The following is a 44,063-nucleotide window of genomic DNA, read 5'->3' as shown; positions in this document are numbered from 1 at the left end:
CAGGACCAGGACCAGGACCAGGACCAGGACCAGGACCAGGACCAGGACCAGGACCAGGACCAGGACCAGGACCAGGACCAGGACCAGGACCAGGACCAGGACCAGGACCAGCACCGGCGAGCCGGACGGCCGACCTGCAAATGTCCTCTGCCGCGAAGCCCCGCGCCCGCTGCGCTGGGTACGATTTGCGGATCGGTCCCATCACGTCAATCAACGCGCCGAGCCCGGCGCATCCGGAGAGCGCCGCCATGTCACTCGTCACTTTCGACGTCGATGCAGACGTCTGCACCATCACCATCAACCGTCCGGAAAAGCGCAATGCCGTCGACGGCGCCACCGCGCGCGAGCTGCGTGCCGCCTTCGAGGGCTTCGAGGCGGACCCGGCGCTGCGCGTGGCGATCCTGACCGGCGCGGGCGACAACTTCTGCGCGGGCGCCGATCTGTCGGTCGTGGGGAATCCGGCGCTTCGCAACGAACTCGATCCGGAGGGCGGCGGCAGTGGTCCCATGGGCCCGTCGCGCATGGCGCTGTCCAAGCCGCTGATCGCGGCCCTCACCGGCTATGCGGTGGCCGGCGGCCTGGAACTCGCGTTGCTGGCCGACCTCCGCGTGGCCGACCCGAATGCGGTGCTGGGCGTCTTCTGCCGCCGCTGGGGCGTTCCATTGATCGATGGCGGCACGGTTCGCCTGCCGCGCATCGTCGGCATGGCCCGCGCGCTAGACCTGATACTCACCGGCCGCCCGGTGGCGGCGCCGGAAGCGCTGGCGATGGGCCTGGTCAACCGTGTCAGCGCGCCCAACAATGCGCTGTCCGAGGCCCAGGCGCTGGCCCGCGACATCGCCGCGTTCCCGCAGCAATGCATGCTGACCGACCGCCACTCTGCCTATGCGCAGTGGGACCTGCCGTTGGCGGAAGCGCTGCGCCAGGAAGGCGCGCGCGGCGTGCCCATGGTCGCAGCCGAGGGCCAGGCCGGCGCAGAGCGATTCGCCACGGGTGCGGGGCGGCACGGCAAGTTCAACGGCAGGTGAAGCCGCCTCTCCGGGGAGCGCGTCCACGCCGCGCATCCTGCCAGTCGACAAACACACTCCCAAGGCTATGCTTGCGGCTTCCAGAACCAGGGAGGAAATTCGAATGACGGCGTCCGCGAGGCTGCGCGCAACTGATTCGGGCAGTGCGTCGCAGCGGCATCGATGCATGCATCCGGCGCTATTTCGGACGTCGGCCCGCGACCTTCTCCTGCGCGCCGCAAGCGACCACGCGCACGGCTGAGCCCCGCCATGTCACGCCGACTCCCCCCGCTCAACGCCTTGCGCAGTTTCGCAGCCGCCGCCGAGGCGTGCAGCTTCACCAAAGCCGGCGAGGCGCTCTACGTCACGCAGGGCGCGGTCAGCCGCCAAGTCAAGCAACTCGAAGAGTGGCTCGGCAAGCCTGTTTTCCTGCGCACCCCGCAGGGCATCGCACTGACCGACGCGGGCCGCATGTTGGCCGGGACCATCGACGACGCGTTCAGGCGCATCGAGGCCACCGCCGATGCGATCAAGCACTCCTCGCAACGGCAGATGCTCAAGCTCAACCTGTCGCCGACCTTTGCCACGCGCTGGCTGGCGCCGCGCCTGGCTGCGTTCCGCAAGATCTATCCGGCCATCGACTTCTCGCTCACGACCGACTCGGCCCGCAAGGCGCGCGACCTGCGCAATTGCGATGCCGCCATCGTCTTTGCAGACCACGATTGGGATCGTTGCGAAAGCAGCCGCTTGCGCCTGGAGGAACACGTGCTCGTGGCCAGCCCGCTACTGTGGACGCAGGGCGGCCTGCCCCCCCGCATCGAAGAGTGCACGCTGCTGCACATCCTCGACGGCGACTCGCGCATACCGGTATGGGAGCGCTGGTGCGAGGCTCACGGCATAACGCACCTGGACACACGCGCCGGTCTTGAATTCAGCACGCTGGACCTGGTGATCAACGCTGCGCTGACCGGCACCGGCGTCGCCATCGTCGATCAGGTCATGGTGCAGCCCGAACTCCGCTCCGGCGCGCTGCGCCGGCTGAACGGGCTGTCGTCCGAGGGGCCGGCCGGCTATTGGTTCGTTTCGCTCGCGCAAGAGCCCGGAAAGCGAGCCTGCGTCCAGCTATTCCATGACTGGATCCGCGAGCAGGTGGATACCGTCGCCTCATGCGATGCGGCCGCGGACGCGCTCTCTGACGCCACGGCGCCGGCGCGTCAGAAGCTGTGAGCCATGCCCACGCCGTAGACGGTGCTGTTTTTCGTGACGTAGTTCTTGCGCGCAAGGTCGACGTACAGGCTGGTCCGTTTCGACAGGAAGTAGTTGGCACCCGCGCCGATCACTTGTTCGACCCGCGTGCCATCCACAACGACCTTGCCCCAACCACCCCTGAGCATCGCAGGGCCGATGGTGTACTGCAGTCCCGCGGTGACGGTACGCGCTGTCGAGGTGCCCGCCACGCTGCGATCCCAGGCAGCCATCGCCGTCAGGTTGCCGAGCGAGCCCTTGAGGCCGATGAAGGTGTCGGTGTTGCCGACGCTGTTGCGCTCATGCGCCACCATCGCAGCGAACGGGCCCTTGTTGTAGTTCAGCGAAACGCCGTAGGGCTGCGTCGAGGTGCCTGAGTTCAGCGGCATAGCCTCGGCGGGCGCGAAGCCCGACGTCCGCGTGTTCTCCCGTGCCGCAGTGCTCAGATGAATGCTGAACCCTTCGTAGGTCGGCGAATCGTAGAACACGCCGTTGTTGATCCGCCCATAGTCTGGTCCGCCACGGTTGGCGAAGGGATCCGACGGATAGTTGTAGTGCCAGAGATCCCATGCAGGCGACGCGACCCGATCGAAGTAACCCCAAGGGTCGAACTGCCAGTCCTGCCCGTACATTGCATCGAGTGCGCGGCCGAGACGGATGCTGCCGAAGCCGCCTTTGAGGCCGACCGTCGATTCGCCGTGGAAATACGGCTTGTTGCTGGACTCGTTCTCGCCAGTGTCGGTTTCGAAGCGATGGCTCAGCATGAAGGTCGCAGCGAGGCCGTTTCCGAGATCCTCGACGCCAGAGAAGGCGATGTTGCTGCGCTGGATCGGCCCGACATTCCAGGTCCCCGCCGAATCACGGTACACGCCCGCGTCGAGGTAGCCGGACATGGTGACCGAGGACTGTGCGAACGCGCCACTGCCGGCGATGAGGAACGGCGCTGCAAGCGCAATGCGTCTGTACATGTTGTTGTGTCTCCCTGGGTGCGGGCGCGCTGTCTGATGACGAGCAGACCCTCTCGTCCGGCGCCGCGATTCGGCCAGGAGGGTCGGTGAAAGCGGCGCAGGAGGCGCCCGTTTGGCGCGCGCCCGCGCTCAGTGCGGCTTGGCTGCCAGGTCGACACGCTTCTCGACGAAGCGGCGCACGTAGTCCTCGACCGGGTGGTCCAGGATCTCGCCCGGCGTCCCTGCCTGCACCAACCGACCGTCGCGCAGGATGGCGATGCGCTGCCCGATGCGCAGCGCCTCGTCGATGTCGTGCGTGATGAAGACGATGGTCTTCTTCAGGCTGATCTGCAGTTCGAGCAACAGGCCCTGCATGTCGCCACGAATGAGCGGGTCCAGCGCGCTGAAAGCCTCGTCCATCAGCAGGATGGAGGCATCGACCGCCAGGGCGCGGGCCAGGCCTACGCGCTGGCGCATGCCGCCCGACAGTTCGTCCGGGTATTTCGCCTCGTAGCCCTTGAGCCCGACGCGGTCGATCCAGCGCCTGGCGTTTTGCACGACGCCGTCGCCTTTTTCTCCGCGCACCGTGAGGCCGTAGCAGACGTTGTCGATCACCGTCTTGTGCGGCAGCAGGCCAAAGTTCTGGAACACCATGCTCATGTCGTTGCGGCGCATCTTGTTCAGCGCGGCATCGTCCAGCTTGAGCACGTCTTTCCCACCCACCAGGATCTCGCCGGAGCTGGGTTCGATCAGGCGGTTGAAATGCCGAACCAGCGTGGACTTGCCCGAACCGGACAAGCCCATGATGCAAAAGATCTCGCCGGACTCGATGGAAAGGGACACGTCGTGCACGCCGACGTTGCAGCCAGTGCGCTCGAGCACTTCGCTCTTGGGGGCGCCGGCCAGGAGCATCTTCATGGCCTGCGCCTCGTTTTGCCCGAACACCTTGTAGATGTGACGGACTTCGATGGCGCTCATGACTTCTTCGCTCCCAGTTCGCGTTGACGCTTGCCCACGCCGTAGGCTTGCGTGATTCGGTCGATCACCACGGCCAGGATCACGATCGCGAGGCCGCCCTGCAGGCCACGGCCCATGTCCATGTTGTTGATGCCGGCCAGCACGTCTTCTCCGAGCCCGCGCGCGCCAATCATCGATGCGATCACCACCATCGCCAGGGCCATCATCACGGCCTGGTTCATGCCGGCCATGATGCTGGGACGTGCAAGCGGCAGTTGCACGCTGAAGAGGCGTTGCATGCGCGTGGTGCCGAAGGATTGCGCGGCCTCGACCACGCTCGCATCGACTTGCCGGATCCCCAGGTCGGTAAGCCGTACGAGCGGCGGCAGTGCGTAGACCACGGTCGCCAGCAATGCCGGGACCTTGCCCAGGCCGAACAGCATCAGCACCGGAACCAGGTAGACGAAGGTGGGCAAGGTCTGCATCACGTCCAGCACGGGCTGAAGCACGTTGCGCAAGCGCTCGCTGCCCGACATCCAGATGCCCAGCGGCAGGCCGATGGCCAGCGTCAGCAAGGTGGCGACGATCATCAGCGCCACGGTCTGCATGAGCTTGTCCCAGAGGCCGAAGCTGCCGATCAGGTAAAGGCCCACCGTGAGCACCACCACGACGCCGATCCGCCGCGTCGCGTGCCAGGCCAGGAGCGCGATGGCTGGTAGCGCCACCCAGGCTGGCGTTGCCAGCAGCGCGCGTTCAAGCGGCACCAGCATCCACGTCAGCAGAAAGTGCGCAATGGCAAGAAAGAACTCGCCGTGCGCCTGCACGAAGCCCATGACGGCCGAGTTCACCTCGTCGGCCACCGAAAGGTCGAGAAAGATTCCGTTCATGTCGGCTCACCGGTGTGGCGCGCGTTCACTTCAGCGCTTCGGTGAGCTTCGCCGCCGCTGCAGGAGTGACCCAGGCGCTCCAGACGGCGGGATTCGCCTTGAGGAATTCCTTGGTCACCACGTCGGCCGGCACTTTTTTCTCGCCCGCCATGCGCGCAATCGAGGCATTGATCGTTTCCGGCTTGACCTGCACCTTCTCGATCAGACTCACGACCTCTGGGTCGCTCTGGATGAGCGCCGTCGACATGCCCACCGTCAAGCGCGAGTTGGGCGTGGCGGAGGGGCACACCTCCTTGGCCCTCGGGTCCTTGATGGTCTCCCAGCACTTCTGGTTGTAGTCTGGCTCCTTGATCTGCACGAACTTGTACTTGCCCATCAGGCTCGCCGGCGACCAGTAGTAGAAGAGCACCGGCTTGCCGCGCTCCACCGCCGACGAGACGGCCGCGTCCAGCGCCGAGCCCGTGCCGGCGCGGAAATTGGTGTAGCTGCTGTCGAGCTTGTAGGCTTTGAACTTCTGGTTGTTGATCTTTTCGCAGTCCCAGCCGGTCGGGCAGTTGAGGAAGCGGCCTTTGCCCAGCTCTTCATCGTCGGCAAAGAGTTCCTTGTACTTCGGCATGTCGGCCACGGTCCTCAGGTCGGGTGCGCTGGCCTCGATGCCGCGCTTGGCGTCGCCATTGACGACGTAGTCCGGCACGAAGAAGCCTTCAGTGGCGCCGCCATCGGCAAGCAGGTCACCGACCAGCTTGATCTTCCCGCCCTCCACGCCCTTCTTGATGATGTCGGTGCGATTCCATTGCTCGACCCACAGCTGCAGGTCGCCGCTCACCAGCGCCGTTTCCGTGGCGGCGGTGCTGCCGTTGACCACTTCGGTCTTGCAGCCGTAGCCGGACTCGAGGATCGTGCGGATCAGGCTCGTATAGAACTGGCCCGATTCCCAGGTGATGCCGGCAAAGCGCAAGGGCTTGTCAGACCCGCATTGGGGTGCGGCTTGCGCACCTGCGCAAAGTGCCAGTGCCGCGACTGCAATCGCGATGCGACGCAGGGTGGGTATCGATTTCATGTTTGTCTCCTCCTGGTTAATTCTTGTGAAGCAATATCTCAGCGCATCGCGATGCTGCGTCGCGGTATTCGATGCGCATTGCGATGATCGTTGATGACGTCGCAGGGCGTGTACCAGGCGTCGATTTCGGCGTAGTCGCTCGCCTCGGGACGCAGCGCCATGGCGCGCACGGCGTCGTCGATCTGCGCCGGCGAATCCGCGCCGACAAGGGTCGAGGTCACGCCTGCCCGATCCATCACCCAGCGCAGCGCCAATTGCGACGGCGCGACGCCCAGGCGTTGCGCCACGCGGTTGACGGCGCGGGCGATGTCGAGGCTGGTGTCGTCGTCATAGAACGAACGCGTGAAGCCGTCGGTGCGGTTGCGCAGCGAGTCCGGCGCGCCGGAAAGCAGGCCGCGGGCCAGGGGCGAGAAGGGGGTGACCGCGATGCCCTCGTCTACGCAGTAGGGAATCATCTCGCGCTCTTCCTCGCGGTACGCGGCGTTGAGCTGGCATTGCATCGAGACGAAGCGGGTCCAGCCGTTGCGCTCGGCCACGTGGTTCATCTTGGCGAACTGCCACGCGTACATGGTGGAGGCTCCGATGTAGCGCACCCGGCCGGAGCACACGATGTCGTGCAACGCCCGCATCGTTTCTTCGACGGGCGTGTGCATGTCGAAGCCGTGCACGACATACAGGTCGATGTAGTCGGTTTGAAGCCTGCGCAGCGATGCATCGACGGCGTCGAACAGATGCTTGCGCGACAGTCCCTCGTCGTTCGGCCCACTGCCCATGGCGTAGTAGGCCTTGGTGGCAAGCACCAGTTGCTCGCGCGAAGCTTTCTTGAGCACGGCGCGGCCCACCACCTCCTCGCCCACGCCGATCGAATAGAAGTCGGCCATGTCAACGAAGTTGATGCCGTGGTCCAGCGCACGTTGAATGACGGGCGTTGACGCGGCCTCGTCGAGCACCCAGGGCCGCCACGCCGGCGTTCCGAAGTTCATGGTGCCCAGGCAAAGGCGCGACACTTTGAGGCCGGTGCGGCCGAGGTTGACGTAGTCCATGTCGCCGCTCATTTCGCGCGAGGCGTGTAGAACGGGTTGTGCACGGCCGTGGCCGCGGCGCGCACGGTGTCCAGCGACGGTTCGTTGCGCATGGCGGCCGTGACGGCGCCCTTTGCGGCGCGGTAGTTGTTGTCGAACACCTCGTCGGCATCGGCGGCGGACCAGTTCACCCAGACGGCTGCGATGACGCACCACTCGTTCTCCGCTTCGCGCGGCAGGATGCCTTCGAGGAGGCATTCCTGCACACCCTTGGCAACACCTGCCTGGGCCGGGCCCCAGGTCATGTTTTCGTGGGTTTCGCCGCGCAGGTCGGCCTTGTTGATGAAGGCGGTCATCGGCTTGACCGGCACGCCGGGTTGCAGCACCACCATGTAGGGCAGGTGTCCCTTGGTCGGCGACGAGAGGGCGCCGGCCCATGCGCTGCCGACCGGCCCGCTGCGCGCACCGATCATCACGTTGATGTGCGCGGCGTTGGGGCCGCTGCCGATAAAGCTTTCTCCAATATTCATGCTGTCGTCTTGTTGCAAAGGATTCGGTTGAGGGATCAGTGAAAGGTGGCGGCGCTGCTGAGGGTTCGCGCCAATGCCGCTTCGTCGAGTTCGATGCCCAGGCCCGGCGTCTGCGGAAGGTGGAACCAGCCCTGTCCATCGGGGCGCAAAGGGTGCGTGAGCATGTAATCGCGGCGCTCCGCGCTCCATTCGGGCGCATCGAGCGGCCACTCGATGAAGGGGGCACCTACCGTGCCGGCGGTGAGTTGCAGGTTGGCCATCAGCCCGATGCCGTTGCCCCAGGTGTGTGGCGTGAAGATACGGCCCTGCGCAGCCACGGCGCGGGCCACTTTCGCCAGGCCAGTGATGCCGCCGCTGCACACCGCGTCGGGCTGGAAGACGTCCAGGCAATCGCGCTCAAGCAGTTCGCGAAACTCGTAGGGCTCGCGCGTCATTTCGCCGCCGGCGACGCGGATGCCGACCTGCTTGCGCAGCGCGCGCAGGCCTTCGTAGTCGCCCCGATGAAGGGGTTCCTCCATCCAGTACACGCCCAGCTGTTCCAGTTGCCGCGCCACGACCAACGCGTGTCCGAGCGTCCACGGCTGTGCCGTGTCCCAGGGCATGCGCCATCCCTGGTTGCAATCGACCATCAGTTCGAGCCGGTCGCCGACTGCTTCGTGAATGGCCTGCACGACGGCCAGATCGTCTTCGAATCGAGGCCGCCCAAAGCGCACCTTCAGCGCCGGGAAACCAGCCTGCACGACCTGTTGCGCGACACGCACCATGTCTTCCACGGGTCGATGCACACCAGACGAGACATAGGCACGCAGGCGGTCGGTGTGGCCACCGAGCATGCGCCACACGGGCTCGTTGCGGACTTTGCCCGCGAGGTCCCACAGCGCCACGTCCATCGGCCACGGCCGGCCGGCATGGAACTCAATGTTCATGAGCACCGCGTGGTGGCGTTCCAGGTCCAATGGGTCGGTGCCGATGAAGAGATGCGCGTAGTCGGAAAAGCCGTACATCGCGTCGCCGGACCCGATTCCCGTGCGCCCTTCGTCGTCATGCACGCGCAGCACCGTGGCGGGAAAGTGGGTGCGCGGCCGGGTGTCCCACGAGGCGGGAAAGGGTGGGTCGAGCACCAATTGATGGTGCGTGATCTCGATGTGGGTGATGCGGGACAAAAGGCGGGTCCTGATGGATGTGATGGAAAGAGCGGCGCGACTACTGCAACTCGATCCAGGTGGTCTTGAGTTCGGTGTACTTGTCGAAGGCGTGCAGCGACTTGTCGCGCCCGTGCCCCGATTGCTTGTAGCCACCGAAGGGCGCATTGATCGAGGTGTGGTCGTAGCCGTTGATCCACACGGTGCCGGCGCGGAGGCGGCGCGCTGCGCGGTGCGCCTTCGAGATGTCGCGGCACCAAACCGCTGCGGCCAGGCCGTAGTCGCTGTCGTTCGCGATATCGATGGCCTCATCGAGCGAATCGAAGGCGATCATGACGGCCACCGGGCCAAAGATCTCCTCGCGCGCCACGCGCATGTCGTTGCGCACATCACCGAGCAGGGTCGGCCCAAGGTACCAGCCGCCGCTGTCCGCCCGCTGGGGCGCTCCGCCTATCAGCAGTCGGGCGCCTTCGCGCTGGCCGAGCGTCACGTAGTCCATGACACGATCGCAATGCTCGCCGGACACCAGCGCCCCCATCTGCGTGGCGGGATCGAGCGGATCGCCCGGCTGCAGGCGAGCGGCCCATTCCCGCAGCCGCAGCGTGAAGGCCGGCTGGATTTCCCGCTGCACCAGCAGGCGCGAGCCCGCGTTGCAGGTCTCGCCCTGGTTGTACCAAATGCCGTAGGCCGCATACATCGTGGCCCGGTCGAGGTCGCAGTCCGCAGTGACGATGTGCGGACTCTTGCCACCCAACTCCAGACCGACGCGCTTGAGGTTGGAACGCGCTGCGTACTCGAGGTACTTGCGGCCGATGGCGGTGGACCCGGTGAAGGCGATGGCGTCCACATCGGGGTGCAGGCCCAGGGCGGCGCCGGCTTCGTGTCCGAGGCCCGGCACGACGCTCAGCACGCCGGGCGGAAGGCCGGCCTCGTACGCCAGGTCGCCGAGCCGCAGCGCCGACAGGCTGGTGTGCTCGGCCGGCTTCAGGATCACCGAGTTGCCGGCAGCCAGTGCCGGCCCGAGCTTCCATGACGCGATGATGAGCGGGTAGTTCCACGGCACGATCGCCGCGACCACGCCGACCGGTTCGCGCGTCACCGTGACCAGATTGCCGTCGCCGTTGGGCGCGACCTCGTCGTAGAGCTTGTCGATGCATTCGGCATACCACTGGATCGCGGCCGCACACGAAGGTACATCGACGCGCAGGCTTTCAGCAATCGGCTTGCCGTTGTCGAGCGTCTCGAGCAAGGCCAACTCCTCGAGGTGGCTGCGGATCAGGTCGACCCATTTCAGCATCACGCTCTTGCGTTCGGCCGGCGCCAGCCCGGCCCAACTGCGTGCCTTGAAGGCACGGCGCGCGCCCTCGACGGCCAGTCCGACGTCGGGCGCGCTGCATGCGGCAATGCGCGCCAGCTCGACGCCAGTGGCCGGATTCACGCTGGGGAACGTGCGGCCGTCATGGGCACCGATACGGCGGCCATCGATAAAGGCGCGGCCGTCCGGTCGCAGCGCCGCGGCGCGCTGGTGCCAGTCAATGCTGTCGGTGCTCATGGGAAGGTTTGCGGTCCAGGTGAGGAGTTGCGGCAGTGTGCAAATAGCCGCAAGCACCGGCAAACCATTCTTTTGTTTGCGCCCCCATGACAAAAACTCATCCTGGGCGGGCATACCCCGAGGCAGGAGTTTTTTGCATGGGCGACGCGGCAAAAAAGTGGTTTGTCGGCCCGTGGCGCTGCTCGTAGTCTTTGCGGCCCGGGCCTCGTGCCCATGAACCCGCCAGCCACTTGCCATGACTTCCACGCCGCCTCCGCTCACGATGTCGCACATCGACCTGTTCCGCACCCGCAACTACATAGCAGGCGAATGGATCGACAGCGCGAGGCACTATTCGGTGAACGATCCCGCTACCGGACAGAAGCTGGCCGACGTAGCCTGCGCGGGTGCCGACGAAGCGAATGCCGCCATTGCGGCGGCCGGTCTGGCGGGCGCATCGTGGCGCCGGCAACTGGCACGCGACCGCGGCCAAGTGCTGCGACGCTGGTCGCAGCTGATGATCGAACGCCGCGACGACCTGGCCGCGCTGCTGACCGCCGAACAGGGCAAGCCGCTGGCGGAAGCGCGCGGCGAAGTGGCCTATGCGGCATCCTTCCTCGAATGGTTCGCCGAGGAAGGCCGGCGCGCCTACGGCGAGGTCGTGCCGACCCACAAGGCCGGCGCGCGGGTGATCGTGACGAAGGAGCCGGTCGGCGTTGTCGGGGCCATCACGCCGTGGAACTTTCCGCTGGCGATGGTGACGCGCAAGGTTGGCGCGGCGCTGGCGGCCGGCTGCACGATGGTGCTCAAGCCATCCGAGGAAACGCCACTGTCGGCCTTCGCGTTGGCCGTGCTCGGCGAGCAAGCCGGCGTGCCGCCGGGCGTGTTCAACGTGGTCTCGGGCGATGCGCCGGCGATCGGGCAAGCCGTGATGGCCAGCGAGTTGGTGCGCAAGATCTCGTTCACCGGGTCGACGCGCGTCGGCAAGCTGCTGATGCGCCAGGCCTCCGACACCTTGAAGCGCGTGTCGCTGGAACTCGGCGGCAACGCACCTTTCATCGTGTTCGATGACGCCGATATCGAAGCGGCCGTGGCAGGCGCCATCGCCTCCAAGTTCCGCAACGCGGGCCAGACCTGCGTGTGCGTCAATCGCTTCCTGGTGCAGGACGGCATCCACGACCGCTTCGTCGAACGCTTCGCCGAAGCGATTCGCGCGCTGAAAGTGGCGCCCGGCGACGCGGCAGGCTCCGAGATCGGCCCGCTGATCAACGCCGCCGCCCTCGCCAAGGTAGAGCGTCACGTAGCAGATGCGAAGGGGCTCGGTGCGCGCGTTGTCGTCGGTGGACAACCGCATGCACTGGGCGGCACCTTCTACCAGCCGACGCTGCTGACCGAAGCCTCGCCGGCCATGCAGTTCGCGCAGGAAGAAACCTTCGGCCCGATCGCGGCGTGCTTCCGCTTCCGTACCGACGACGAAGCCATCGCGCTGGCCAACGACACCCCCTTCGGCCTCTCGGCGTACTTCTACAGCCGCGACCTGGCGCGCGTGTGGGACGTGTCCGAGCGATTGCAAGTCGGCATGGTCGGCGTCAATGAAGGATTGATCTCGACGGAGGTCGCGCCCTTCGGCGGGGTCAAGGAATCGGGCATGGGCCGCGAAGGTTCCAGCCATGGACTGGATGACTATCTGAATCTGAAGTACGTGCTGCTGGGCGGACTGCGCAACGGCGCGTGAGATGAACGATCCACTGGGTGCATCGGCGTGCGCAAGCGCCAACGCGATGGCACGCCAGGCGCGCATCCGGCTCTGGGCTGCAGCCTTCGTCGTGTACGTGCTTTGGGCAACCAGCTACGCGGCCGTGCAGCAATGCCTGGCCGCCTTTCCGCCAGTCCTGCTGGGCGCGGTGCGCAGCCTGGTCGCCGCCGCGGTGCTGTGCGCGCTGGCGCGCCGGCTCGGCAAGCCACCCCCGCGTGCGGCACTCTGGCGTGACGCGTCGCTGGCCGGGCTGTTGTCGATCACGGTCGGCAGCTCGCTGCTTTCCTTCGGCCTGCGCGACACCACTTCCGGCACCGCGGCAGCGCTGTTCGCTTGCATGCCCGTTTGCGCAAGCGTGATCCTTGCCGTCGCAGGCCAGCGCCCGCCGCGCCGGCAATGGCTGGGCGGTGCCATCGGCATCGCCGGCGTGGCAATGCTCCACGTCGATGCGCTCGATCTCGGCGCACCCACCCAGCTCAAAGGCAATGCGCTGGTGCTGGCGAGCACGTTCTTCACGGCCGCATCGGTGGCCCTTGTCGCACGTGGACGCATGCCCGACAGCGCCCTATGGACCGCGGCCATCCAGTTGCTCGTAGGCGGCGCGGGCGCCGCCGTGATAGGCCTGTGTGCCGGCGAACGCGTGCACGAGGTCACGCCGGCATCGATGCCCTCATTGCTGTACCTGAGCCTTGTGATCTCCGCCGGCGGCTACCTCGCCTACAGCCACCTGATCCACCACGCTGGTGCGGCCGTGGCAACCGGCTTCGCCTATGTCAACCCGCCAGTGGCCGTGGCTATCGGGATGCTTTTCCTTGGCGAGCGGCCGACGGCCATGGCGCTTTGCGCGATGGCCGTCGTCATCGCAGGCATCGCCGTCACCTTGCGCGCTGCGAAGCACGTCAAGCGGGTGCCCTCATGAACGAATACGACTACATCATCGTCGGCGCCGGCTCTGCAGGCTGCGTGCTGGCGCATCGCCTCAGCGAAGACGGCAAGTCCCGCGTCTTGCTGCTGGAGGCCGGCGGCTTCGTGCGCACGCGGGCCGAACTGGCGCGACCCAACATGCATTTGTATTTCAACCCGATCAGCTACACCGCCAACACCGCGCCCAGCGGGACGGCCTCGAAGCTGATGAATCCGGACCCCTACTCGGCCTTTCTCATTTCGTTCAACACCTGCCGACCGACCAGCCGCGGCAGCATCGAGATCCGCTCTGCCGATCCCTTCGACAAGCCTGCCATCCACACCCGGTTCCTGAGCACGGCCGAGGACATCAGCGACGTCTTTGAAGGTGCCCGGCTGCTGCGGCGCATCGCAGCGGCGAGGCCATTGGCCGGCGTCATCGAGGAGGAATTGTTCCCGGGCCCGGCCGTCGCCACCGACGAGGCCCTGCTCGACGACTTCAAGCGACGCTGCGGCTCGGTCTACCACGCATGCGGCACGGCAGCGATGGGCCCGGACCCGCGACACGCCGTCGTAGGCCCTGAATTGAAGGTGCACGGGATCGACCGCTTGCGCGTCATCGACGCTTCGGTGTTTCCGGCTGTGCCTTCGGGCAACACCAACGCGCCCACGATCATGGTGGCCGAGAAGGGTGCAGACGCGATTCTCGGTCGCAAGCCAGCCGCCTGACCGGCGTTGCAAAAGCCATGCGATCGCCGCTGCGTCGCCTGGCTCGGTCCTTTTCACTTCTCAGGCCGCGAAGCCCCCGTCGATCGTCAGGCTCGCGCCGGTCACAAAGGCCGCGGCGGGGCTTGCCAGGTACGACACCATCCCGGCGATCTCCTCCGGTTGCCCATGGCGCTGGATGGCCATGAAGCTTTGCATCAGGCCGGCGCTCGGCCCGTTCTCGGGGTTCATGTCGGTATTGACCGGGCCCGGCTGCACGTTGTTGATGGTGATGCCACGCGGGCCGAGATCGCGCGCCAGGCCTTGCACCAGTCCAACCAGCGCCGACTTGCTCATTGCATAGACGCCGCCGCCTGCAAACGGCATGCGGCCGGCGTTGGTGCTGCCGATGTTGATGACGCGGCCACCGTCCTTCATGTGCGCAGTCGCGGCCTTCGTGGCGACGAACACGGCGCGCACGTTGACCGCCAGCGTGCGGTCGAAATCTTCCAGCGAGAACTGATCCACCGGGCCGAGCAGCAGCACGCCGGCGCTGTTGACCAAGATGTCGAGCCGGCCGAAATCGGCGGCGGCCTTGTCGATGCCCGCGTTGAGCGCAGCGGCGTCGGCGCTGTCGATGCGCACGGCCTGGGCGCGGCCTCCCGCGGCTTCGACACTGCGCACCAGTTCATCGGCCGGGCCTTGGGAGGCGGCATAGCTGAACACGACGGTCGCGCCGTCCGCGGCCAGGCGGCGCACGATGGCGGCGCCGATGCCGCGGGATCCGCCGGTGACGAAGGCAACCTTGCCAGCGAGCGGGAGGGTGTTTGCAGAGGTGGTCATGAGGATCTTTCGAGGGAATGTGTTGAACAGGCCTTCAGTTTGGGGATTTCCGACTGTTCCCGGTAGCCATCAAAATCCTCAATGACCTTCAACCTGAAGTTGTAAATTGCATCGATGGAACCACTCAGCCATCTCGAATCCTTCGTCCAGAGTGCCGAGGCCGGCAGCTTCTCGGCCGGCGCCCGGCGCCTGGGCCTGACACCGGCTGCCGTCAGCAAGAACGTGGCGCGGCTGGAGGCAAGCCTGGGTGTGCGCCTGTTCCAGCGCAGCACGCGGCGGCTGACGCTGACCGAAACCGGCGAAGGCTTCCTGCGACAGGTGAGCGGCGGCCTCGCCCTCGTGCAGGACGCCCTCGCCAGCGTGGCCACGGTCGGAGGCCAACCTGCCGGCACGCTCAAGGTCAGCATGGGCCAGGCCTTCGGTCGAGCCTATGTCGTGCCGTTGCTCGGCGAGTTCCTTGCGCGCTATCCGGCCATCGTCCCCGACTGGCATTTCGACAATCGACAGGTCGACCTGATCGGAGAAGGCTTTGACGCAGCCATCGGCGGCGGCATCGAACTCGCGCCGGGACTGGTCGCACGCGAACTGGCGCGCGTGCACGTGGTGGCGGTCGCATCGCCCGGCTACATGGCGAGGCGCCCGATGCCGGCGGTGCCCTCGGACCTGGCCGCGCTCGACGGCATCGTACGCCGCTCATCACCCACCGGGCGCCTGCGCAACTGGACGCTGGTCAACGCCGCCGGCGACGAAGGCGAAGCCGATCTCAAGCCACGCATCGTGTTCAGCGACCCCGAAGCCATTGCGCAGGCAGTTCGCATGGGCCTTGGCGTGGCGCTGCTGCCCATGCCCTTCGCCGGCCCGGGCCTCGCCAGCGGCGAGTTCGTGCGCGTGCTTCCCGGCTGGGTCGCCGACATGGGCGCGCTGTCGCTTTACTACCCGAACAAGAAGCTGCTGCCGGCCAAGACGCGCGTGTTCGTCGACTTCGTGGTCGAGCGTTTTCGGGAGACCGGCTTCGCCCAACGAATGAAGGGCGGCTGAGCAGTTCGGGTTGGGTTACTACGGGCAACGGTTCGGCCGCTTCGCGCTTACAACGGCGCGATGACCTTCCTCCAACCCTCTTCCAGAAAGCCGGCATGACCCACTCCTTCAAGCCGAACCGTCGCACCGTGCTGGCCGCAGCGATGGCTGCCGCCCTGCTCTCGATCGCCGGCCCCGCGGCCGCGCAAGGCACCTGGCCCACCAAGCCCGTGCGCATCGTCGTGCCGTTCGCGGCAGGCGGCACCACCGACATCCTGGCGCGCGCCGTGGCGCCCGAGTTGTCGAAGGCGTTCGGCCAGCAGTTCATCGTCGACAACCGCGGCGGGGCCGGCGGCAACATCGGCGCCGAGGTCGTGGCCCACGCGCCGCCCGACGGCTACACGCTGCTCATGGGCACGGTCGGCACGCACGGCATCAACCGCGCGCTGTATGCCAAGCTACCCTACGATCCGATCAAGGATTTCGTGCCCATCACGCTCGTGGCCGCCGTGCCGAACGTGATGGAAATGAACGCCGAGAAGGCGAAGGAAATGGGCATCAGGAACGTCGCCGATTTCATCAAGTACGCCAAGAGCCATCCCGGCAAGCTCAACATGGCCTCCAGCGGCAGTGGCACGTCGATCCACCTTTCGGGCGAGCTGTTCAAGAGCATGACCGGCAGCTACATGACCCACATCCCGTACAAGGGCTCCGGCCCCGCCTTGATGGACATGGTGGCCGGCAATGCCGACGTGATGTTCGACAACCTGCCCTCGTCGATGCAGCAGATCAAGTCCGGCAAGCTGGTCGCGCTGGCCGTGACGAGTTCGAAGCGTTCCGCCGCATTGCCGGATGTGCCCACGGTCGAGGAGGCCGGCGGCCCTGCGCTCAAGGGCTTCGAGGCGAGTTCATGGTTCGGCCTGCTGGCGCCCGCCGGCACCTCGCCCGAGATCGTGAACCGTATCCAGCAGGAGGTTGCGAAGGCACTTGCCACCCCGGGCATCAAGGAAAAGATGCTGGCCCAGGGCGCGATTCCGAGCGGCAACACGCCGGCCGAATTCACTCAGTTCATCGCGAGCGAGCACGCCAAGTGGGCCAAGGTGGTGAAGGACTCCGGCGCGAAAGTGGATTGATTTCCGGATTTGGGCAACCGAACCCTGAAAACCTGGATATACGCGGCGCCAAGGTTGAAATGCAAAGTAGCCAACCGCCGACACCGCGAACGCAGGCTTTGGCGCACAGTGCGAGGCTTCAGCCTGGAGTCGAGCAAACATGACGATGACCACCGCTTGCGGTGTTTGCGGGAAGCCCAACCGCCAGAATGCGAAGTTCTGCGTGCGCTGTGCGGCGCGAATCGGCGTCGAGCCGCTCGGCCAATCGATGTTCGGAGCGGCCGCGGCGGGGCCAAACGCCGATGCGCCGCACGACGCCGCCTTTGATGCTTCGCGGGCGGCCCACCTGCGTTCCGCCGACGCGCGCGAGCCGGTGGTCTTCTGGGTGCGCGCGGGGATCGCCGGCCTTGTATTGCTGATCGGATTCGTGGCGTGGTGCCTGTACATCCTGACTGTGAACAAGGCAGTGCCCCCATCGCCGATCAGCACAACCTCCGTGCCTTTGGCGCCTGCCGCGACTGCGGAGCCGAAATCGCTGGTCGAAGTGCCACCTGTAGCGCAACCTGTAGCGCAACCGCGCGCGCCGCCCCGCATCGCGACAAGCGAGCCGCGTCCACCAGCAACCCAGCCTCCAGCGGCGACGCAACCTCCATCGTCGCTTCCGACGACTGCGCCGTCCAGCGCCAGGGCCGCCTTGAACCTCACAGGCGCGCCAGAGGCCCGTGCCGCCGACGCGCCGCGCGACTACGCTAGATCGCGCCCCCGAAAGACCGCCGCACCGCCCGCGGACAGCGCACCGTCCAACTTCACGTGGAACGAGCCCTCGCAGCCCCCCGCCCGCACCTCCATGCCGGACTACAAGGACTCAGGCCCGCCCATCATTCAGGGGCCGGGACCGCGCTATGCGTCATCGCCGCCCTTGCCCGAGGTCCCGCCGCGCAACTCACTCGCCCCCGCGCAGGCTGCCGATTCCGGCCCACCCATCGCCCCCGGCCCGGGCCCGCGCTACGACTATTCAACGCCGGGCGCTCTGCCGAGATGAGCGCCGAATCGAGCCCATCCATTCGGTGCCGTCTTTTTCGATCCCGGCCCTCCTGATCCGGTATGTCCGGTCCCGGCCCGTCGGTTCCTGTCTGTTCGTGAAACACCGTGGAACCGGCTTCGCCGGGCCACCGGTGTTGCCCCCGGCAGGGGGTGGGAGGAGCGACACGGAGTGTCGCGGAGCCTGGGGGCGAGCGTTACTTAGCTCCCCAGATCACATCCTTGCCCTCGGCCTGCGAATCTCTCAGCATGTGAATGATCGGCGCCGCACGCTGGTGCAGCCCGACATGCTGACGCTCCGCGTCTTCCGCATGCCCTTCCACGGCAAAGGCATCGTGGTTGTGCTGATTCGCACCTTCATTGCTTACGGCAGCTTCCAGCGCTGCGAGCGCCGACGGGATCTGCTCAACCGTGATGATGCCGCTCGCCCCTCCGGGTTTGCCCATGATGTCGAGCAATTGACGGGCATTGGCTTCAAGCATCACGACATCCTGTGTCGCTTGCGATTTGAATCGATAGAGCATGTTCGTTACTTGTAGATGTAGTCGCGGACGAAAGGGTACGCCGAATGTGCGCCGGGCATCAAGCCCGTTTCTTTGTTTCCGTCCGGCTTGATCGCCAGCATCTGGTGCAGCGCAATCCAGCCTTGCTCGAAACTCATGGCCGATCCGGCCAGGTAGAGGCGATAGGCTCGCAGGATACGTTCCGCCCGCTCGCGGCTGCCCGTCGAGCGCTCCAGCACCGCCAGTGCCTCGTCGAGCTTGCCTTCAAGCCCGTCCGACCACTGCCACAGCGTGCGCGCGTAGTGCGGCCGCAGATTCTCGGTGTCGACCATCTCGAACCCGGCCGCCGCCATCTCGCGCAGCACGTGCGTTACGTGCAGCAACTCGCCGCCAGGAAAGATGTACTTCTCGATGAAGTCGCCCATGCCGTTGCCGAGTTGCTCCTGGTCGATCTGGCCAGACGTGATGCCGTGGTTCAAGACCATGCCGCCCGGCTCCAGGAGATCGATGATCCGCGCAAAGTACGCCGGCATGTTGGCAGCGCCCACGTGCTCGAACATGCCGACGGATGCAATGCGATCAAAGCGCTTGTCCGCAGTCACCTCGCGATAGTCGCGCAATTCCACGCGCACGCGGCCGCGCAGGCCCTTGTCGTCGATCAGCCGCTGCACGTAGGCATGCTGGTTCTTCGACAACGTGATGCCGGTCGCGTCCACGCCATAGTGCTCGGCCGCCCACATCAGCAATGCGCCCCAACCCGAGCCAATGTCCAGGAAGCGCTGGCCTGGTTCCAGCATCAGCTTTCGGCAGATGTGGTCGAGCTTGGCCTCCTGCGCCTGCGCCAGCGTCATGCCGGGCGTCTTGAAGTAGGCGCATGAGTACACGCGCCGCGCGTCGAGCCACAGCGCATAGAAGTCATCCGACACGTCGTAGTGGAATTCGATCTGCGACGCATCCTTGTTGAGCGAGTGCGAGCCCCGAGACTTGGCTCGGCGCAGCAGCCTGCCCCACCGGCCTGTATTGGTTTCAGCCGGATTGCCCGGCAGCAGGTCGACCGCAACGTCGGTCAGATCGCGCATGGCGCCCTCGATCTGGATCTTGCCCTCGACATACAGCTCGCCGAGCGCACCGATCTGGCTGGCCGCAAGCTTGGCCAGCCCCGACCACTCCGAAAAGGCCAGCGTCACGCGCGACCCTGGCTTGGCAACGCGTCGGCCATCCGGCAGCTCCAGCGCAACGGGCACCGCAAGGGTGTCCAGGCGCGACTCGATCTTCGGTATCAAGCTTTGCATGCAGAAGATTCTTGCGTTCGGTTACTCAACCGTCAACCGACCACATCCAATGCCCCTGTAATCCATTGACATATGATTGTTTAGGCTTAAACTATTCGACCATGAATAGCCCAAAGCTTCCTTCTCCCGCCCTCCAACGCGTGTTGTGCATCGGAGGTGGCCCCGCCGGCCTCTACTTCGCGCTGCTGATGAAAGCGCGCTGGCCCGACCTGACCGTCACTGTGGTCGAGCGCAATCGCCCGTTCGACACCTTCGGCTGGGGCGTGGTTCTGAGCGACCAGACGCTCGCCAACCTGGCCGAGGCCGATCCCGCGACCGCCGGGCTCATCGGCGACGCGTTCAACCACTGGGACGACATCGAGGTCTTCTTCAAGGGCCGCAGCGTACGCTCCAGTGGCCACGGCTTCTGCGGCATCGGCCGCAAGCGCCTGCTCAACATCCTGCAAGAGCGCTGCCTGGCGCTCGGTGTCGATCTCGTCTTCGAGCGCGACGCAACCGACGATCAGGCGCTCGCCGCCGAATACGATGCCGACCTGGTCATCGCCAGCGACGGCCTCAACAGCCGCATCCGCACGCGCTATGCCGACGTGTTCCAGCCCGACATCGACACGCGCCAATGCCGCTTCGTCTGGCTCGGCACCAAGAAGAAGTTCGACGCCTTCACCTTCGCGTTCGAGAAAACCGAGCACGGCTGGTTCCAGGCGCATGCCTACCAGTTCGATGCCGACACGTCGACCTTCATCGTGGAAACGCCCCAGGAAGTCTGGGAGGCCCACGGCCTGGACAAGATGGAGCAGCCCGAGGCCATCGCCTTCTGCGAGAAGCTGTTCGCGGCCTACCTCGACGGCAACGCGCTGATCAGCAATGCCACGCACCTGCGCGGCTCGGCCAACTGGATTCGGTTCCCTCGCGTGGTTTGCGGTCACTGGACGCACCGTGTCGACATCGGAGGCAAGACCGTGCCGGTGGTGTTGATGGGCGATGCGGCGCACACTGCGCACTTCTCGATCGGCTCCGGCACCAAGCTCGCGCTCGAGGACGCCATCGACCTCGCGAAGACCTTCGAGCAAGGTGGCGACGTCGACCAGGTGCTCCTTGCCTACGAAGGCCGCCGCAGCGTCGAGGTGCTGAAGATCCAGAACGCCGCGCGCAACTCGACCGAATGGTTCGAGAACGTCACTCGCTACAGCGGCATGCAGATCGAGCAGTTCGCGTACTCGCTGCTTACGCGCTCGCAGCGCATCAGCCACGAGAACCTGCGCCTGCGCGATGCGCGCTGGCTCGGCGGCTACGAGCAATGGCTGGCCGGCGGCAAGCAGTTGCCGCCGATGCTGATGCCCTTCACCGTGCGCGGCCTCACGCTGAAGAACCGCATCATCGTGTCGCCGATGGCCACCTACAGCGCGGTCGACGGCGTACCTCAGGACTTCCACCTGGTCCACCTCGGCGCGCGCGCATTGGGCGGCGCCGCGATGGTGATGGTCGAGATGACCAGCCCGACGCCCGAAGGCCGCATCACGCCGGCCTGCACTGGCCTGTACAACGACGCGCAGCAGGCGGCCTTCAAGCGCATCGTCGACTTCGTGCACGCCCAGAGCAGCGCACGCATCGGCATGCAGCTTGGCCACAGCGGGCCCAAGGGCTCGACGCAGGTCGGCTGGGAAGCTACCGACGAGCCACTGCCATCGGGCAATTGGCCGCTGATCTCGGCCAGCGCACTGGCTTACGGCGAGCAGAACCAGTTGCCCGCCGCAATGAGCCACGCCGACATGGACCTGATGCGCGACCAATTCGCCGACTCCACCCGCCGCGCAGCCGAGGCCGGCTTCGACTGGCTCGAACTGCACTGCGCGCACGGCTACCTGCTCGCGTCCTTCATCAGCCCGCTAACCAACCTGCGCACCGACGAATACGGCGGCGACATCGCAAGCCGCTGCCGCTATCCGCTCGAAGTCTTCAAGGCGATGCGCGCCGCCTGGCCGGCCGACAAGCCCATGAGCGTCCGCATCTCCGCGCACGACTGGGCGCCGGGCGGCAATACCGGCGACGACGCGGTCGAGGTCGCGCGCCTGTTCAAGGCAGCCGGCGCCGACTTCATCGACGTCTCCTCCGGCCAGACCACGCGCGCCGCGAAACCGGTGTATGGCCGCATGTACCAGACGCCGTTTGCCGACCGCATCCGCAACGAGGTCGGCATCTCGACCATCGCCGTGGGCGCCATCACCGACGCCGACCAGGCCAACAGCATCATCGCGGCCGGCCGTGCCGACCTTTGCGCCATCGCGCGCCCGCATCTCGCCGACCCGGCCTGGACGCTGCACGAAACCGCCAAACTGGAGAGCCGCGCGGTCGACTGGCCCAAGCAGTACCTCAGCGGCCGCGACCAGATGTACCGCGAGATCTCGAAGCAGAAGGAAATGGCTGCGGCCACACAACCGGCCGCAGCCAAGCCTGCACCGGTGGAGTAACCATCATGGACCTCGAAGCCCGCGCCCACAGCGAACACCCGGACGAATTGCGCCTCTGGCTGCGCCTGCTGACCTGCACGCAACTCATCGAGAAGCAGGTGCGCAACAGCCTGCGCGATCAGTTCACCACCACGCTGCCCCGCTTCGACCTCATGTCGCAACTCGAGCGTGCGCCGGAGGGCCTGAAGATGAACGAGCTTTCGCGCCGCATGATGGTCACCGGCGGCAATGTCACCGGCATCACCGACCAGCTCGTGGGCGAAGGGCTGGTCGAACGCGTCGACGTCGCCAACGACCGCCGCGCCTGGCGCGTGCGCCTCACGCAGCGCGGCCGCAAGCTCTTCAGTGACATGGCGCAGCAGCACGAAGCCTGGATCGTCGACGCCTTCGCCGGGCTCAACCCGAAGGAAATCGCTCAATTGCACAAGCTGCTCGGCAAGGTCAAGCAGCACACCCACCTCACCCAAACGACGACGGAAACCGCATGAAGCACTACATCGGCGCCACCAATCCCATGCACGCGCAGTTCGAACCCAAGGCGGCCTATGCGGCACGGCATTTCGCATGGTCCTTCGCGGACGGCATCGGCACCATCACGCTGAATCGCCCCGAGCGCAAGAACCCGCTCACCTTCGACTCGTACGCCGAGTTGCGCGACCTGTTCCGCGCACTGCACTTCGCAACCGACGTGAAGGCCATCGTCATCAGCGGTGCCGGCGGCAACTTCTGCTCGGGCGGCGACGTGCACGAGATCATCGGCCCGCTCACGCAGATGCAGATGCCCGCACTGCTCGAGTTCACGCGCATGACTGGCGACCTGGTCAAGGCGATCCGTCAATGCCCGCAGCCGATCGTCGGCGCAATCGACGGCATCTGCGCCGGCGCCGGCGCAATGATCGCGCTGGCCTGCGACCTGCGATACGGCACGCCTTCGACGAAGACCGCGTTCCTGTTCACGCGCGTCGGCCTGGCCGGCGCGGACATGGGTGCCTGTGCCTTGCTGCCGCGCATGATCGGGCAAGGCCGCGCTTCCGAACTGCTGTTCACCGGCCGCGCGATGTCGGCCGCCGAAGGCCACGCCTGGGGGTTCTTCAATGCGCTTCACGAGAGCGACGCGCTGCTCGGCGCCGCGACCGCGGTCGCACGGGACCTGGCTGCAGGCCCGACCTTCGCGCACGGCATGACCAAGACGATGCTGTCGCAGGAATGGTCCATGACCATCGACCAGGCGATCGAGTCCGAGGCGCAGGCACAGGCGATCTGCATGCAGACCGAGGACTTCAAGCGCGCCTACGACGCGTTCGCGAACAAGCGCAAGCCGGCCTTCCAGGGGGACTAGAAATGGTCTACCACCAGTCTTCAGACAATGCGTGCCGCCGCGCCGGACGCCTCGCCGAACGCCTCGCCGCAGGCAAACCCTGCGGTCCTATGAAGCCGGTATTGCCGTGTTCGCGGCACTGCGGACGCAGCTTCCATTTTTCTGGATCCACCTCCCGGAGCAAGTGACCTTGAGCACCCCACCCACTCCCCCCTCCACCGCACACCTCGCGCTGCCCTTCTTCGACGACGCGCACCGCGCGCTCGCGCAAGGCCTGCTGCCCTGGGCCGCGGCACAGGACGTCGACGAAAGCGACGACCGCGCCGCCTGCCGCGACTGGGTCCGCCGCCTCGGCGACGGCGGCTGGCTGCGCTACTGCGTGCCTGCCGCTTCCGGCGGCGCGCTCGAGCGCCTCGATTCGCGCGCGCTGGTGCTGCTGCGCGAGACGCTGGCCTACCACTCGCCACTGGCCGATTTCGCCTTCGCGATGCAGGGCCTCGGCAGCGGTGCCATCACGCTCGCCGGCAGCGCAGAACAGCAGGCCGCCTACCTGCCGGCCGTTGCCAACGGCAGCAAGATTGCTGCCTTCGCCCTGAGCGAGCCGGACGCCGGCTCCGACGTCGGCGCGATGGCGATGCGGGCCGAGGCCACACCCGCTGGCTGGCGCCTCGACGGCAACAAGACCTGGATCAGCAATGGTGGCATCGCCGACTTCTATTGCACCTTCGCCAAGACCGACCCGACAGGCGGCACGCGTGGCATCACCGCCTTCATCGTCGATGCGGCGAGCGCGGGGCTGGACACTTCGGGCCACATCCACGTGATGGCGCCGCACCCGCTGGCGACGTTGAAGTTCACCGATTGCACCGTGCCGCGAGCCGCGCAACTGGGCGAGCTCAACGGGGGATTCAAGCTGGCCATGCGCACGCTCGACATCTTCCGCGCCTCGGTGGCCGCGGCCGCGCTCGGGATGGCGCGCCGCGCGCTGGCCGAAGCCGTCGCACACGCCCAGCGCCGCCAGATGTTCGGCCATCCGCTCGCCGACTTCCAGCTCACCCAGGCCAAGCTCGGCGATATGGCCGCGCTGGTCGATGCCGCGGCGCTGCTCACCTATCGGGCCGCATGGATGCGCGACGAATCCGAGCGCACCGGCCAGAAGCCCTCCGGCGACCTGACGGCCGCTGCCGCGATGGCCAAGATGACCGCCACGGAAAACGCCCAGCGCGTCATCGACATGGCGCTGCAGTTGCACGGCGGCCTCGGCGTGCAGGTCGGCAGCAAGGTCGAAAGCCTGTATCGCGACATTCGCTCGCTGCGCATCTACGAAGGCGCGACCGAAGTCCAGCAACTCATCATCGGCAAATCTGTCCTGAGAAACGCAATGAGCGCCGCCCGGCCGCCCGAAGGCGCTCGCACCGCTGTGCGAAGCACGGAGGTCATTTAATGACCGCCACGCAGGGCCGCCCCAAGCAAGCTCGCACCGCGGTGCGCAGCACGGAGGTTATTCAATGACCGCTCAAGTCGATCGCTTCGTCCACGACCGTCTTCCGCCGCCGGACCAGTTACCCATCTTCCGGTACGACTTGCCGGAACTGCAGTTGCCCGACCAGTTGAACCTGGTCGAGGAATTGCTCGACAAGGCGCCTGCCAAGGGCTTCGCCAACAACCCCATGCTGCGCTCGCCGACGCGCACGCTGACCTATGCGGAAGCCGCGCGCGAGGTCAACCGCATCGCACAGGTATTGACCGAAGACCTGCACCTCGTCCCCGGCAACCGCGTGCTGCTGCGCGGCGGCAACTCGATCCAGATGGCGCTGTCCTGGCTTGCCGTGGTGAAGGCCGGCCTGATCGCCGTCGCGACGATGCCGTTGCTGCGCGCCAAGGAACTGGGCGACATCATCGAGAAATCGCAACCCGTCGCCGCGCTGTGCGACGGCAAGCTGCTGGCCGAGCTCGAGGCCGCACGCGAAGCGCATCCCGTCTTGAGGACGGTGCTCGCCTTCCACCAGCCCGACTGCGCCACATCGCTCGAGGCGCATTCCGCGACCAAGAACGGCGTCTTCACCGCCTGCCCGACCGCAGCCGACGACATCGCGCTGCTCGCCTTCACGTCGGGCACCACCGGCAAGCCCAAGGCACCCGTGTCCACGCACCGCGACGTGCTCGCCATGTGCGAGACCTGGCCGCGGCACGTACTGCGCGCACGGCCCGACGACGTCGTGCTCGGTTCCCCGCCGCTCGCGTTCACGTTCGGCCTCGGTGGCCTGCTGATCTTCCCGATGTGGGCCGGCGCCTCGGTCTTCTATCCCGACGGCAGCTATACGCCCGAAGGCATGGTCAAGCTCATCAACGATTGCGGCGCGACGATCACCTACACCGCGCCCACCTTCTACCGGCAGGTCGCACCGTTCGCGAAGCAGATCAGCGTGCCCAGCCTGCGCATCAGCGTGAGCGCGGGCGAGGCCCTGCCCGATGCGACGCGCCAGCTCTGGAAAGACGCTACCGGCATCGAGATGCTCGACGGCATCGGCGGCACCGAGGTGTTCCATATCTACATCTCGGCCGCGCCCGAAGAAGTGAAGCGCGGCGCCATCGGCAAGGCCGTGCCCGGCTTCACGGCCAGGGTCGTCGACGAGGAAGGCAACGAGGTGCCGCGCGGCACCGTCGGCAAGCTCGCGATCATCGGGCCGGTCGGCTGCCGCTACCTCGACGACCCGCGCCAGACGGCCTACGTGAAGAACGGCTGGAACTACCCGGGCGATGCCTTCATCGAGGACGAGGACGGCTATTTCTTCTACCAGGCGCGCGCCGACGACATGATCGTCACCGCCGGCTACAACGTCGGCGGCCCGGAGGTCGAGGACGCACTGCTCAAGCACCCGGCCGTGGCCGAATGCGGCGTGATCGGCAAGCCTGACGACGAGCGCGGGATGATTGTCAAGGCCTTCTGCGTGCTCAAGCCCGGCCAAGCAGGCGATGGCGTGCTCGTCAAGGCGCTGCAGGAGCACGTGAAAGCCACCATCGCCCCCTACAAATACCCGCGCGAAATCACTTTCGTCGAGGCCTTGCCACGGACCGAGACCGGCAAGCTGCAACGTTTCAAATTGAGGAGTCTTTGACCATGATGCAATTCCTGCAACCATCCGGCTGGCTACCGCCCAAGGGCTATGCCAACGGCATCGCTGCCCGCGGCACGCAAATCTTTGTCGGCGGACAGATCGGCTGGAATGCACAGCAGCAGTTCGAGACCGACGACTTCGTCGAGCAGACCGGCCAGGCGCTACGCAACATCGCCGCCGTGCTGCGCGAAGCCGGCGCCGGGCCGGAGCACATGGTCCGCATGACCTGGTACATCACCGACCGCGACGAATACAACGCCCGCCTGCGCGAGCTCGGCCCGGTGTACCGCGAGGCGATGGGCCGCAACTTCCCCGCGATGACCTGCGTGCAGGTTGCTGCGCTGGTCGAGAAGCGCGCCAAGGTGGAGATCGAGGTGACGGCGGTACTGCCGGATTGATCTCGCCTGATTGATGCTGCCGATTCAGGTTGCCTGGTTGAGGGCTGCCTGATTGAGGGTTGCCTGGTTGAGGCTTGCCTGGTTGAGGGTTACCTGGTTGAGGGTTACCTGGTTGAGGGTTACCTGGTTGAGGGTTGCCTGGTTGAGGGTTGCCCGATTGATGCTGCCGATTCAGGTTGCCTGATTTGAGGGTTCCCTGATTGATGGCCGGCGGTCGATTTCGCCCGCCTGATGCCGCGATCGATGGCCTGCAAAATAAAAAAGGCCCTGTTCGAAAACAGGGCCTTTCAATTTGGTTGCGCGAGCAAGATTTGAACTTGCGACCTTTGGGTTATGAGCCCAACGAGCTACCAGGCTGCTCCATCGCGCGGCAAGATGGAATTATAACTTATTCTGCAGCGTTCTGCTCGGCAGAAGCTTCTTTTACTTCGGGGCGATCGACGAGCTCGACCAGCGCCATGGGTGCGTTGTCGCCCACGCGGAAACCCATCTTCAAGATGCGCGTGTAGCCACCTGGACGTGCCGCAAAACGCGGGCCCAGATCATTGAACAGCTTGACGACGCTGTCACGGTCGCGCAGGCGGTCGAAAGCGAGGCGCTTGTTGGCAACCGTCGGCTTCTTGGCCAGCGTGATCATCGGTTCGATGACGCGGCGCAGTTCCTTAGCCTTGGGCACCGTGGTCTTGATGACTTCATGCTCGATGAGCGAGTTCATCATGTTCTGCAGCATCGCGAGGCGGTGCGAGCTGGTGCGGTTGAGTTTGCGGAGGCCGTGACCGTGACGCATTTTGAGTTCCTTTCGAGGTTTTTAATAAAGGCAGCCGTGTCAGGTACTGCCCTTCGCGGATGACCGCTTCGGATTAACGCTTGTCGAGGCCGGCCGGCGGCCAGCTTTCGAGCTTCATGCCCAAGGTGAGGCCGCGCGAGGCAAGCACTTCCTTGATTTCGTTGAGCGACTTGCGACCCAGGTTCGGGGTCTTGAGCAACTCGTTCTCGGTACGCTGGATCAAGTCACCGATGTAGTAGATGTTCTCGGCCTTCAGGCAGTTGGCCGAACGCACCGTCAGTTCGAGTTCGTCGACAGGGCGCAGCAGGATCGGGTCGAATTGCTGTGCGCTGCGCGGTGCCGGCGCATCGAACGCTGCCAGTTCGCCGCCTTCGAGCTGTGCGAACACGGCGAGCTGTTCAACGAGGATCTTGGCCGACGCGCGCACGGCGTCTTCGGCGGTGATCGCACCGTTGGTCTCGATCTCGACCAGCAGCTTGTCCAGGTCGGTGCGCTGTTCCACGCGGGCGCTTTCGACCGTGTAGCTCACCCGCTTGACCGGCGAGAACGACGCGTCAAGGACGATGCGGCCGATCGACTTGGTCGGCTCGTCAGCATAGCGGCGCATCGTGCCGGGCACATAGCCGCGGCCCTTTTCCACCTTGATCTGCATGTCGAGCTTGCCGCCCTGCGACAGGTTCGCGATCACGTGGTCGGGGTTGATGATCTCGACGTCGTGCGGCGTCTGGATGTCGGAAGCCGTCACCGCGCCTTCGCCGTCCTTGCGCAGGCTCAGCGTGACTTCATCGCGGTTGTGGAGCTTGAACACCACGCCCTTGAGGTTCAGGAGGATGTTGACCACATCTTCCTGGACGCCGTCGATCGACGAGTACTCGTGCAGAACGCCAGCGATGGTGACTTCGGTCGCCGAATAACCAACCATCGACGAGAGCAGGACGCGACGCAGCGCGTTGCCGAGCGTGTGGCCGTAGCCGCGCTCGAAGGGCTCGAGCGTGACCTTCGCCTTGTTCGGCGCGAGTTGCTCGACCTGGATGGTCTTGGGTTTCAGCAGGGTTGTTTGCATTCAGGACTTCCTCTCAATACCCCCGGTTCGTTACACCGGTAAGGCTGGTGAAGCGCCCGGCGCACGGAACGGGGCGCGCCAGGAACGGGATAACAAAAAAAACAGCAACCCGCGCCACACGGCGCGGGAAGAAAATCAACGCGAATAGAGTTCGACGATCAGCGATTCGTTGATGTCGGCCGCGAATTCGTCGCGATCCGGCACCTTCTTGAACGTGCCTTCCGCCTTGTCGGCGTTCACTTCGACCCATGCCGGCATGCCGACTTGCGATGCCAGTTGCAGGGCTTCAGCGATGCGGGTCTGCTTCTTCGACTTGTCGCGCACGGCGATCACGTCGCCGGTCTTGACCAGGTACGACGGGATGTTGACCGACTGGCCGTTCACGGTGATCGCCTTGTGCGACACCAGCTGGCGTGCTTCGGCGCGGGTCGAGCCGAAGCCCATGCGATAGACGACGTTGTCCAGGCGCGATTCGAGGATGAACAGCAGGTTCGCGCCGGTGTTGCCACGGCGGCGATCGGCTTCTTCGAAGTAGCGGCGGAATTGCTTTTCCAGCACACCGTACATGCGCTTGACCTTCTGCTTTTCGCGCAGTTGCAGGCCGAAGTCGGAAGTGCGCTGACCCGAGGTGCGGCCGTGCTGACCGGGCTTCGAATCGAACTTCGACTTGTCCTGGATCGAGCGGCGGGCGCTCTTCAGGAACAGGTCGGTGCCTTCACGGCGGGAGAGTTTGGCCTTGGGGCCGAGGTAGCGTGCCACGAGATCTTCCTTTGTGTCATCTGCCGCAGGTTTTGCCTGCGGGAGCCATCAGCGGCGTGCCGATGGCGGTGGGCTTGTTGAAAAACAAAATGCGCAGCCGCTGTGAAGCAGGCTGCGCCGGGGCGTTGTCGCCTTAGATGCGACGACGCTTTTGCGGACGGCAGCCGTTGTGCGGCACTGGCGTCACGTCGGCGATCGAGTTGATGCGAATGCCCAGTGCGGCCAGGGCGCGCACCGACGATTCACGACCCGGGCCGGGGCCCTTGATCTCGACGTCGAGGTTCTTGATACCTTGCTCGACCGCGGCGCGGCCTGCGACTTCCGAAGCGACCTGGGCTGCGAAAGGCGTCGACTTGCGCGAACCCTTGAAGCCTTGGCCACCCGACGAAGCCCACGACAGGGCGTTGCCCTGACGATCGGTGATCGTGATGATGGTGTTGTTGAACGACGCGTGCACGTGCGCGATGCCGTCGGCAACGTTCTTGCGAACCTTCTTGCGGACGCGCTGTGCGGCGTTGTTGGCAGGAGCTTTAGCCATGCTGTTCTATCCTTATTTCTTCAGGGACTGCGCGGCCTTGCGCGGACCCTTGCGGGTGCGGGCGTTGGTACGCGTACGCTGGCCGCGCATCGGCAGACCACGGCGATGACGGAAACCGCGATAGCAGCCGATGTCCATCAAGCGCTTGATGTTCATCGTCGTCTCGCGACGCAGGTCACCTTCGATCGTGAAGAGCGCGATCTGGTCGCGGATCTTCTCGAGATCGCCGTCGGTCAGATCCTTGATCTTCTTCGAATATTCGATGCCAGTCGCTTCGCAGATCTTGCGGGCGCGGGTGCGTCCGATGCCGAAGATGGCCGTCAGACCGATTTCAGCGTGCTTGTGCGGCGGAATGTTGATGCCAGCAATACGTGCCATGTGCGTCCTCTGATATTTCTCTAATCAACCCTGGCGCTGCTTATGGCGCGGGTCGGTACAGATCACACGCACCACACCTTTGCGGCGGATGATCTTGCAATTACGGCAGATGGTTTTGACCGAAGCCGAAACTCTCATTTCAATTCTCCTAAAACTTTTCGTTAACCTGGCTTACGACGTCTTGAAGTTGGCCTTCTTCAGCAGCGATTCATACTGCTGGGACATCAAGTAGTTCTGCACCTGGGCCATGAAGTCCATGGTCACCACAACGATGATCAAGAGCGACGTGCCGCCGAAATAGAAGGGCACGTTGTACTTGAGGATCAGGAACTCGGGCAGCAGGCAGACGAAGGTGATATACACCGCGCCGGCCAGTGTCAGGCGGACCAGGATCTTGTCGATATAGCGAGCCGTTTGGTCACCCGGGCGAATACCCGGAATGAACGCACCGCTCTTCTTCAGGTTGTCTGCCGTCTCGCGGCTGTTGAAAACCAACGCCGTGTAGAAGAAGCAGAAGAACACGATGGCTGCTGCGTACAGCAACACGTAGATGGGCTCGCCGGGGCGCAACGCGCCGGCCACGTCCTTGATCCAGCGGAAGCCGCCTTCACCCGTGCTGAACCAGCCCACGACCGTTGCCGGCAACAGGATGATCGACGAAGCGAAGATCGGAGGAATCACGCCCGCCATATTCAGCTTCAGAGGCAGGTGCGACGACTGGCCGCCGTAGACCTTGTTGCCGACCTGGCGCCGCGCATAGTTCACGAGGATCTTGCGCTGGCCGCGCTCGACGAACACCACGAAGTACGTGACCAGGCAGACGACCGCAACGATGAACAACGCCACCAGCGGATTCATCGCGCCTGTCGAGACCAGCGAAGCCAGGCCGCCGATGGCATTGGGCAAACCGGCCGCGATACCCGCGAAGATCAGGATCGAGATACCGTTGCCCAGGCCGCGTTCCGTAATCTGCTCGCCGAGCCACATCAGGAACATCGAGCCAGCGGTGAGGCTGAACATCGCTGTCAGGCGGAAGCCGAAGCCGGGCGAAATCACAAGGCCAGCCGACGATTCCAGCGCCACGGCAATGCTGAACGACTGGAACAGTGCCAGGCCCAGCGCGCCATAGCGCGTGTACTGCGTGATCTTGCGACGACCTGCCTCGCCTTCCTTCTTCATCTGCTCGAAGGTGGGCAACACGTATGTCATCAACTGCATGATGATCGACGCGGAGATGTACGGCATGATGCCCAACGCGAACACGGTGAAGCGCGAAAGTGCGCCGCCCGAGAACATGTTGAACAGGCTCAGGATGCCGCCTTGCTGGCCCTGGAACAACTGCGCCAACTGGTCCGGGTTGATGCCCGGAACCGGAATGTGCGCACCGATCCGATAGACCACAAGGGCTAGCAGCAAGAAGACGAGCCGGCGACGCAGGTCACCGAACTTGCCAGTCTTTGCGAGCGTTGCCGCGTTGGTTGCCACTACAGCCTTCTTTCCAATGCCGAATTAAGCGACGCTGCCGCCGGCTGCTTCGATCGCAGCCTTGGCACCCGCCGTTGCACCGACGCCGGTCAACTTGACGGCCTTGGTGAGTTCACCGGTCTTGATGATCTTGACGACCTTGGCAATCTGGCCGACGAGGCCAGCTTGCTTGAGTGCCAGCAGGTCGACTTCGGCCAGACCGAGGGCTTCCAGCGCCGTCAGCGTGACTTCGGCGTTGTATTTGAGCGATTGCGACTTGAAGCCGCGCTTCGGCAGGCGACGCTGCAACGGCATTTGACCGCCTTCGAAGCCCACCTTGTGAAAGCCACCAGCGCGCGACTTCTGGCCCTTGTGACCGCGACCTGCGGTCTTTCCGAGGCCGGAACCGATACCGCGGCCGACGCGACGCTTGTAGTGCTTCGCGCCGTCTGCCGGCTTGATGCCATTGAGTTCCATATCAGTCTCTCTTACAGAACTTTGACCAGATAACTGATCTTGTTGATCATGCCGCGCACTGCGGGCGTGTCCTGCAACTCCGACACGGAGTTGAGCTTGCGCAGGCCCAGGCCGCGCACGGTGTCGCGGTGTGCCTGCTTGGTGCCGATCGGGCTCTTCACCAGTTGCACCTTGACGGTTTGTTGTTGCGTCATCACGAGCTCCTTAGGCGAACAGCTCTTCGACCGTCAGGCCGCGCTTGGCAGCGACAGCCGAAGCGGTGGTCGAGTTCTTGAGGCCGTCCAGCGTGGCGCGGACCATGTTGTAGGGATTCGACGAACCGTGGCTCTTGGCCACGATGTCGGTGATGCCCAACACTTCGAACACGGCGCGCATCGGGCCGCCGGCGATGATGCCGGTACCCTTCGGTGCCGGGATCATGACGACAGAAGCGGCGCCATGGTGACCCGTCACGCGGTGGTGCAGCGTGCCGTTCTTGATCGAGATCTTGAACAGGTTGCGGCGGGCTTCTTCCATTGCCTTTTGCACGGCAGCGGGCACTTCCTTCGACTTGCCCTTGCCCATGCCGACCTTGCCGTCGCCGTCACCGACCACGGTCAGTGCCGCGAAACCGAGGATACGACCACCCTTCACCACCTTGGTGACGCGGTTGATCGCGATCATCTTCTCGCGCAGACCGTCCTCGGGTCCTTCGTTCTGCGTTCTTGCCTGAATCTTTGCCATTTTGAAATTCCTTAGAACTGCAGACCGGCTTCGCGGGCCGCATCAGCCAGCGCCTTGACGCGGCCGTGGTATGCAAAACCTGCGCGGTCGAAAGCGACCTTCTCGACGCCGGCAGCCTTCGCCTTTTCAGCGATGCGCTTGCCGATCAGCGTGGCGGCGGCGGCATTGCCACCCTTGCCCGATGCGCCGAGCGAACTGCGGACTTCGGCTTCGGCCGTCGACGCAGTGGCGATCACCTTGGCGCCGTCGCCGGAGATGACGGTGGCGTAGATGTGCAGGTTGGTCCGGTTCACCGTGAGGCGGGCAACGCCTTGCGTAGCGATCCGGATGCGGGTCTGGCGCGAGCGGCGCAGACGTTGTGCTTTTTTGGTCAACACCATTTTGCTGCCCCTTACTTCTTCTTGGTCTCTTTGATCACGATCTTCTCGTCCGAATATCGGATCCCCTTGCCCTTGTAGGGCTCGGGCGGACGAACAGCGCGGATCTCGGCGGCGATCTGGCCGACGCGTTGACGGTCGGCACCCTTGATCACGACTTCGGTCGGGGTCGGGGTGGCGACGGTGATGCCTTGCGGCATGTCGATGTTGACCGGGTGCGAATAGCCGACCTGGAGGTTCAGCTTGGCGCCCTGGGCAGCGGCCTTGTAGCCCACGCCGACCAGGTTCAGCTTCTTCTCGAAGCCCTTGGTCACACCGACCACCATGTTGTTGACCAGCTGGCGCAGCGTGCCGCTCATCGCATTCGCTTCGCGCGAATCGTTGGCGGGCTCGAAGCTCAGCTTGCCATCGTTGTTCGTGACGTTGACCAGCGCGTTGCGGGTCAGCGCGAGCGTGCCGCCCGTGCCCTTCACGTTGATCTGGTCGTCCTTGATCGACACATCCACGCCTGCGGGGATGGCGACCGGCATTTTTCCTACTCGGGACATTTGTTCGGCTCCTCGATCAGGCGACGTAGCACAGGACTTCGCCACCAACGCCGTTGGCGCGGGCCTTGCGGTCCGTCATCACGCCCTTGGGCGTGGTCACGATGGCTACGCCAAGGCCGTTCTGCACTTGCGGAATGGCGGCGCTGGCCTTGTAGACGCGCAGGCCGGGGCGGCTCACGCGCTCGATACGCTCGATGACCGGACGGCCAGCGTAGTACTTCAGCGCGATTTCAAGTTCGCTCTTGCCGGCTTCGGTCTTGACCTGGAAACCGTCGATGTAGCCTTCGTCCTTCAGGACTTGTGCGATCGCGACCTTCACCTTGGAAGACGGGACCGACACGGTCGGCTTCGCCACCATCTGCGCGTTGCGGATACGCGTCAGCAGGTCGGCAATGGGATCACTCATGCTCATGTTGTTTGCTCCTGCCTGGCTTACCAGCTGGCCTTGGTGACACCGGGGATGTCGCCGTTGAAAGCCAGTTCGCGGATCTTGGCGCGAGCCAGACCGAATTGACGGAAGGTGCCACGGGGGCGACCGGTGATTTCGCAACGGTTGCGCTGGCGAGTGGGGTTCGCGTTGCGCGGCAGCTTTTGCAGGCCGAGGCGTGCAGCGGCGCGCTCTTCGTCGCTCTTCTTCGCGTCGTTGGCAATCGCCTTCAGTTCGGCGTGCTTCGCAGCGTACTTGGCGACCAGGTTGTCGCGCTTGAGTTCGCGCTGGATCAGGGATGCTTTTGCCATGGTCGTCTCAGTTCTTGAACGGGAAACGGAAGCCAGCGAGAAGCGCCTTGGCTTCTTCGTCGGTCTTGGCCGTCGTCGTGATGCTGATGTTGAGACCGCGCAGGGCATCGACCTTGTCGTATTCGATCTCGGGGAAAATGATTTGCTCTTTCACGCCGATGTTGTAGTTGCCACGGCCGTCGAAAGCGCGGCCGGAGATGCCGCGGAAGTCGCGAACGCGCGGCAGGGCCACGGTCACGAAACGGTCAAGGAACTCATACATCTGCACGCCGCGCAGCGTGACCATGCAGCCGATCGGCTGTTGCTCACGGATCTTGAAGCCGGCGATGGCCTTCTTCGACTTGGTGACGACGGGCTTCTGGCCGGCAATCTTGGTCAGGTCGGCAACGGCGTTGTCGAGAACCTTCTTGTCGGCAACCGCTTCGCCCACACCCATGTTGAGCGTGATCTTGGTCAGGCGGGGCACCTGCATCGGCGAGGTGTAGCCGAACTTTTCGGCCAGGTCTTTCGCGACCTTTTCGCGATAGTGTTGTTGGAGTCGTGCCATGTGATTACCTCTTAGGCGACCTTGATTTCTTCGCCGCTGGACTTGTAAACGCGCACGCGCTTGCCGTCCGTGATCTTGATGCCCACGCGATCGGCCTTGCCGGTCGCGGCATTGAAGATCGCCACGTTGGATTGGTGAATCGGCATGGTCTTTTCAACGATGCCGCCCGCCGCACCCTTGAGCGGGTTCGGCTTGGCGTGCTTCTTGACGATGTTGATGCCGTCGACGATCAGGTGCGAGTCGTCCTTGCGCAGCGAAACGGTGCCGCGCTTGCCCTTGTCACGGCCGGCCAACACGATGACCTGGTCGCCTTTGCGAATCTTGTTCATGGCGTTGAATCCTTAGAGAACTTCGGGAGCCAGCGAGACGATCTTCATGAACTTCTCGGTGCGCAACTCGCGCGTGACCGGTCCGAAGATGCGGGTGCCGATCGGCTCCAGCTTGGCATTGAGCAGCACGGCGGCATTGCCGTCGAACTTGACGAGCGAACCGTCGGCGCGACGGATGCCCTTGGCGGTGCGAACCACCACGGCGCTGTAGATTTCGCCCTTCTTGACGCGGCCACGGGGTGCAGCTTCTTTGATGCTGACCTTGATGACGTCGCCAACGCTGGCGTAGCGACGCTTCGAGCCGCCAAGCACCTTGATACACAGGACGGATTTCGCGCCTGTGTTGTCGGCCACTTCGAGCCGGGATTCAGTTTGGATCATTGTTCGTAGTTCCCAACTTGTACCGTTGTCGCTCCAGGATGAAGCGGCGCCAGTCAGTCTTGGGCCCGTCGTTTGCTCCTCAAACCACTTGAAGAGCATCCGTATGGGCGGAAAGCCTCGCCTTTTCAAGCGAAGCCCGCGATTGTGCCACGGTGTTTCAGGGCTGTCAACTCGCGGGCGTCGACGCACGCAATCTGGCTAGACTCGCGGTCGTGCCGATGCAGCCAGCCCCTCCACGCCTCACGAGACGTTCGACGAGACGTCCGACGAGACGTCCGACGAGGCGTCCGACGAGTCGCCTGACGAGGCGCCGAGTGCTGGCCGGAATGGCGGGCCTGGCCCTGCCGTTGTTCGGATGCAACAGTCAACTGACGGCGGCGAAACAGCCCGGCCGGATGCGGCTGCTGGAGGAAGCACGGCTGCCGCACCGCATGACCTATGACGGCACCACGGTGGGCGGCCTCTCCGGGATGGACTATGACGCCGTTCGACGTGAGTATTTGCTTCTTTCGGATGACCGGTCCAACTTCGGACCCGAGCGCTTCTACACGGCGAATTGGACTGCCGGCGGCGGCGGGCCGCCGGCACTCACCGGCGTCACGACGCTGAGGCAGGCGGACAATACGACTTGGCCCGCGCGGAACGTGGCGCCCAAGGGCGTGCCCGTGCCCGACCCCGAGGCGATGCGGCGCCGCCCGGACACCGACACCATCCTCTGGGCTTCCGAGGGCGACGAAGTGCGCGGTTTCGGCCCTGCTCTATATGAATGCCGGCGCGACGGTAGGCTGTTGCGGCAGTTTGCGCTGCCGTCGATGTTCGAGCCCACGCCGGACGGAAAGCGCGGCACCCGCGACAACCTCGGGTTCGAGGGCCTGGCACTGACGCCCAGCCACCGAACGGCATGGCTCGCCATGGAGAGCGCGCTGATCCAGGATGGCCCGGTACCGACAGTCAACGCACCCGGCGGCCCCTGCCGTTTCACCGAACTCGACCTGGCCACTGGCCGCGTGTTGCGCCAGATCGCCTATGTACCCGACGCCATCCCGCTGCGCCCGCTCTTGCCGGGCACCTACGCCGACAACGGTGTCACCGAGATCCTGATGCTCGACACGCACCGGATGCTGGTGCTCGAGCGCGCATACGCCTCCGGTTCCGGGCATTCGCTGCGGCTGTATGAAATCGACACGCGCGGCACCCAGGATGTGCTGGCCATCGACGTACTCGCGCCCGGCAACCACCGGCCGGCCCCGAAGTTGCTGGTCGCCGATTTCTCGACGCTGGGCCTCTCTCGTCTCGACAACACCGAGGGCATGTGCTGGGGCCCGCCGCTGCGCAGCGGCCACCGCATGCTGGTCGTGGTCAGCGACGACAATTTCAACCCGCTGCAAATCACGCAGTTCGCCGCCTTCGAGTTCACCGACAGACCATGACCATCACCACCAACTTCTCCGCCCACCCCGACACCGTCTCCTTGCCGCCCATTGGTTTCATCGGCGGCGGCAACATGGCCAGCGCCATCCTGGGCGGATTGATCCGCAAGGGCGTGCCGGCCACGGCATTCGAAGTGGTCGAGCCATTCGAAGAGGCCCGCGTCCGGCTCGCACGGGACTTTGGCATCGCGGCACTGGCCGAGGCGGGCGCTGCGTTGTCGCGCTGCGAATTGCTGGTCTGGGCCGTGAAGCCGCAGATGTTTGCCGAGGCTGCCCAACCCGTGCGCGCCCATGCTGCACGGGCGTTGCACCTGAGCGTGGCGGCAGGCATTCCGTCCGACAGCATCGCCCGGTGGCTCGGCAGCGAGCGCATCGTGCGCGCCATGCCCAACACGCCGGCGTTGATTGGCCAGGGCGTGACGGCATTGTTTGCCCGAGTCGCCGCCATCGACGCCCGCGCGCTGGTCGAACAGGTGCTTGCGCCCACGGGCCAGATGCTTTGGGTCGACCGGGAAAGCGATCTCGATGCGGTGACCGCGATGTCCGGTTCCGGGCCCGCCTACGTGTTCTATTTCATCGAGGCGATGACCGAAGCCGGTATCGACATGGGGTTGACGCCCGAGCAGGCCCACCAACTCGCAGTCGGCACGTTCACCGGCGCCTCGGCTCTGGCGAGCGGATCGACCGAACCTCCTTCGGTGCTGCGCGAGCGCGTGACGTCCAAGGGCGGCACCACTTACGCCGCGATCACCTCGCTGGAAGGCGCACAAGTCAAGGCGAAATTCAAGGACGCGATACGGGCGGCGCAAGCAAGGGCGAAAGAGCTTGGCGAGGAGTTCGGCAAGGCATGAAATGAAACACCCCGGAGGCGCCGCAGGCGCTTCGGGGTGTTTCATCCATTTCAGCGCAATGCGTATCCGACCGCGATGCCGGCGAACAGCGAGCAGCCCAGCCAGTGGTTCAGCCGGAAAGCCTTGAAGCAGCCTTCGCGTGTCCGGGTGCGGATCAGCCGCCAGTGCCAGGCGGCCTGCGCAATCGCCGCAGCGACGGCCAGCAAGAAGACGACGCCAAGACCCCGGCTGTAGCCAACGCATCCCCAGATCGCGATGAAGACGGCATAGCTGACCATGACCGCGGCCACGTCGAACCTGCCGAAGGTGATGGCCGAGGTCTTCATGCCGATCTTCAGGTCGTCGTCGCGGTCGACCATTGCGTATTCGGTGTCGTAGGCCAGCACCCAGAACAGGTTGCCCGCGAGCAACCACCAGGCCAGATCGGGTACGCCGCCGCGTACGGCCGCGAAGGACATCGGAATGCCGAAGCTGAAGGCAATGCCGAGGACAGCCTGCGGAATCGACACGAAGCGCTTTGCGAACGGATACATCAGCGTGATCGCCAACGCGCCGAACGACCAGAGCACGGTGATGCGGTTGGTCGTGAGCACGAGCGCGAACGCGGCCAACGCGAGCAGCGCGCCAAACGACAGCGCCTGCTTGACCGAGATCGCCCCGCTCGTCACGGGGCGCTGCGCAGTCCGCTTGACGTGGCGGTCGAAGTCGCGATCGGCCACGTCGTTGACGCAACAGCCCGCGCTGCGCATGAGGATCGTGCCCAGCACGAACACGATGAGCAGGTGCCATCCGGGCCAGCCGTCCGCCGCGAACCACAGGGCGCCCAGCGTGGGCCAGAGCAGCAGCAGCCATCCGGCAGGCCGGTCCCAACGGATCAGGTCGAGGTAGAGGGAAAGCCGCCCGCGCGCCGGGGGCGGCGGGGATGCGTCAGTGTTCATGAGAGGCGCTTGACCCCCGGCAACTCGCAGGCATAGATCGCATTGCGCAGCGCGGCGATGGCCTCGTAGCGCGTGAAGCTGCGGCGCCAGGCGAGCACCACGCGCCGGGTCGGCGGCTCGCCGCCATGGGCATCGTCGATGGGGAGGTAGCGCACGATCTGCTCCTGGATCTTGCCGCCGGTGCGTCCCTTGGCCTTGGTCGGCAAGGCGTCGGCCGGCACTGAGAGCCGCGGCACCAGCGTGACGCCCATGCCGGCGGCCACCATGTGCTTGATTGTTTCCAGCGACGAGCCCTCGAAGCTCTTGCGGATGCCTTCGGCATTGCTCGAGAAGCGCGCGAATTCCGGGCATACCTCCAGCACGTGGTCGCGAAAGCAATGACCGGTGCCGAGCAAGAGCATCGTCTCGTTCTTGAGTTCGTCCGACGTGACCGACAAGCGCGAAGCCAGCGGATGGTGCGCCGGCAGCGCGGCCATGAAGGGTTCGTCGTAGAGCTGCGCAACCGCAAGGCCCGCATCGGGAAACGGCTCGGCCATGATCGCGCAGTCGATCTCGCCGGAGCGCAGCATTTCGAGCAGCCTGGCGGTGAAGTTCTCCTGCAGCATGAGCGGCATCTGCGGCGTGCGCGCGATGTTCTGGCGCACCAGGTCGGGCAGCAGGTAGGGGCCGATGGTGTAGATCACGCCGAGGATCAGCGGCCCGGCGAGCGGATCCTTGCCGCGCTTGGCGATCTCCTTGATGGCGGCAGCCTGGTCGAGCACGATCTGGGCCTGCTGCACGACCTGCTCGCCGAGCGGCGTGACGGTCACTTCGCCGGCACTGCGCTCGAACAGCTTGACCTCGAGTTCTTCCTCCAGCTTCTTGATGGCCACCGAAAGCGTGGGCTGTGAAACGAAGCAGGCTTCGGCCGCCTTGCCGAAATGCCGTTCGCGGGCGACGGCAACAATGTATTTGAGTTCGGTCAGGGTCATGGCTTTGGGGATTATGCGCAAGGGCTGCTCCGAACATGGACAGCCTCTGCGGCTGGTCAAGTCCGCACTCGTCAGGCCTTCAGGTATTCCGACTTGCTGCCCAGCCAGCGATCGACATGACGCTGCGCAAGGTCCGGGTGCCGGTCCAGCATGCGTGGCGCCAGTTCTCTCGCCCAGTCGAGCAGCAACGCGTCCTGCGTGAGGTCGGCGAACCGCAGCAGCGGGGCGCCGGATTGCCTTGCGCCCAGGAATTCGCCCGGCCCGCGAATCTCGAGGTCGCGCCGGGCGATCTCGAAGCCGTCGCCGGTCTCGACCATCGCCTTGAGCCGCGCGCGCGCCGCCTCGCCGACGCGGCCGCCTTCGTTGGGCGCATAGAGCAGCACGCAGGCCGAAGCGGCCGTGCCGCGCCCGACGCGTCCGCGCAGCTGATGCAGTTGCGACAGGCCGAAGCGTTCGGCGTGCTCGATCACCATCAACGAAGCGTTGGGCACGTCGACGCCGACCTCAATGACGGTGGTGCTCACCAGCACCTGCAGCGCTCCCTCGGTGAAGCTCGCCATCACCGCCTGCTTCTCTGCGGTCGGCATGCGCGAATGCAGCAGGCCGACGCTGACGTCGGCACCGAGCGTATCGGCCAACTCGTCGCGCGTTTCGGTCGCATTGCGCAAGTCCATCGCCTCGCTTTCCTCGATCAGCGGGCACACCCAATACACCTGTCGGCCCTGTGCGAGCTGGGCCTGGATGCGCGCGATCACCTCGTCGCGCCGATGGTCGGCCACCAGCTTGGTGACGATGGGCGTGCGGCCGGGCGGCAGTTCGTCGAGGGTGGAGACATCGAGGTCGGCGTAGTAGCTCATCGCGAGCGTGCGCGGAATGGGCGTGGCGCTCATCATCAGCAAATGCGGCTCCATTCCCTCGACCGCCTTGCCGCGCAGCGCCAGCCTTTGCGCGACGCCGAAACGATGCTGCTCGTCGATGATGGCGAGTGCGAGATGCTTGAACCGCACCTTCTCGGAAATCACGGCGTGCGTGCCGATCACCAGCGCCGCCTCGCCGCTCTCGACGGCGGCGGCCATGGTGTCGCGCTCTTTTTTCTTCTGGCTGCCGGTGAGCCACGCCACGCGCAAGCCGCGCTCGAGCAGCAGCGGATCCAGCCAGCTCACCAGCTTGCCGAAGTGCTGCGACGCGAGGATTTCGGTGGGCGCCATCAGCGCGCATTGATGGCCGGCGTCGATGCACAGCGCAGCCGCCAGTGCGGCCACCACCGTCTTGCCGGAGCCGACATCGCCTTGCAGCAAGCGGTGCATCGGGAGGGAGCGTGTCAGGTCCCTGGCGATCTCCTCGCCTACGCGCGCCTGCGCGCCAGTCAATGCGAAAGGGAGCACGCTCATCAACTGCGCATGCAGCGACGTCGGCGTGCGAACGGCGTCGAGCATTGGCGCACGCTGGGACGCTCGCTCGCGCCGCGCCTGCAGTTGCGAAAGTTGCTGCGCCAGCAACTCCTCGGCCTTGAGCCGCTGCCAGGCGGGGTGGCTGTGGTCTTCCAGCGTGGCCATTGCCACGTCGGGCGTCGGGTAATGCAGGAACGTCAGCGCGTCGCGCAGGCCCCATGCGCGGTGCGGCAGGTTCTGCTGGGGAATCGTCTCGTCGAGCACCGCGCGCGCCAGGCCGGAGCGCACCTCGCGCCGCAACACCGGCTGCGCCAGTCCTGCGATCGTCGAGTAGACGGGCGTCAGCGCCTGCGGCAACTCGGTGCCGGCGCTCTTGACGCTCGGCTGCATGATCTGCCGCCCCAGGAAGCCGCCCTTCAATTCGCCGCGCACGCGCACCTTCGCACCAACTTCGAGTTGCTTTTGCTGCGACGGATAGAAGTTGAAGAAGCGCAGGATGCAGGTGTCGCTGCCATCGTCGAGCGTCACCAGCAACTGGCGTCGCGGCCGGTAGGTGACCTCGCTTGCCACGACGACGCCTTCGATCTGCGCGAGGTCGCCATCGCGGGTGTCGACCAGCCGCACGACGCGCGTCTCGTCTTCATAGCGCATCGGCAGGTACAGCGCGAAGTCGATGTCGCGCAACAGGCCGAGCTTGCGCAGTGCGCGCTGGACCGGGCTCGGGCCACTGCCGGGCGGTGAAGCGGGAGCGCGAGCGGCAGGTGATTCGACCATCGGGCGATTCTGCCTTGGCCGGGCATGGGAAAATTCGCCCCTTCACTTGGAACGGGCCCGTTCGGCCCTCAAGCGCATGCGCAACTTTTCTCTCTCCGATTTCGATTTCCAACTGCCCCCTGAACTGGTGGCACAACACCCCGCCCCGGAACGCACGTCTTCCCGACTGCTCGATGGCACCGGCCCCGCGCCAATCGACCGCATCTTCAAGACCCTGCCCTCGCTGCTGCGCGCGGGCGACCTGCTGGTGTTCAACGACACACGCGTGGTCAAGGCGCGCCTCTTCGGCGAGAAGCCGACCGGCGGCAAGCTCGAATTGCTGGTCGAGCGCGTACTGGCCGGGCACGAGGTCGTGGCGCACATGAAGGTCAGCAAGAAGCCCCACATCGGCACCGTGCTGCAGATGGCCGGCGGCTTTCGCGCGACACTGATGGGGCGATGGCCCGATGCCAACGGCGCCCTGTTCCATTTCACCTTCGAAAGCGATGCGGGCGAAGACCCCTACGCGCTGATGAGCCGCTGCGGCCATGTGCCGCTGCCGCCCTACATCGAGCACACGGATTCGGCCGAGGACGAAAGCCGCTACCAGACCGTGTTCGCGCGCGTACCCGGCGCCGTCGCCGCCCCGACCGCGGCGCTGCATTTCGACGAAGCGCTGCTGGCCGAACTCGACGCACGTGGCGTGCAGCGCGCCAACGTCACGCTGCACGTCGGCGCCGGCACCTTTCAGCCGGTGAAGGTCGAGAACATCGCCGAGCACGAGATGCATGCCGAACGATACGAGGTCCCCGTCCTCACGCAGCAAGCCATTGCCGATTGCAAGGCGCGCGGCGGCCGCGTGGTCGCCGTCGGCACCACGACCGTTCGCACGCTCGAATCGTGGGCAAGGAGCGGCGAGGCCACGGGCGATACGCGCATCTTCATCACGCCGGGCTTTGCCTTCGCGCACGTCGACCTGCTCGTCACCAATTTCCACCTGCCCAAGAGCACGCTGATGATGCTGGTCAGCGCCTTCGCCGGCTACGAGCGCGTGATGGCGCTCTACGCGCACGCGATCCGCGAGCGCTACCGTTTCTTCAGTTACGGCGACGCCATGCTGCTCGTGCGCCAACCCTGAGCACCACCATGCTGAACTTCGAACTCCTCACGACCGACCCCGGCAGCCACGCGCGCCGCGGCACCCTCACACTCAACCACGGCCCGGTGCAAACGCCGATCTTCATGCCGGTAGGGACCTATGGCACTGTCAAGGGCGTGATGCCGCGCAGCCTCGAAGAGATGGGCGCGCAGATCATCCTGGGCAACACCTTCCACCTGTGGATGCGTCCGGGCCTCGACGTGATGGCCAGCTTCGGCGGCCTGCACGGCTTCGAAAAATGGAACAAGCCCATCCTCACCGACTCGGGCGGCTTCCAGGTGTGGTCGCTCGGCGCGATGCGCAAGATCAGCGAGGAAGGCGTGAAATTCGCGTCACCGGTCAATGGCGACAAGCTGTTCCTCACGCCCGAGGTCTCGATGCAGATCCAGACCATCCTCAACAGCGACATCGTCATGCAGTTCGACGAATGCACGCCATACGAGACCAAGGGCCACATCACCACGGAACGCGAAGCGCGCAGCTCGATGGAGCTGAGCCTGCGCTGGGCAAAGCGCTGCCAAGCCGAGTTCACGCGGCTTGAAAACCCGAACGCGCTGTTCGGCATCGTGCAAGGCGGCATGTTCGAGAACCTGCGCGAAGAGTCGCTGGCGCAACTGGTCGACATGGACTTCCCCGGCTACGCCATCGGCGGCGTGAG

50 protein-coding genes and 1 tRNA gene (1 of these 51 cut by a window edge) are annotated in these 44,063 nt (G+C 65.3%); 18 read left to right on the top strand and 33 right to left on the bottom strand.

Going from position 1 to position 44,063, the window contains the following annotated elements; all coding sequences use genetic code 11:
- Positions 1-248: 248 nt before the first annotated feature.
- On the top strand, positions 249-1,028 hold the full coding sequence (locus WKW80_RS20765; protein ID WP_340365464.1) for a crotonase/enoyl-CoA hydratase family protein: 780 nt from the start codon (positions 249-251) through the stop codon (positions 1,026-1,028).
- Positions 1,029-1,277: 249 nt separating this feature from the next.
- Positions 1,278-2,234 carry a LysR substrate-binding domain-containing protein gene (locus tag WKW80_RS20760; RefSeq protein ID WP_340365463.1) on the top strand — a complete coding sequence of 319 codons (957 nt, stop codon included), beginning with the start codon at positions 1,278-1,280 and terminating at the stop codon, positions 2,232-2,234.
- Here the strand turns inward: WKW80_RS20760 and WKW80_RS20755 are convergent.
- From WKW80_RS20755 to WKW80_RS20720, 8 genes are all read right to left on the bottom strand, one after another.
- A complete protein-coding gene (locus tag WKW80_RS20755) occupies positions 2,222-3,220 on the bottom strand; it encodes a porin (protein ID WP_340365462.1) in 999 nt (332 codons plus the stop codon). The two genes, WKW80_RS20760 and WKW80_RS20755, sit on opposite strands and share 13 nt — an antisense overlap.
- Before the next feature lie 129 nt (positions 3,221-3,349).
- Positions 3,350-4,177, bottom strand: coding sequence for a quaternary amine ABC transporter ATP-binding protein (locus WKW80_RS20750; RefSeq protein WP_340365461.1), 828 nt, complete (start codon positions 4,175-4,177; stop codon positions 3,350-3,352).
- Positions 4,174-5,043, bottom strand: coding sequence for an ABC transporter permease (locus tag WKW80_RS20745; protein WP_340365460.1), 870 nt, complete (start codon positions 5,041-5,043; stop codon positions 4,174-4,176). The genes WKW80_RS20750 and WKW80_RS20745 overlap by 4 nt, the downstream gene beginning before the upstream one ends.
- 25 nt (positions 5,044-5,068) lie before the next feature.
- Positions 5,069-6,103: an ABC transporter substrate-binding protein gene (locus WKW80_RS20740; protein ID WP_340365459.1), complete on the bottom strand. Its 1,035-nt coding sequence runs from the start codon at positions 6,101-6,103 to the stop codon at positions 5,069-5,071.
- 38 nt (positions 6,104-6,141) lie between these two features.
- On the bottom strand, positions 6,142-7,146 hold the full coding sequence (locus tag WKW80_RS20735; RefSeq protein ID WP_340365458.1) for an aldo/keto reductase: 1,005 nt from the start codon (positions 7,144-7,146) through the stop codon (positions 6,142-6,144).
- Between the two features lie 8 nt (positions 7,147-7,154).
- On the bottom strand, positions 7,155-7,655 hold the full coding sequence (gene fae, locus WKW80_RS20730; RefSeq protein WP_340365457.1) for a formaldehyde-activating enzyme: 501 nt from the start codon (positions 7,653-7,655) through the stop codon (positions 7,155-7,157).
- A 35-nt stretch (positions 7,656-7,690) separates the two neighbouring features.
- The gene (locus tag WKW80_RS20725; protein WP_340365456.1) at positions 7,691-8,818 is read right to left on the bottom strand and encodes a mandelate racemase/muconate lactonizing enzyme family protein; all 1,128 of its coding nucleotides are present in this window, start codon (positions 8,816-8,818) and stop codon (positions 7,691-7,693) included.
- A gap of 40 nt (positions 8,819-8,858) precedes the next feature.
- Positions 8,859-10,349, bottom strand: a complete 1,491-nt coding sequence (locus tag WKW80_RS20720) for an aldehyde dehydrogenase (protein WP_340365455.1) — start codon at positions 10,347-10,349, stop codon at positions 8,859-8,861.
- Positions 10,350-10,584: 235 nt separating this feature from the next.
- Between WKW80_RS20720 and WKW80_RS20715 the strand changes: the two genes are divergently transcribed.
- Genes WKW80_RS20715 through WKW80_RS20705 form a run of 3 tightly spaced genes read left to right on the top strand, consistent with a single transcriptional unit; the run spans position 10,585 to position 13,716 of the window.
- Positions 10,585-12,063: an NAD-dependent succinate-semialdehyde dehydrogenase gene (locus WKW80_RS20715; protein ID WP_422822930.1), complete on the top strand. Its 1,479-nt coding sequence runs from the start codon at positions 10,585-10,587 to the stop codon at positions 12,061-12,063.
- A 1-nt stretch (position 12,064) separates the two neighbouring features.
- Entirely contained in the window at positions 12,065-13,003 is a 939-nt protein-coding gene (locus tag WKW80_RS20710; protein ID WP_340365454.1) for a DMT family transporter, read from the top strand.
- The gene (locus tag WKW80_RS20705) at positions 13,000-13,716 is read left to right on the top strand and encodes a GMC family oxidoreductase (RefSeq protein ID WP_340365453.1); all 717 of its coding nucleotides are present in this window, start codon (positions 13,000-13,002) and stop codon (positions 13,714-13,716) included. The genes WKW80_RS20710 and WKW80_RS20705 overlap by 4 nt, the downstream gene beginning before the upstream one ends.
- A 60-nt stretch (positions 13,717-13,776) precedes the next feature.
- On the opposite strand, the gene WKW80_RS20700 is transcribed toward WKW80_RS20705, so the two are convergent.
- Complete coding sequence (locus WKW80_RS20700; RefSeq protein WP_340365452.1) at positions 13,777-14,535, bottom strand: SDR family oxidoreductase; 759 nt, start codon at positions 14,533-14,535, stop codon at positions 13,777-13,779.
- 114 nt (positions 14,536-14,649) lie between these two features.
- On the opposite strand from WKW80_RS20700, the gene WKW80_RS20695 reads away from it, so the two are divergent.
- The 3 genes from WKW80_RS20695 to WKW80_RS20685 all read left to right on the top strand — a co-directional run bounded on the left by WKW80_RS20695 (position 14,650) and on the right by WKW80_RS20685 (position 17,706).
- Positions 14,650-15,573 carry a LysR family transcriptional regulator gene (locus WKW80_RS20695; protein ID WP_340365451.1) on the top strand — a complete coding sequence of 308 codons (924 nt, stop codon included), beginning with the start codon at positions 14,650-14,652 and terminating at the stop codon, positions 15,571-15,573.
- A gap of 95 nt (positions 15,574-15,668) precedes the next feature.
- Positions 15,669-16,685, top strand: coding sequence for a Bug family tripartite tricarboxylate transporter substrate binding protein (locus tag WKW80_RS20690; protein WP_340365450.1), 1,017 nt, complete (start codon positions 15,669-15,671; stop codon positions 16,683-16,685).
- A gap of 139 nt (positions 16,686-16,824) precedes the next feature.
- A complete protein-coding gene (locus WKW80_RS20685; RefSeq protein ID WP_340365449.1) occupies positions 16,825-17,706 on the top strand; it encodes a hypothetical protein in 882 nt (293 codons plus the stop codon).
- A gap of 196 nt (positions 17,707-17,902) precedes the next feature.
- On the opposite strand, the gene WKW80_RS20680 is transcribed toward WKW80_RS20685, so the two are convergent.
- Both WKW80_RS20680 and WKW80_RS20675 read right to left on the bottom strand, forming a co-directional pair.
- Positions 17,903-18,229, bottom strand: coding sequence for a DUF1840 domain-containing protein (locus WKW80_RS20680; RefSeq protein ID WP_340365448.1), 327 nt, complete (start codon positions 18,227-18,229; stop codon positions 17,903-17,905).
- A 5-nt stretch (positions 18,230-18,234) separates the two neighbouring features.
- The gene (locus tag WKW80_RS20675; protein ID WP_340365447.1) at positions 18,235-19,500 is read right to left on the bottom strand and encodes a class I SAM-dependent methyltransferase; all 1,266 of its coding nucleotides are present in this window, start codon (positions 19,498-19,500) and stop codon (positions 18,235-18,237) included.
- 101 nt (positions 19,501-19,601) lie between these two features.
- Here WKW80_RS20675 and WKW80_RS20670 point away from each other — a divergent pair, with 101 nt between their 5' ends.
- From WKW80_RS20670 to WKW80_RS20645, 6 genes are all read left to right on the top strand, one after another.
- Positions 19,602-21,968 (top strand): bifunctional salicylyl-CoA 5-hydroxylase/oxidoreductase, encoded by a 2,367-nt coding sequence (locus WKW80_RS20670; protein WP_340365446.1) that lies wholly within the window; start codon positions 19,602-19,604, stop codon positions 21,966-21,968.
- Positions 21,969-21,973: 5 nt separating this feature from the next.
- On the top strand, positions 21,974-22,456 hold the full coding sequence (locus tag WKW80_RS20665; protein WP_340365445.1) for a MarR family winged helix-turn-helix transcriptional regulator: 483 nt from the start codon (positions 21,974-21,976) through the stop codon (positions 22,454-22,456).
- Positions 22,453-23,307 carry an enoyl-CoA hydratase family protein gene (locus tag WKW80_RS20660; protein WP_340365444.1) on the top strand — a complete coding sequence of 285 codons (855 nt, stop codon included), beginning with the start codon at positions 22,453-22,455 and terminating at the stop codon, positions 23,305-23,307. The genes WKW80_RS20665 and WKW80_RS20660 overlap by 4 nt, the downstream gene beginning before the upstream one ends.
- Before the next feature lie 163 nt (positions 23,308-23,470).
- A complete protein-coding gene (locus WKW80_RS20655) occupies positions 23,471-24,730 on the top strand; it encodes an acyl-CoA dehydrogenase family protein (RefSeq protein ID WP_340365443.1) in 1,260 nt (419 codons plus the stop codon).
- Positions 24,731-24,794: 64 nt separating this feature from the next.
- The gene (locus tag WKW80_RS20650) at positions 24,795-26,405 is read left to right on the top strand and encodes an AMP-binding protein (RefSeq protein ID WP_340365442.1); all 1,611 of its coding nucleotides are present in this window, start codon (positions 24,795-24,797) and stop codon (positions 26,403-26,405) included.
- A gap of 2 nt (positions 26,406-26,407) precedes the next feature.
- Positions 26,408-26,803: a RidA family protein gene (locus WKW80_RS20645; protein WP_340365441.1), complete on the top strand. Its 396-nt coding sequence runs from the start codon at positions 26,408-26,410 to the stop codon at positions 26,801-26,803.
- Positions 26,804-26,827: 24 nt separating this feature from the next.
- Here WKW80_RS20645 and WKW80_RS37345 read toward each other — a convergent pair whose 3' ends face one another.
- From WKW80_RS37345 to rplN, 19 genes are all read right to left on the bottom strand, one after another.
- The gene (locus WKW80_RS37345; protein ID WP_422822933.1) at positions 26,828-26,965 is read right to left on the bottom strand and encodes a pentapeptide repeat-containing protein; all 138 of its coding nucleotides are present in this window, start codon (positions 26,963-26,965) and stop codon (positions 26,828-26,830) included.
- 131 nt (positions 26,966-27,096) lie between these two features.
- Positions 27,097-27,173: transfer RNA gene (locus WKW80_RS20640), tRNA-Met, on the bottom strand.
- Between the two features lie 18 nt (positions 27,174-27,191).
- Positions 27,192-27,590 (bottom strand): 50S ribosomal protein L17, encoded by a 399-nt coding sequence (gene rplQ / locus WKW80_RS20635; RefSeq protein ID WP_340365440.1) that lies wholly within the window; start codon positions 27,588-27,590, stop codon positions 27,192-27,194.
- Between the two features lie 73 nt (positions 27,591-27,663).
- A complete protein-coding gene (locus WKW80_RS20630) occupies positions 27,664-28,653 on the bottom strand; it encodes a DNA-directed RNA polymerase subunit alpha (RefSeq protein ID WP_340365439.1) in 990 nt (329 codons plus the stop codon).
- 135 nt (positions 28,654-28,788) lie between these two features.
- Positions 28,789-29,412 carry a 30S ribosomal protein S4 gene (gene rpsD / locus WKW80_RS20625; protein ID WP_340365438.1) on the bottom strand — a complete coding sequence of 208 codons (624 nt, stop codon included), beginning with the start codon at positions 29,410-29,412 and terminating at the stop codon, positions 28,789-28,791.
- 133 nt (positions 29,413-29,545) lie between these two features.
- Entirely contained in the window at positions 29,546-29,950 is a 405-nt protein-coding gene (gene rpsK / locus WKW80_RS20620) for a 30S ribosomal protein S11 (RefSeq protein ID WP_009124825.1), read from the bottom strand.
- 12 nt (positions 29,951-29,962) lie between these two features.
- On the bottom strand, positions 29,963-30,328 hold the full coding sequence (gene rpsM / locus WKW80_RS20615; protein WP_340365437.1) for a 30S ribosomal protein S13: 366 nt from the start codon (positions 30,326-30,328) through the stop codon (positions 29,963-29,965).
- A gap of 24 nt (positions 30,329-30,352) precedes the next feature.
- Complete coding sequence (rpmJ, locus tag WKW80_RS20610; RefSeq protein WP_038201958.1) at positions 30,353-30,466, bottom strand: 50S ribosomal protein L36; 114 nt, start codon at positions 30,464-30,466, stop codon at positions 30,353-30,355.
- A gap of 33 nt (positions 30,467-30,499) precedes the next feature.
- The gene (gene secY / locus WKW80_RS20605; RefSeq protein WP_340365436.1) at positions 30,500-31,813 is read right to left on the bottom strand and encodes a preprotein translocase subunit SecY; all 1,314 of its coding nucleotides are present in this window, start codon (positions 31,811-31,813) and stop codon (positions 30,500-30,502) included.
- Positions 31,814-31,837: 24 nt separating this feature from the next.
- Positions 31,838-32,269, bottom strand: a complete 432-nt coding sequence (rplO, locus tag WKW80_RS20600; protein ID WP_340365435.1) for a 50S ribosomal protein L15 — start codon at positions 32,267-32,269, stop codon at positions 31,838-31,840.
- An 11-nt stretch (positions 32,270-32,280) separates the two neighbouring features.
- Complete coding sequence (gene rpmD, locus WKW80_RS20595) at positions 32,281-32,463, bottom strand: 50S ribosomal protein L30 (protein WP_213958257.1); 183 nt, start codon at positions 32,461-32,463, stop codon at positions 32,281-32,283.
- Between the two features lie 10 nt (positions 32,464-32,473).
- Positions 32,474-32,992, bottom strand: a complete 519-nt coding sequence (gene rpsE, locus WKW80_RS20590) for a 30S ribosomal protein S5 (RefSeq protein ID WP_140840889.1) — start codon at positions 32,990-32,992, stop codon at positions 32,474-32,476.
- 11 nt (positions 32,993-33,003) lie between these two features.
- The gene (rplR, locus tag WKW80_RS20585; protein ID WP_340365470.1) at positions 33,004-33,369 is read right to left on the bottom strand and encodes a 50S ribosomal protein L18; all 366 of its coding nucleotides are present in this window, start codon (positions 33,367-33,369) and stop codon (positions 33,004-33,006) included.
- Positions 33,370-33,383: 14 nt separating this feature from the next.
- Positions 33,384-33,917: a 50S ribosomal protein L6 gene (rplF, locus tag WKW80_RS20580; RefSeq protein ID WP_340365434.1), complete on the bottom strand. Its 534-nt coding sequence runs from the start codon at positions 33,915-33,917 to the stop codon at positions 33,384-33,386.
- Positions 33,918-33,933: 16 nt separating this feature from the next.
- Positions 33,934-34,329: a 30S ribosomal protein S8 gene (gene rpsH / locus WKW80_RS20575; protein ID WP_340365433.1), complete on the bottom strand. Its 396-nt coding sequence runs from the start codon at positions 34,327-34,329 to the stop codon at positions 33,934-33,936.
- Between the two features lie 20 nt (positions 34,330-34,349).
- Positions 34,350-34,655, bottom strand: coding sequence for a 30S ribosomal protein S14 (gene rpsN / locus WKW80_RS20570; protein ID WP_038118843.1), 306 nt, complete (start codon positions 34,653-34,655; stop codon positions 34,350-34,352).
- Between the two features lie 7 nt (positions 34,656-34,662).
- Entirely contained in the window at positions 34,663-35,202 is a 540-nt protein-coding gene (gene rplE, locus WKW80_RS20565) for a 50S ribosomal protein L5 (RefSeq protein ID WP_340365432.1), read from the bottom strand.
- Positions 35,203-35,213: 11 nt separating this feature from the next.
- Complete coding sequence (rplX, locus tag WKW80_RS20560) at positions 35,214-35,531, bottom strand: 50S ribosomal protein L24 (RefSeq protein WP_340365431.1); 318 nt, start codon at positions 35,529-35,531, stop codon at positions 35,214-35,216.
- A 12-nt stretch (positions 35,532-35,543) separates the two neighbouring features.
- A complete protein-coding gene (rplN, locus tag WKW80_RS20555) occupies positions 35,544-35,912 on the bottom strand; it encodes a 50S ribosomal protein L14 (RefSeq protein ID WP_009124801.1) in 369 nt (122 codons plus the stop codon).
- Positions 35,913-36,238: 326 nt separating this feature from the next.
- On the opposite strand from rplN, the gene WKW80_RS20550 reads away from it, so the two are divergent.
- Together WKW80_RS20550 and proC are read left to right on the top strand one after the other, a co-directional pair.
- Entirely contained in the window at positions 36,239-37,342 is a 1,104-nt protein-coding gene (locus tag WKW80_RS20550) for an esterase-like activity of phytase family protein (RefSeq protein ID WP_422822932.1), read from the top strand.
- A complete protein-coding gene (proC, locus tag WKW80_RS20545) occupies positions 37,339-38,193 on the top strand; it encodes a pyrroline-5-carboxylate reductase (protein ID WP_340365429.1) in 855 nt (284 codons plus the stop codon). The genes WKW80_RS20550 and proC overlap by 4 nt, the downstream gene beginning before the upstream one ends.
- 50 nt (positions 38,194-38,243) lie before the next feature.
- On the opposite strand, the gene ubiA is transcribed toward proC, so the two are convergent.
- From ubiA to recG, 3 genes are all read right to left on the bottom strand, one after another.
- A complete protein-coding gene (gene ubiA, locus WKW80_RS20540; RefSeq protein WP_340365428.1) occupies positions 38,244-39,131 on the bottom strand; it encodes a 4-hydroxybenzoate octaprenyltransferase in 888 nt (295 codons plus the stop codon).
- On the bottom strand, positions 39,128-40,102 hold the full coding sequence (locus WKW80_RS20535; RefSeq protein ID WP_340365427.1) for a LysR substrate-binding domain-containing protein: 975 nt from the start codon (positions 40,100-40,102) through the stop codon (positions 39,128-39,130). The genes ubiA and WKW80_RS20535 overlap by 4 nt, the downstream gene beginning before the upstream one ends.
- Before the next feature lie 71 nt (positions 40,103-40,173).
- Positions 40,174-42,267: an ATP-dependent DNA helicase RecG gene (gene recG / locus WKW80_RS20530; protein WP_340365426.1), complete on the bottom strand. Its 2,094-nt coding sequence runs from the start codon at positions 42,265-42,267 to the stop codon at positions 40,174-40,176.
- Positions 42,268-42,343: 76 nt separating this feature from the next.
- On the opposite strand from recG, the gene queA reads away from it, so the two are divergent.
- Positions 42,344-43,384, top strand: a complete 1,041-nt coding sequence (gene queA / locus WKW80_RS20525; protein ID WP_340365425.1) for a tRNA preQ1(34) S-adenosylmethionine ribosyltransferase-isomerase QueA — start codon at positions 42,344-42,346, stop codon at positions 43,382-43,384.
- A gap of 8 nt (positions 43,385-43,392) precedes the next feature.
- Positions 43,393-44,063, top strand: partial view of a tRNA guanosine(34) transglycosylase Tgt gene (gene tgt, locus WKW80_RS20520; protein WP_340365424.1) — the 5' portion only. Its footprint extends 502 nt past the window's final position; 671 of the gene's 1,173 nt are visible here — the first part of the coding sequence; it begins with the start codon at positions 43,393-43,395; its stop codon lies beyond the right edge, outside the window.

Origin of the sequence: Variovorax humicola, assembly GCF_037889915.1 — a bacterium.
Taxonomy (GTDB): domain Bacteria; phylum Pseudomonadota; class Gammaproteobacteria; order Burkholderiales; family Burkholderiaceae_C; genus Variovorax; species Variovorax humicola.
Note: the sequence above shows the minus strand (reverse complement) of the source record. Positions and strands in the feature narration are given on the sequence as shown.

What these genes read in the sequence shown, in the direction of transcription:
- WKW80_RS20765 (WP_340365464.1), top strand. Translation starts at nt 249, where the DNA reads ATGTCACTCGTCACTTTCGACGTCGATGCAGACGTCTGCACCATCACC.
- WKW80_RS20760 (WP_340365463.1), top strand. Translation starts at nt 1,278, where the DNA reads ATGTCACGCCGACTCCCCCCGCTCAACGCCTTGCGCAGTTTCGCAGCC.
- WKW80_RS20755 (WP_340365462.1), bottom strand. Translation starts at nt 3,220, where the DNA reads ATGTACAGACGCATTGCGCTTGCAGCGCCGTTCCTCATCGCCGGCAGT.
- WKW80_RS20750 (WP_340365461.1), bottom strand. Translation starts at nt 4,177, where the DNA reads ATGAGCGCCATCGAAGTCCGTCACATCTACAAGGTGTTCGGGCAAAAC.
- WKW80_RS20745 (WP_340365460.1), bottom strand. Translation starts at nt 5,043, where the DNA reads ATGAACGGAATCTTTCTCGACCTTTCGGTGGCCGACGAGGTGAACTCG.
- WKW80_RS20740 (WP_340365459.1), bottom strand. Translation starts at nt 6,103, where the DNA reads ATGAAATCGATACCCACCCTGCGTCGCATCGCGATTGCAGTCGCGGCA.
- WKW80_RS20735 (WP_340365458.1), bottom strand. Translation starts at nt 7,146, where the DNA reads ATGGACTACGTCAACCTCGGCCGCACCGGCCTCAAAGTGTCGCGCCTT.
- fae (WP_340365457.1), bottom strand. Translation starts at nt 7,655, where the DNA reads ATGAATATTGGAGAAAGCTTTATCGGCAGCGGCCCCAACGCCGCGCAC.
- WKW80_RS20720 (WP_340365455.1), bottom strand. Translation starts at nt 10,349, where the DNA reads ATGAGCACCGACAGCATTGACTGGCACCAGCGCGCCGCGGCGCTGCGA.
- WKW80_RS20715 (WP_422822930.1), top strand. Translation starts at nt 10,585, where the DNA reads ATGACTTCCACGCCGCCTCCGCTCACGATGTCGCACATCGACCTGTTC.
- WKW80_RS20710 (WP_340365454.1), top strand. Translation starts at nt 12,065, where the DNA reads ATGAACGATCCACTGGGTGCATCGGCGTGCGCAAGCGCCAACGCGATG.
- WKW80_RS20705 (WP_340365453.1), top strand. Translation starts at nt 13,000, where the DNA reads ATGAACGAATACGACTACATCATCGTCGGCGCCGGCTCTGCAGGCTGC.
- WKW80_RS20700 (WP_340365452.1), bottom strand. Translation starts at nt 14,535, where the DNA reads ATGACCACCTCTGCAAACACCCTCCCGCTCGCTGGCAAGGTTGCCTTC.
- WKW80_RS20695 (WP_340365451.1), top strand. Translation starts at nt 14,650, where the DNA reads ATGGAACCACTCAGCCATCTCGAATCCTTCGTCCAGAGTGCCGAGGCC.
- WKW80_RS20690 (WP_340365450.1), top strand. Translation starts at nt 15,669, where the DNA reads ATGACCCACTCCTTCAAGCCGAACCGTCGCACCGTGCTGGCCGCAGCG.
- WKW80_RS20685 (WP_340365449.1), top strand. Translation starts at nt 16,825, where the DNA reads ATGACGATGACCACCGCTTGCGGTGTTTGCGGGAAGCCCAACCGCCAG.
- WKW80_RS20680 (WP_340365448.1), bottom strand. Translation starts at nt 18,229, where the DNA reads ATGCTCTATCGATTCAAATCGCAAGCGACACAGGATGTCGTGATGCTT.
- WKW80_RS20675 (WP_340365447.1), bottom strand. Translation starts at nt 19,500, where the DNA reads ATGCAAAGCTTGATACCGAAGATCGAGTCGCGCCTGGACACCCTTGCG.
- WKW80_RS20670 (WP_340365446.1), top strand. Translation starts at nt 19,602, where the DNA reads ATGAATAGCCCAAAGCTTCCTTCTCCCGCCCTCCAACGCGTGTTGTGC.
- WKW80_RS20665 (WP_340365445.1), top strand. Translation starts at nt 21,974, where the DNA reads ATGGACCTCGAAGCCCGCGCCCACAGCGAACACCCGGACGAATTGCGC.
- WKW80_RS20660 (WP_340365444.1), top strand. Translation starts at nt 22,453, where the DNA reads ATGAAGCACTACATCGGCGCCACCAATCCCATGCACGCGCAGTTCGAA.
- WKW80_RS20650 (WP_340365442.1), top strand. Translation starts at nt 24,795, where the DNA reads ATGACCGCTCAAGTCGATCGCTTCGTCCACGACCGTCTTCCGCCGCCG.
- WKW80_RS20645 (WP_340365441.1), top strand. Translation starts at nt 26,408, where the DNA reads ATGATGCAATTCCTGCAACCATCCGGCTGGCTACCGCCCAAGGGCTAT.
- rplQ (WP_340365440.1), bottom strand. Translation starts at nt 27,590, where the DNA reads ATGCGTCACGGTCACGGCCTCCGCAAACTCAACCGCACCAGCTCGCAC.
- WKW80_RS20630 (WP_340365439.1), bottom strand. Translation starts at nt 28,653, where the DNA reads ATGCAAACAACCCTGCTGAAACCCAAGACCATCCAGGTCGAGCAACTC.
- rpsK (WP_009124825.1), bottom strand. Translation starts at nt 29,950, where the DNA reads ATGGCTAAAGCTCCTGCCAACAACGCCGCACAGCGCGTCCGCAAGAAG.
- rpsM (WP_340365437.1), bottom strand. Translation starts at nt 30,328, where the DNA reads ATGGCACGTATTGCTGGCATCAACATTCCGCCGCACAAGCACGCTGAA.
- rpmJ (WP_038201958.1), bottom strand. Translation starts at nt 30,466, where the DNA reads ATGAGAGTTTCGGCTTCGGTCAAAACCATCTGCCGTAATTGCAAGATC.
- rplO (WP_340365435.1), bottom strand. Translation starts at nt 32,269, where the DNA reads ATGGAACTCAATGGCATCAAGCCGGCAGACGGCGCGAAGCACTACAAG.
- rpmD (WP_213958257.1), bottom strand. Translation starts at nt 32,463, where the DNA reads ATGACGCAACAACAAACCGTCAAGGTGCAACTGGTGAAGAGCCCGATC.
- rpsE (WP_140840889.1), bottom strand. Translation starts at nt 32,992, where the DNA reads ATGGCAAAGATTCAGGCAAGAACGCAGAACGAAGGACCCGAGGACGGT.
- rplF (WP_340365434.1), bottom strand. Translation starts at nt 33,917, where the DNA reads ATGTCCCGAGTAGGAAAAATGCCGGTCGCCATCCCCGCAGGCGTGGAT.
- rpsH (WP_340365433.1), bottom strand. Translation starts at nt 34,329, where the DNA reads ATGAGCATGAGTGATCCCATTGCCGACCTGCTGACGCGTATCCGCAAC.
- rpsN (WP_038118843.1), bottom strand. Translation starts at nt 34,655, where the DNA reads ATGGCAAAAGCATCCCTGATCCAGCGCGAACTCAAGCGCGACAACCTG.
- rplE (WP_340365432.1), bottom strand. Translation starts at nt 35,202, where the DNA reads ATGGCACGACTCCAACAACACTATCGCGAAAAGGTCGCGAAAGACCTG.
- rplX (WP_340365431.1), bottom strand. Translation starts at nt 35,531, where the DNA reads ATGAACAAGATTCGCAAAGGCGACCAGGTCATCGTGTTGGCCGGCCGT.
- rplN (WP_009124801.1), bottom strand. Translation starts at nt 35,912, where the DNA reads ATGATCCAAACTGAATCCCGGCTCGAAGTGGCCGACAACACAGGCGCG.
- WKW80_RS20550 (WP_422822932.1), top strand. Translation starts at nt 36,239, where the DNA reads ATGGCGGGCCTGGCCCTGCCGTTGTTCGGATGCAACAGTCAACTGACG.
- proC (WP_340365429.1), top strand. Translation starts at nt 37,339, where the DNA reads ATGACCATCACCACCAACTTCTCCGCCCACCCCGACACCGTCTCCTTG.
- ubiA (WP_340365428.1), bottom strand. Translation starts at nt 39,131, where the DNA reads ATGAACACTGACGCATCCCCGCCGCCCCCGGCGCGCGGGCGGCTTTCC.
- WKW80_RS20535 (WP_340365427.1), bottom strand. Translation starts at nt 40,102, where the DNA reads ATGACCCTGACCGAACTCAAATACATTGTTGCCGTCGCCCGCGAACGG.
- recG (WP_340365426.1), bottom strand. Translation starts at nt 42,267, where the DNA reads ATGGTCGAATCACCTGCCGCTCGCGCTCCCGCTTCACCGCCCGGCAGT.
- queA (WP_340365425.1), top strand. Translation starts at nt 42,344, where the DNA reads ATGCGCAACTTTTCTCTCTCCGATTTCGATTTCCAACTGCCCCCTGAA.